Consider the following 55,367-nt stretch of genomic DNA (forward strand, 5'->3'; position numbering starts at 1 on the left):
TGAAGCACGAAGGCAAAACGCGGATGCCAGCGCAAAGGCCAAAACACCGAACGGCGACGCATGAAGCACGAAGGCAAATCGCGGATGCCAGCGAAAGAACAAAAACCCAAACACCACCACAACCCGGAACACTCACTCACAGCGAAGCATCGACCCCGATCACCTCCACAGCCTTCCGCCGATAACCCCCCGTAGCAAGCAGCAGACTGCGCGAATACTCACTCTCAACCTGCTGCGCGCGAACGCGCTCGATATCGAGTTCCTCGACAATCTCGCCATTACGCATAATCGCGACACGCGAACACAAGAAACCGACCACGGCGAGATTGTGACTAACAAGAATCATCGTCAGATTACGCTCTTGATGCAGGCGCTTGAGCAGATTCAATATTTCAGCCTGCACGGAAACATCGAGCGCCGAGGTCGGCTCGTCGAGCAACAGCACACGCGGCTCCACGATCAATGCACGCGCAATCGCAACCCGTTGCCTTTGCCCACCCGACAACTGATGCGGATAGCGAAACCGAAACGACGCATTCAGCCCGACTTCGCGCAGCGCATTGACGATGCGTTCTTCATGCCGATCGATTCCATTGATGCGCAACGGCTCGCGCAATGTCTGATCGACGGTGAAGCGCGGATGCAGCGAGCCATATGGGTCCTGAAACACCATTTGCACATCGCGCTTTTGCGCCGCTTGCTCGTGCTGCGCGATGCGCATCGTGCCTAGCGCAATTGGCGTAAGCCCACTCAACGCTCGCAAGATCGTCGATTTGCCGGAACCCGACTCGCCGACAAGGCCGAACACTTCGCCCTGCGCGACATGAAAGCTCACATTGCGCACCGCGTCGACGGCGCCTGCGGCCGTCTTGAAGCGCACGGTCACTGCATCGACCTCGATCATGCGGATGCTCCTTGCACATCGTTGAGCCATGCGGGATCGCGCGAGAGAACGGGCAACTCGGCAGGCGGATTGGCAAGCGGCGGATTCGCCGCCAACAAGCCGCGCGTATACGGATGCTGTGCATGAACAAGATCGCGCGCCGCGCAGGTTTCGACGACGCGCCCCGCATACATCACCACGACGCGGTCGCAGAACGACATCACGAGCGGCAGATCGTGGCTGATGAAGATGAGGCCAGTATCATGTTTCGCGATCATCTCGTCGAGCACGGCGAGTACCTGCATCGATACCAGCACGTCGAGCGCGCTGGTCGGTTCGTCGGCGATCAACAGGCGTGGCCCCGTCGATACCATCATCGCGATCATCACGCGCTGCCCCATGCCACCCGAGAGCTCATGTGGATACGAATCCACCACGCGCTCCGGGTTGCGGATATGCACGGCCTCGAGCGCGGCAATGATCTTCTCGCGCATCGCCCGCCGTCCAAGCTTCGGCTCGTGCAGCGCGAACGCTTCGCGCATCTGCTGCGCGACGGTCATCACCGGGTTCAGCGAGTATTTCGGGTCTTGCAGGATCATGCCCATCTGCTGGCCGCACAACTTCCGGCGCTTGTCAGCGCGCATATCGAGCAGATCGTTTCCGTCGAAGCGCATCGTCTTCGCCGTGCAATGCGCAGCGGGCGGCAACAATCCCAGCAGCGCGCGACCCGTCAATGACTTGCCCGATCCCGACTCGCCGACAATGCCAAGCCGCTCGCCCTTGTTCAGCGTCAGCGATAGACCACGCACCGCTTCGTTCATCGTGCCGTCGTGCGTGCGGAACGCGATGCGCAGATCGTCGATTTCGCACAATGCGGGTGTCGTGTCGTGTGTGCTCATGTCAGTCTCCATGACGCGGATCGAAGACATCGCGCAATCCGTCGCCGAGCAGATTGAACGCGAGGCTCACGAGCAGAATCGCGAAGCCCGGAAGGGTGGCGACCCACCACGAATCGAGCAGTACGTTGCGGCCCGATGCGACCATGAAGCCCCATTCGGGACTCGGCGGCTGTGCGCCGAGTCCGAGAAAGCCGAGTCCTGCGACGGTCAGAATGATGCCCGCCATATCGAGCGTCGCGCGCACGATCACTGACGACGAACAAAGTGGCACGATATAGCGCAGCAGAATGCGCAGGTTAGACGCGCCTTGCAGCCGCGCAACGTGAATGAAGTCGGTCTGCACGAGCCGCAAGGTTTCGGCGCGCGCGAGCCGCGCGTACGCGGGCCATGCGGTAATCGAAATGGCGATCACGGCATTGAACACACCCGGCCCCAAGGCAGCCGCGAACGCGAGCGCAAGCACGATCTTCGGGAACGCGAGCGCGATGTCGGTCACGCGCATCAGCACGTTGTCGACCCAGCCGCCGAAGAAGCCCGCCGTCGTCCCAATCAGGAGACCGATGGGCACGACGACCACCACGACGAGTATCGCGATAGAGAGCGTGAGCCGCGACCCGTAAATGATGCGCGAGAGAATATCGCGGCCGAGCTGATCGGTGCCGAGCCAGTGAGACGCTGAGCCGGGCGGCAACAGCCGGTCGGACAGCACCTGTATCAATGGATCGTGCGGCGCGATCCACGGCCCGATGATCGCGACGATCACGAGCAGCACGAGGATCGAGAAGCCGAACACCGACAACGGATTGCCCCTGAAGCGCCGCCAGCGCCGGTATGCGAGACCGAGCGCGGCTTGCCGGCGCGATGCGGGCGTGTCCGTCAGCAGCCATTCCTTCCAGGTCGGACGGGGCGCGTTCATCGGCCAGTCCGATGGTGAACGGTCAACAGGAGGTCGCACGTCGAAAGTCTCCGTTGCATCAGCGGGCGCGCGGATCGAACACGCGATAGAGCGCGTCGGTCAGCAGATTCAACGCGATGAAGGTAATGCCGATCACGAGCGTGCTGCCAAGCACGGCATTCATGTCGGCGTTGAGCAAGGCGCCCGTCAGATATGAGCCAATACCCGGCCACGCAAAGACGATCTCCGTCAACACCGAGCCTTCGAGCAGAAAGCTGTACGAGAGCGCGATCACCGTGAGCAGCGGCACCGCGATATTGCCGAACGCATGCACCCAGATCACGCGCCGCTCGGACAGACCTTTGGCGCGTGCCGTGGTGATGTACTCCTGATTCAACTGGTCGAGCATGAACGAGCGCGTCATCCGGCTCAGATACGCGACCGAGTAGTAGCCAAGTATCGCGGCAGGCAAGGCGATATGCGACAGCGCATTGAAGAACACATCCCATTCGCCCGCGATCAGTGAGTCGATCAGCAGGCTGCCCGTGCGCGTATCCACCATGCCGTCGAACACTGGGTCGAGCCTGCCCGGTCCAGACACCCAATGCAGCTTCGCATAGAACAGCAACAGTCCCATCAGGCCGAGCCAGAACACCGGCACCGAACTGCCGATCAAGCCTATGAAACGCGCCACGTGGTCGATCCAGCGGTTGTGCCGGACGGCCGCAATCACTCCGAGTGGCACGCCGACCAGCACGCCGATGATCGTCGACAGTGTCGCGAGTTCGAGTGTCGCGGGGAACACGCGCTTGATGTCGTCGATCACCGGGTTGGCCGTCAACAGCGATACGCCGAGATCGCCGTGCAGCACCGCGCTCACATAGATGAAGAACTGCTCGGCCAGCGGCTTGTCGAGACCGAGCTGGATGCGCGCGGCCGCGTAGGCACTCGCCGACGCGCGGTCGCCAAGTATCGCGAGCACGGGGTCGATCGGCACCTTGCGGCCGATCACGAAGGTCACGGCCAGTAGGCCCGTGAACGTGATGGCGAGCGTGAGCACCCAGCGCAGCACGCGCAACGTCCAGCGCAAGCCCGCGCTGCGCGCGGACGCAGCGCGGATCTGGTCGATGGGAGTGAGCGGTGTCGACATATCTGCCGCGTGCCTATTGCTTCTTCACGTGCAGATACGACACGAGATCGTTGATCGGGCCGACTTCGAGGCCCGTCACGCCCGGACGCATCGCCACTTGCGACACCTGCTGGAACATGATGACGAACGGCGACTTCGCGAGCATTTCCTTCTGCATCGTTTGATAGAGCTGCGCGCGTTTGGCCGTCGACGATTCGGCGAGTGCCGCGTTGGTCTCTTTTGTCAGATCGGGAATGTCCCACGAATTACGCCACGCAAGCATCTTGTACGAAGACTTGTCGGAGTTGTCGGGATTCCACGCATAGCCCTGCGCATTGCTGTGCGGGTCGATGTAGTCCGCCGACCATTCGCCGATATAAATATCGTGCTGGCGCGCGCGGTACTTTGCGAGCGTCTGCTTGTTGTCGCCCGGAATGATCTCGACCTTGATGCCGCCTTGCGCGAGATTGGCCTGCACGGCCTGCGCGATTTCGTTGTACGGATACGCGCTGCGCACGTCCATCGTCACGTTAAAGCCATTCGGCAAACCCGCTTTCGCAAGCAGCGCCTTCGCTTTGGCCACATCCTGATGATACGGATTGCTGTTCAGCGCACCGAGAAAGCCTTCCGGCAGGAACGTTTGATGAACCTTGAAAGTGTTCTTCGTCACGTTCTTCTGGATGCCGTCGTAATCGATCAGCCATTTCATGGCTTCCTGCACTTCGGGCTTCGCGAGATTCGGGTTCTTCACATTGAGGCCGAGATAGAGCAGCGTGGCCTGCGGCACCGACGTCACGGTCACCTTGTTGCCCTTGGTGAGCGTGGCGAGATCGTCGGGGCTGAGATTGCGCGCGACGTCCGCGTCGCCGTTTTCGAGCAGCAGGCGCTGGCTCGATGCCTCCGGCACGTGACGCATCACGATGCGTTTCATTGCCAGCGGCATACGGTAGCCGTCGTACTTCTGCAGGATGATGCTGTCGTTTGCCGTCCATTTGACGAGCTTGTACGCGCCGGAGCCTGCCTCGTTCGTGCGCAGCCATTCGTTGCCGAAATCATTGCCCTTCTGGTGCGACAGCAGCAGCTTCTTGTCGAGCACGGATGCAGGCCACGCGCCCAGCACGTTGAGCACGAACGTGGGCGCGTATTTCTGGTCGGTCATGATGCTGACGGTCGAGTCGTCGACCTTCTTGACGTTTTGCAGCGCGTTGTCCTTCGTCAGGCCAATGCCTTGCAGCACGGCGGCCGCGCCCTTGTCGAGCAGCACGCAGCGCTGGATCGACCATGCGACGTCGTCGGCCGTGAGCGGGTTGCCCGAATGGAACTTGAGATCCGGCCGAATCTTGAACGTGAACGTCAAGCCGTCCGGGCTGACCGACCACGACTGCGCGACGTCGCCGTTGAATTTCGACGGGTCTTTCAGATCAACGCGCACGAGGCGGTCGTACGTGTTCGCGACATATTCCTCGGGCACCAGCTCATACACTTCGCCCGGATCGAGCGTCGAGAATTCGTCGAGCGTGGTGGCGATCACCAGCATGTCTTTCGGCGTGGCCGCCAATGCGGTGCTTGTTGTCGTCATCGTAAGCGTCAGTGCCGAAACGACGGCCACTGCCGCTAGCGCATTGCGCAGAACCAGATTCATACTCGCTCCGTATCGAGAGGGAACATGCGTGGGAAGGCTGCAAAAAGAACGTGGATTACATCAGCTTCAACGGACCGCTTTCGCTGTTGTCGATGATGGGCAGCGCGCGCGAGCCGGGTATTTCGTAATGCCACCACTCGCTGGCAATATGCGTGAAGCCGGCCGCGTGCATGATGCCGAGCAGCAGCAAGCGGTTGCGCTGCACATGCTGCGGCAGCCCTTTGTGAAAATGCTCGGACTCCTTGACCATCGCGTCGAAGCCCGTGCCCATGTCGAGCGCTTCGCCGTGGCTGTCGATCAAGGTCAGATCGAGCGCCGTGCCGCGGCTATGATTCGAGCCGCGTCCGAGTTCCGCGATATAAGTCGGATCGGGCAAGAAGTCCCACAGAACCTGTTGCGCCTGCGGCGGACGGTACGCATCGAAAATGCGCAGCTTCATGCCGATGCTGGCCGCGAGCTCAACCGCCTTGCGCAATCTCGCTTCGGCGGGCGCGAGCAACAGGCAGTGCGCTTCCTTGTAAATCGGCTTGCCGGTGAAGTTGTTGGCGGTCGCATAGGCGAGGTCGAGTTCGACGCCATGCGTTTCGGGAGTGACATGTATGAGTTGTGGGGTATCGGTCATGGGAATCAGAGGTCGAATTGATCGAGTTCGCGCTGCAACTCGCGGTTGCGCGCAACACGTTGGTCGATAGCCGGACCCAATCGTTCAACGATCGACGTCAATAGCAGATTGAACAGGCACGTAAGCGGCGCAAGCGAATCCCAGAACTGGCCAACGTCCGTCTTCACCTGAATCAGGTCGCTGGGAAACTCGCGTGCCCACGGGCAATAGAGATCGGTGACGAGTGCAAACGGCAATTCGCGCCGCGTCGCCGCTTCGCAATAGCGCCGCGCGATGCGCGAATAGGCGCGCGTGTCGGTGACGATCAGATATGGCGACGCGAACTCCGAATTGAGCGAGTCGACGTACGAGCCGGACATGCCGTCCGAATAGAACACGCGCGGGCGCAGGTACTCCAGGTAGCTGTAGAACGCGTTGGAAATGCCGCGCGTGGATTGGATGCCGAGGATGAAGACAGCATCCGCTTCGGCAATGCGCTGCGCGATGCGCGCGAACGTCTCGCCCTGCGCCAGTTGATACACGTAGCGAATAGCATCGACTTCGAGATCGAGAGAGCGCGCGGTGGTGGCATCGCCCGCGTCGCCCGTATCGATGCCGTCCGCGCCGCTGTCGTTGCTGTCGTCGCGTTCGCTGCGGTAAGCGTCGAGCCGGTCGGTGATGAACCACGGGCGCGATTGCGCGCCGCGCAACTCGCGCTTCAGGTCGTCGAGATTGCGATAGCCGACGCTGCGCAGAAAGCGCCCCACCGATATCCCGCTCGTGCCCGTCTGATGCGCGATCTGGTCCGCCGTTTCCAGGCCGAGGCGTTCCAGATTCGCCAGCATGTAGCTGGCGATGCGCTTGGCCGTGGGCGTCAGCGTCGCGAAGCTTGCTTCGACTGTGTGGGCGAATGCGGTGGACATCGAGTGTCGTTCGGCGTGTTCTTCGTTAGTTATCTGTCATAGTCCGGCAATCTGGTACGTATATGACAGGGACAATAAAGCGAGCGCTAACTTAAAATTTTTATCGGATCTCGCAAACTCATAGCACTTTGACCAGACGTGCATTGAACGTCATTCATCCGTCATCCGCTTCCGGCAGCGCATCTTGCATGCGCTGCATGCCTTGCAATTCAAGGCTCGCCCCTTCTCTGCTCGCTTGTTCGAATGGCGCTAAGATCGCTCCCGCAGCAACCGGTCCGCGCGTGGTGAACACTGCGCGGACTGACATGACGACGGCATGACCGTCCCCGATTTCGCCTCCAGAGACAGCGGTTGCCGATCTGCCATGGCGACCGCAGTCGCTGGAAATCCCACAGTACGATCCGGTGGCGTGTCCCCGGAGCTTCCTATAAGTGTTGGAGGGCTAGACGTGAACAAGCTGACGACTGCTTTTGGCGCACCCGTTGTAGACAATCAGAACACCCAGACGGCGGGCCCGCGCGGCCCAGCATTGCTGCAGGACGTGTGGTTCCTCGAGAAGCTCGCGCACTTCGACCGCGAGGTGATTCCCGAGCGCCGCATGCATGCGAAAGGCTCGGGCGCATTCGGCACGTTCACCGTCACGCATGACATTTCGAAGTACACGCGCGCCAAGATCTTTTCGCAGATCGGCAAGAAGACGGAGCTGTTCGCGCGCTTCTCGACGGTAGCGGGCGAGCGCGGCGCAGCCGATGCCGAGCGCGATATCCGCGGCTTCGCCGTGAAGTTCTATACGGACGAAGGAAACTGGGACCTCGTCGGCAACAACACGCCCGTGTTCTTCCTGCGCGACCCGCTGAAATTTCCGGATCTGAACCACGCGATCAAACGCGACCCGCGCTCGGGCCTGCGCAGCGCCGAAAGCAACTGGGACTTCTGGACGCAACTGCCCGAAGCGCTGCATCAGATCACGATCGTGATGAGCGATCGCGGCATTCCGAAGTCGTTCCGTCATATGCACGGGTTCGGCAGCCATACGTTCAGCTTCATCAACGCCGACAAGGAACGCTTCTGGGTGAAGTTCCATCTGCACACGCAGCAGGGCATCCAGAACCTGTCGGATGCCGAAGCCACGGCGCTCGTCGGCGCGGACCGCGAGAGCTCGCATCGCGACCTGTACGAATCGATCGAAGCCAACGAATTCCCGAAGTGGACGATGTTCGTCCAGGTCATGCCGGAAGCGGATGCATCGAAGACCTCGTACAACCCGTTCGATCTGACCAAGATCTGGCCGAAGAAGGATTACCCGCTGATCGAAGTCGGCGTGATGGAACTGAACCGCAACGCGGACAACCACTTCGCCGACGTCGAGCAGTCTGCGTTCAATCCCGCCAACGTGGTGCCGGGCATCAGTTTCTCGCCGGACAAGATGCTGCAAGGCCGTCTGTTCTCGTACGGCGACGCGCAACGCTATCGCCTGGGCGTGAATCACAGCCTGATTCCCGTGAATGCGCCGCGGTGCCCGGTGCATAGCTATCACCGCGACGGCTCGATGCGCGTCGACGGCAACATGGGCGGCGCGACGCCATATAACCCGAACACGCGCGGCGAATGGCTCGATCAGCCGGACTTCAGCGAGCCGCCGCTGTCGATCGAAGGGGCCGCCGACCACTGGAACCACCGCACCGACGACGACTACTTCTCGCAGCCGGGCAATCTGTTCCGCCTGATGTCGCCGGAGCAGCAGCAGGCGTTGTTCGACAACACGGCGCGCGCGTTGGCGGGCGTGTCGGAGCCGATCCGGAAGCTGCACGTCGAGCATTGCACGAAGGCCGATCCCGCCTATGGACAAGGCGTGGCGGCTGCGCTTGAATCGGCGGGCAAGGCGCTGTGAGATGCGCATTGCATAGCATCTGACGGCTGTTGCCGCTCGCGCTGAGACTGCCCCGAAGGTCGAACGGCCTTCGGGGTTTTTATTTCGACTGCGCGAGAGAATCTGACGGGGACGCTTCCTGTAAGGCAGATTTCCATTCGATCGCGCACTGGTCCACGAACCACGCAATGCGCGACTGACAGAACTCGAGATAGGTCCGCACGATCGCGGAAGGATGCCGATGCGACGGATACAGCAGATTGACCTGCTGATCCGGCAACGGATACGAGGGCAGCAGCGGGACGAGCCGTCCTTGCCGGATCGGTTCGGCGGCGAGAAAGGGCGGAATCTCGGTGACGAACTCGCCGTTCAGCGCGCGATAACGAAGCTGCGCGTAGTCGTTGGTGGTCAGCACGATGTGCGGTTCGACCGTCGTCTTGCCGATCTGCCATGTGCTGCTGTCATTGGGCGCGCGGTTCCAGAGCGCGCAGGGCAGACGGGTGAGCGCGGACGGTTCGTGCGGCATGCCGAAACGCTCGATCAGTTGCGGACTCGCAACCAGCACGTGACGATACGACAGCATGCGTCGCGCAACCATTGCTTCATGCGCAATTGCGCCGACGCGCAACGCCACGTCGATGCCTTCCTCGATCAGATCGACGCGCCGTTCGGTCGTGTACACATGCACGCGGATGTCAGGGTAGCGGCGCTGAAAGTCGTGCAGGAGATCCCACCAGATATCGAACGCGGGCGGTAGCGACAGGCGCAGCCGCCCTTTGAGCATGGCCTGATCGGAGACGACGGCTTCCTCGCCGTCTTTCAGGATCTCGACGCCGAGACTTGCGTGCTGGTAGAGCCGCGCGCCGGCATCGGTGAGACGGGTGCCGCGCGCCGAACGCTCCAGCAGTTGCACGTTCAGTTCTTTTTCCAGCGCGCGAATGCGCCGGCTGATGGTGGCGAGCGGCACGTCCATCCGGCTGGCCGCGTTCATGAGACTGCCAGTCTGGACGACGCTGACAAAGATGCGGACGTCATTGAGATCCACCGCGTTTTACCCGGAAGAGACGATGTGATCGCGATCTTAGTGCATAGGCTTCGTGCTGGGGAAGAGGCGGCGCCCGCCAGGTGTTCAGCTTTTCAGTTCAGCGAAGCGACGAAAATCCGCGCGACCTCTTCCAGGCCACGGCGGTCTTCGTCGTCGAAGCGCGCCAGCACGGGGCTGTCGATATCGAGCACGCCGACCAGTTCGCCGTTCGCCTTTTGCAGCGGAATCACGATCTCCGAGCGCGACGCCGAATCGCACGCGATATGCCCCGGAAACGCATCGACATCCGGCACGACCTGCGTCTCACGCGTTTCGGCTGCGCGGCCGCATACGCCACGGCCCATGGGAATACGCACGCAGGCGGGTTTGCCCTGAAACGGACCGACGACCAGTTCGCCTTCGATCGCGAAATAGAAACCGGCCCAGTTCAGTTCCGGCAGGGTGTTGAAGAGCAGTGCCGACAGATTGGCGGCATTGGCGATCTGATTTGCCTCGCCTTCGAGCAGCGAGCGCGCCTGCGACGCCAGTTCCTGATAGAACTCGGCCTTGGGCAGCGCGGTATTGATGGTGGCTTCGAACATCGGATGCACTCGTGTTGGCTTCAGGAAGCCATGATTTTCGCATCAAAGCGCGAAACGCGACGGCGGGCTGCTTTTATGCATGCGCTTTCATCGATCGCGGTCAGAATACAGTGGCCGGATCACCGAAAGTCGTAGCAGTCGTATTGGCAACATGAGCGGCCCCGCGTGGGCCAAAAGGACCGCTGATGCGTACACCGTCGTTCAACTTCATGCCCGCGATGGGGTCGTGACACTTTCCCGCTGATAGTCAGACGCCGATGAACTGAGCGAATTCGTCCAGCGGCGTGCGCTGCGAGCGCCACTGGTTGATCGCGGCATCCGTATCTTCGTAGCCGATCGCCATGCCGCTGAACAGCATGCGGTCGGCGGGCAAGTCGAGAAACGCGCCGATCGTCTGCGGGTACTGCGCCCAGCATTCCTGCGGGCAGCTATGCAGCCCTTCTTCGCGCAACAGCAGCATGACCGTTTGCATGAACATGCCGAGATCGGCCCATTGCGGTGGGCCCATGCGCCGGTCGACGGTGCAAAAGAGCGCGAGCGGCGCATCGAAGAACGTGAAGTTGCGCGCGAACTGCGCGAGGCGGGCGGGCCGGTTTTCACGCGCCACGCCGATGCTGCGGTAAAGGTCTTCGCCTACCTGAAAGCGCCGCTCGCGATACGGCGAGTGAAGGCCAGGCGGATAAACGTCGTACTCCATCTCTTCGCCGCCCGGCGCATCCGCGACGCGTTCGCGCATGATGTGCTTGAGGCGCGCGAGCGCGTCGCCGCCTACCACGTGGATATGCCAGGGCTGCAGATTGCCGCCCGACGGCGAGCGCGCGGCGGTGGCGAGCACACGGCGGATTGCGTCGGGTGGAACGGGCGTCGAAAGAAACTGGCGGACGGATTTGCGGCTGGTGACGGCTTCGCTGACGTTCACGCGGTGCTCCTCGAAGGCATTGCGTTGTGCTCGTGCGGGGTGTCGCAGATCGACACAGGCCGATGATACAGGCGGCGGCCATGTGGCCACGTGCCTGTCGAGCTAAAGCTTCTGTAAGACTTTGCCGTTAATGCGGGCGAATCAGAACGACCACATAAAACGGGGAGCCGCATTTGAACACGATGAAGCTGGCCACATCTTTCGCGGCGGTTGCCGCATTCGCGACGTTAGCCGGTTGCGTCACCAGCGAGCAGCAGATCTCCGCGGCGCCCGCGCGGCCGAGGCCGCAGCCCGCTGTCGTTGCCGTGCAGGCACCGCCGCCACCGCCGCCTGCTGTTGTGGTGCGCGCGCCTGCGCAGCCTGTTTATGTGTCTGCGCCGAGCGATGTCTATATTGCGGGCGTTATCGATCGCGACGTGGTGTTCGTCGGTGGCAGCACGTATTTGTGGGTGGTCGGCCCGGATGGCAAGCGTCATCGGCATTTCTATGCGCGTGGCGACCGCCGCGCCGAAGTGTTCCGCCGACGCGAGCATTTGCGCGTTGAGATGGCGCATCGTGGTGGGCGTCCGCCCGTGCATGCGGCGTTGCCGCCGCGTCGGGACGAGCATCGTGCGCATTCGCATGGCGAGCGTTCCGCGTATGTGCGTGATCCGCATCGGTCGGATCGTCATGATGGTGCGCCTGTGAGGCACGCGGAGCATCGTCCGCAGGCGGGGTCGGCACGGGTGGCCGGGCAGAGTGGGCATGACGTGGGCCCGCGCGATCACAAACGTCCGCCGCATGTCGATGAGGCGCAGCAGCCGTTGCATCGGCAGGGGCATGCAGGCTGAGCGCCTGGCGCGGCTGGTTTGGTTTTTTAGGGTTCGCGCTGGCATCCGCGTCACGGCGTTTGATGTTTTGGCCTCTGCGCTGGCATCCGCGTTTTGTTAGCTTGCTTCAAGCGTCGCCCCTGTGCGGGGCGGCACCTACTTTTCTTTGCCGCCGCAAAGAAAAGTAGGCAAAAGAAAGCGGCTAACACCGCCAACATTTCTTCCTGCCTGAGGGCCCCCGAAGGTTCTTACGCTTGACACGGCAACCACGTGACTCATGCTTGTTGCCAACGCTTCGAATGAGCGCCTCACCCGCTTCTGGCACCCACGTTGCCGCTCGCCGTGCCAGATATTCCACGGCCGCCCAGGTGGCAAACTGTGTGTAGGCCGTAACACCTCAGCCGCCTCACTTCGGACCGATAGCGCACGTGTCCCACCATGTAAGAGTAAGAGCGCTAACGTGTACGTCGCGACAACCTACACACAGTTTGCCACCTGGGCGGCAGATACCATTCGCTGCCGCTTGCCCTTGTTCGGGTGTTTGAAGTGGGTGAGGCATTCATTCAAAGCGTTGGCAACGAGCACCAGCCTGGGCACTACCGTGTGAAGCGTGGGGACGTTGGGGGCCCGTGGATAAGAACAAGGGCTGGCGGTGTTAGCCGCTTTCTTTTGCCTACTTTTCTTTGCGGCGGCAAAGAAAAGTAGGTGCCGCCCCGCACAGGGGCGACGCGTGAAGCAAGCTAACAAAACGCGGATGCCAGCGCAGAGGCAAAACACCGTGACGCGGATGCCAGCGCAAAGGCCAAAACATCAAACACCGTGACGCGGATGCCACCGCAAACCCGAACCGCCCACATAAACACAAACCACAACCCCCATTTAGAACCTTTCACAACATCGTGCTCGCAGTGCCCGCGGCGCTGAAGTCATTTCCCCGATCCATACGCACGCACAAAAAACGCAATCGTAATGCCAGCCGTAACGAGCAATGTGCCATAACGTATAACTGGCGCGGACGCGCGGCGGCCGACCAACGCGCCTCCATACCCCCCGATCAACGCCCCGATCAGCATAACGATCGTCTCCGGCCAATGCACCGCCCGCGCGACGATAAAAGTAACGACGGCCATCGTATTGGCCGCACTCACCAGCAGCGTGCGCGGCGCGTTGAGCAACTTCAACTCGCGACTATCGAGCAGTCCCCACACGGCCATCATCATGATTCCGACGGCGCCGCCGAAATAACCGCCATACACACCCAGCGCGAACTGCACCACGAGCACGGCCGCTCGCCCGATGTGCCAGCGCGCGCGCATCCATTCGCCGAAGCGCCGGCCAAACGCAAGCGCGACGGTCGCGACGAGCAACAACCAAGGCACGACGATATCGAAGGTCTTCGACGGCGTGAGCAGCAACATCAACGCGCCGCAGATCCCGCCGATGAGCGTCGTGATCAGCAGCGCCCGCAACGACACGGCGCCGATCGGCCCGAGCCCGTCGCGATACGCCCACGCGCTCGCGAGCCCGCCGGGATACAGCGCGACCGTGCTCGATGCGTTCGCCTGAACCGAAGGCACGCCGGCCGCGATCAGCGCCGGCAGCGTGACGAAAGAGCCGCCGCCCGCCAGCGCATTCATGCCGCCCGCGACCAGCCCGGCGCCCGCTACGAGGAATAGATTGTTCATCCGACGGATCATAGCGGCGCGCGCTTCGCGGATACAATCGGGATTCTCCGATGCCAGAGTTCGCCTTAGACGAAGATGACGACCACGTCGCGTTTCGACCTCACCGACCTGCGGCTATTCCTGATGGTCGTCGAGCATGGCAGCCTCACGCGCGGCGCTCAGGCGATGCACCTCGCACTCGCTTCCGCGAGCGAGCGCATCTCCGGCATGGAATCCGCGCTGGGCGCGCCGCTGCTCGAACGCACGCGGCGCGGCGTGCGCGCGACGCCCGCCGGCGAGGCGCTCGTGCGTCACGCGCGGCTGATCGTCGGGCAGATCGAGCAGATGCGCGGCGAACTGCGCAACTACGCAAAGGGCCTCAAGGGCCGCGTGCATCTGATGTCGAACACGGCAGCGCTCGCGTCGTTCCTGCCCGAGCAGCTTTGCTGCTTCCTCACCGCACACCCCGATCTATCCGTCGATATCGACGAGCGTCCGAGCGCGGACATCGTGCGGGCCGTCGCTGAAGGGCGGGCGGATCTCGGCATCGTCGCGGATAGCGCCGATCTTGCTGCGCTGCAGACGCATGTGATTGCCGACGATCAACTGGTGGTGGCCGTGAGCCGCACGCATCGCGTGGCGAACGACGAACGGGTTGCGTTTGCCGATATCGTCGATGAGGCGTTCGTGGGTTTGTCCGATGCGGCGCTGGAGCGTCATCTGGCGGATCACGCGTCGCGGCTCGGACGACAGATCCAGTCCCGCGTGCGCTTGCGCAACGTCGCCGATCTGGGTCGGCTGATCACGGCGGGCGTGGGCATCGCGATTTTGCCTGCGGCCTGCACGCAGTCGCTGGGCGATGCGGATATCGTCGTGTTGCCGTTGTCGGAGGCGTGGACGACGCGGCGTCTGCATCTGTGCGCGCGGGATTTTTCCGCGCTCACGCCGCACGCGCATGCGCTCGCGCAGCAGTTGATGACGCTCGGGGGGTGAGGTCAGGGAAGCGTGTCCGCGGATACCTTCACGACCGGCTGCGCGTTGCTGCCCAACACCGCACTAAACCGCCGCATATGCAGCGCCACCCGGCGCGCATACCCTTTCCCGCCGCCGCTATAGCGCCACAGCGCGGCATCGATATCGCCGCCGGCAGCATCGAGATAACCGCGCAGAATCGACGAGCCGATGCGCACGTTGATGGCGGGATCATCGAGTTCCTTCACGTTGGAGAACGCGCGCGGATGCGCGGCGGGCAACACCTGCATCAACCCGCGCGCACCGAGCGTGCTCACGGCGCGCGGATCGAAGCCCGATTCGACGGCCATCACCGACAGCAGCAGCACGGGCGACATCGAATAGCGGTTGGCTTCAGTAAGTACGGCTTGTGCGATCGTCAGCGCATCGGCGGCTGAGACGCGGAATTGCGCGCGCAAGGTCGCGACGATGTCGGCGGGAGAGGGAAGAACGGGCGTGTCGGCGGCCTGAGGTGCGAGAGGCGCTGGCGTTGCTTGAGATACCTGAGGCGCGGTTTCCGCTTGCGCATGGCCGAACGGCAGCGCGGCGCATAACGCGAGGCTCGCCGCCATCAATGCGAGCCTGATAAGCGTGTACCTCCACCGTCCTTTGGCTAGATTGTGTTGTTCCTGCATATCGTCTGGTACGAGCCCGGATGCAAGCACTCTACGGACATCGCCGTCGAGATTTTCAAAAGAAACGCACGGTGCGCGTAAAGACCGCGTAAAGACAGCGCCGTCGCGCAGACTCCGCTATAGCTGCGATTCGATCGGCAAAATGCTCAGAAACCAGATACCCGCCTTGCGCATCGCCGATACGTCCGGCTCGCTATCGAGTACCTTGACGGTGCCGTCGGGCGCCGTGTCGATCCAGACGATACTGCTCGTGCCGTTCGCATTCGCGCGCAATTCGAGCCGCCATGCGATGCGATCGAGGTTCGGCTCGAGCGTATCGACAACCTGCGCGGCGGCTGGCGCGCTCTCGCAATACACGCCGATCTCCGTGTTGAGTTCGACCGAACGCGGATCGAGATTCATCGAGCCGATAAAGATGCTGTTGCGGTCGAACACATAAGTCTTCGCATGCAGCGATGCCTTCGACGAGCCGAACAGATGCTTCTTGTCTTCCGTCTTGTCCGCCGCTTTGTCCCCCGTCTTGTCTTCCGCGACGGGCTTCAGTTCGTAGAGATGCACGCCTGCTTCGAGCAGCGCCTTGCGGTAGCGCTGATAGCCGGCATGAACGGCGGCGACGTCGGTGGCGGCAAGCGAGTTGGTGAGCACGGTGACGCGCACCTGCTTTTGCGTGAGTCCCGAGAGCCACGCGACGCCTTCTTTTCCGGGCACGAAATACGGCGAGACGACGAGCATCTGCTGCGTCGGCTGCAATTCGAGTGCCTTGAACTGCGTCATCAGTTGGCCTTGCGAGTCGCCCGGCGCGCGCGTGATTTTCGCGGGATCGTCGTAGAGCAAAGTGGCTTTGCCCCATGAAAACACGGCATCCTGCGAATGGATGACCTGCGTGAGCCGTGCGCGCGCGTTCACGACGTACGGGTTGTTTTCCTCAGAGGCCAAGTACGCGTCGAGCTGTTTGCGTACGTCGGCGAGCGCCGCAGGGTCCGCCTTGCGGCCCATCAGCCCGTCGATCGGATACGCGGCCTCGGAGTTCCAGAAAAGATCGAATGCCGACGACACCTCGTGTACGACAGGCCCATGCACGAGCACGTCGAGATCGCCGAACGCGACGTCGGTCGAAGCGCCGAAGTATTCGTCGCCGATATTGCGCCCGCCGAGTATCGCGCCCTGGTTGTCCGCGATCATCGACTTGTTGTGCATGCGCCGGTTCACGCGAAAGAACTCGGCGGCCATGCCGAGCTTCTTGAAGCTGCGGTTGGCGACGGGGTTAAAGAGGCGAATCTGCACGTTCGGATGCGAGTCGAGCGCGAGCAGCAGATTGTCGTCGGCATTGGTGCCGAGATCGTCGAGCAGAATCCGCACGCGCACGCCGCGATCAGCCGCGCGCATCACGGCAGACGCCAGTCCGCGGCCCGTCAGATCGTCGTGCCAGATGTAGTACTGCAAGTCGAGGGTGCGGTCTGCCGCTTCCGCGAGCACTAGGCGCGCGACGAGCGCATCGACGGCGTCGGGCAGCAGGTGAAACGCGGTTTCGTCGGGATGCCGTTGTTCCTGCGGCGTGAACGCGATGGCGAGCCGCGTGTTCTGCGTGTCGGTGACGGCGTGCGTCTGGATGCGGTCTGCCTGCGGCGGCAGACTCGCGCACGAAGTCAGCAGGGCGACGGTGAAAGCCGCGAGAAGACTTCGTAGTGTGATCATGGGCGCGCTCCGCAACGGCGATGCGCGTCAGATTAACGGGACGGAACGCCCGTTACAAGCGCAGTCGCGCAGGAGTCACGCGTTGTGGCGCGAGTCCATCATGAGTGATAGTACCCGCGCTTCAGTGCTGGCATGGCCAGCAGCGTCGTGAGGATGTCGACGACCATCAGCGGATCGATGGGCTTCGCGCATACGCCGTCGAAGCCGCCCGCGCGCAACTCGGCGTAGTTGTCGCCGGTTTCGTAGGCGGTGTAGGCGAGCAGCGGCACGCAAGCCATTCCCGGCGACTCGCGCAGCGTACGCGCCACCGCAAGCCCCGACACGCCCGGCATCGCGACGTCGAGCACGACGCTGTCGGGGTGCCACTCGTTGGCGATCTTCAACGCGTCGCAGCCGTTGTACGCGACGCGTGTATCGAAGCCGCTGTTGGCGAGAAACGCAGCGAGTGCGTCGGCCGAGTCGATGTAGTCGTCGACGACGAGCACGCGCGGCGGCATCGAATGCGCGGTAAAGCGTGCCGCCGTCCAGACGCGACTTCGGGTTGATGTGAAGGTTCTGTCTTGCATGTTGTGCCCCCTGTTCGTCTGACGCTGTTATCGGATGTCCTGTCATTGAAGAAGGCAGCAACGGGCATTCCACGCCGGCAAGGTATCCCGTTTGCATTGCCCGCGACGGTTGCAACGGCTGAAATGATGGCCGCTAGCGTGCAATGCAACGAAAAAGGAAAACCGAGCACGCGATTTGCCATGCTACGATTGATTCATCCGCCGGGAGAAACCCAAGCCCGGATTGCATCGCACTTTCTTCGCTACAGGAGGTTTGCCATGCATTTCGACTACAAGGGATTTCACATCGATTGCCGGGCCAGGCACGACGAAGACGGCCACTATGTCGCCCAAGCCAAGCTCACTCGCGGGGCGACGGCGAATACGCCCGCCGAAGTGCATCAATCGGGCGACATCGATTCGTTCGTCGACGAATCCGACGCCATGATTTGCGCACGTACGTGGGCGATCGAATGGATCGACGAAAACTGGGATTGATCCTTCCCTTTCACCAAAGCCTGTACGGCATACGTTTTGCCGCCTCAGCCGGTGGCGCATCGGCGCTGCCCGCTTCTCCATCATTTTTCGCGCATTGACTACGTTGGTCGGGAAATCCTGCCGATTGTCACCCGACGACGAGCGAATACCTCCGTGAAAACCCGAAAATGTTAAATGTCGGGACGGTGGAAGCCGATATCCAGTAAGTCGAAGCGAATCCGCGCGCAGAACCCGTAGGCAGCGCGGACGCTGCACGAACAACGCCTGAAACCTGAGAGCAGGCGTTTTTTCGCACAAAAAAGATTCATCGCGAAAGCAGATTTTCTTGGTAAAACCCGGGGGCCAGTAGTGAAAAAGAACTTGACCATCAAGACGAGGCTGTTCGTCGGTTTCCTGTCGATGGCGGCCATAGCAGTCGTTATTTCCGTTGTTTCGCTGTTCAGTCTTGCCAGCACGACGCAAGCGTTCGGCCACTATGTGCATGGCATCAACGCGCGCGCGCAGGTGGCGGCCGAGCTGCGCGCGGCCGTCGATCGGCGAGCGATCGCTGCACGCAACCTGGTGCTCGTGACGACCCAGGCGGATCTCGACCTCGAGACGGCTGCCGTAAAACGCGCGCATGAGGATGTCGGCATCAAGCTCAAGCAGCTCAACGACATGATCAACAGCGCGAGCGACACGAGCGACACCGCTCGTTCGCTGGTCGGCGAGATGAATCGCGTCGAAGGGCTCTATGGGCCCGTTGCGCTGAACATCGTGGGCCTCGCGCTCAACAACCATCACGACGAAGCGATCAAGGAAATGGACGATCATTGCCGTCCATTGCTGGCAGCGCTCGTCAAGGCAACCGACGACTACGCGAGCTACACGAAGACTCGCCAGGGCGAGATCGTGCAGAACTTCGAGGAGCGCTATGCGATGCTGCGCAACGCCATTCTCGGCGTGAGCGCGCTGGCAATCCTCGCATCGCTTGTGCTGGCCGTGCGCATGGTGCGTTCGATCACGCAACCGATCACCCGCGCCGTCGAAGTGGCGCGCACAGTGGCGACGGGCGACCTGACCAGCCATATCGTCGTCGATCGCGATGACGAAGCAGGCGAACTGCTGAAGGCGCTGCGCGACATGAACGACCGGCTCACCGAAACGGTCGGCCGCGTGCGATCGAGCAGCGCGAACGTCTCCACGGCGACGAATGAAATCGCCACGGGCAACAGCGACCTGAGCCGCCGCACGGAAGCGCAGGCTGCATCGTTGCAGGAAACGGCGGCGAGCATGGAGCAGTTGACCTCGACCGTGAAGCAGAACGCCGATAGCGCGCAGCATGCGAAGTCGCTGGCATCGAATGCGTCGGAGATTTCCCAGCGCGGCAGCCACACCGTCGAACGCGTAGTGACGACGATGGATGCGATCAGTTCCAGCTCAAGCAAGATCGCCGAGATCACCGGGATCATTGAAGGCATTTCGTTCCAGACGAACATTCTCGCGCTGAACGCCGCAGTCGAGGCGGCGCGCGCAGGCGAGGAAGGCCGCGGCTTCGCGGTGGTCGCGGGCGAAGTGCGCAGTCTCGCGCAGCGCTCGGCGCAAGCGGCGAAGGAGATCAAGGAACTGATTGCGCGCTCGGTGCAAGAGATCCAGAGCGGCGCTTCGCTCGCCGATGACGCGGGCCGTACGATGGCCGATGTGAACCAGGCCGTCGCGCGCGTTTCCGAAATCATCGAGGAAATCGCGGCGGCTTCGGTAGAGCAGGGGCGCGGCATCGAACAGATCAACCAGGCGATCTCGCAGATGGACACGGTGACGCAGCAGAACGCGGCGCTGGTCGAGCAGGCTTCGGCTGCCTCGCAATCGCTGCGTCATCAGGGCCGCGAATTGGACGATACCGTTTCTTCGTTCAAGCTCGCTGCGGCCTGAATGTGGCTTGAGCGCGACCTTTGCGCGACGTTGCAAGCGGCGTGATTCATTCACGCCGCGTTGCATATTCGCACACGTATCGCATCGCTAAACGACGAATGATTTTCCGGCTATATCTTTGTGCCCGCGCGACAACCGGTAAATCATTAAGTCATATATGCACCTCACTTTCCATTCGAGAAGAAAACGAAATGCCCGACGTATCTGCATTGCAAACAGGTTGCAGTGCGGTATAAACCTACTATGATAAGAACAACGCGCGGGTCTCGATCCAGGTGCTCGTGAATGCCTTGTATTGCGGCGTTTCAAGCGGCTTTGCGTTGCTAAGGCCTGCGTGTCAAAGGCGGTTGGGCCGCGTCATGTGCGCGGCTTATCGGCGAATCAAGCGGCAATATCCTGGCGTAGACATTGCGCGATGAAAATCGCGTTGTCATATTTTGCGTCGAGAAAACATGCGCGGCCGTTTGATGCACTCAATTCAATCGCGCTTAACAGATGTGTACGGATGCACCGCTTTGCAGTGCAATCCGATTGCACGCGGAACCTGAGAGAGCAAACGCCGCAGTGGCGTGGTCGAGCCATGGCGTTTAAGCGGAGAGGGCACGATGAACGCGGCATTGACCATTGAATCGTTCTGGAAAGCATTTTGCGCGCGTCAGATTTCGCGTGGCGTGTCGCAGGCGCAGCTTCGCGAGTCGGAGACGGCGTTCTATTCGGGCGCGGTGACCATGTACGACATCATGATGACCGTCACCGATCCCAATCTCGATCCCATGGAAGCACACTCGATACTCGCCGCGCTTTACGACGAGCGGGAAGACTTCCTGCGCATTCACGATATGGCGGCCATCGACCGCTAGCCGTCAAGCATGCTGCGCGGCATCGCGCCGCGCAATGATGGATAGAACTATTGCGCCGTTTGCTGGCGCTGGTACTCGTTCTTTTTCATCTGCAAGTACTCTTGCCGGTCGAGTTCGTGTAACTGACGCGAATATTGCTCGGTCGCATCGAACCATGTGGCGAAACGCTGATCGACGCGCTTGTCGGCGGGAAGCGCAAGCGAAGCAAGGTACGCGTCGATGGCGAGGTAATAGCGCATCGTGTTGCGTTCCACCAGCCCGCGCACACCGCCTACATAGTCGCCCGATGCTTTGGTGAATCCCACTTTCGCACTGCCTATCGTCGCAAGATACGTTTTCATCGCAATGCGGCCTGCCGTGCCGAATCCATATGAATACGTGAGATGCAGGAACGTGTGTCCTTTGCCGATATCGACGGCTTCGAGCACGATGCGATAGTCCTTTGTGCTGAGCGGTCCCGTCGCCGCGCTCAGGTCGACCTGGAAATAATCCGGGCTCGTCGCCACCGACCGGTAATTGAATTGCACGCGGTATGTGTCGCCGAGTTCCTGCTCTGTCTTCTTGCCCACGTTCATGTTGATGGTCGCGCCGTTGCCGCCGACGGAAGCACGGCAGTACTTCGTATTCAGATGCAGGATCAGTACTTCGCACCAGTTCGCGGGGCCTTGCTGCGGGTCGTTGAACGCGCGGTTGACAGTGGCGAACGGATAATCGACGACGGCATAGATGTCGCCCTTCAACGTGTTCGACGTCTCTTCCGAATCCAGGTGGATCGGCCGGTTGAACACGTTCGACTTGAGTTGCGGCGCGAGCGCGTCGTATTTGTCCTTGAGGGCCGGCGCGTTGTCGTCGGCCCAGCTGAGCGCGCCGAGCGTGAGGCTCATTAGCGCGAACACAACCAGTACGAATCGTTTTGTTATCCGCATGATCCCGTGAGTGCTCATGGCACGCGCTCCCGCTGACGGCGCTGTTATTGGGCAAACGTCGCACGAATATAGCAGAGACAGTACACCACGCCGATCAGCCGATGAGCCGTTCGAGCATAAACGTGATTTGAACCAGCATTCACGGTAGCAACGCGCGTTCCTAGAATGACTTCCATGCGCTGACCCAGTCGCGCAACGCAACGATCTCATCAACATATGGAGAACATCATGGAACGTCTGAATCGCCAACCCGTCAGCGAAGCCACCGGCCAGGCAGCGGAACTCTTTACAGGCATCAAGCGCGCGGTCGGCATGGTGCCGAACGCTTATGCGGCCATCGGCTCGAACAGTCCGGCTGCGCTGCAGATCGTACTCGCAACGGGCGATGCGCTCGGCAAGGGCGCGCTGTCGCGCAAGGAAGTCGAAGCGATCAAGCTCGCGATCAGCGGCGTCGCTGAGTGTGACTACTGTCTTGCTGCTCACTCGCTGGCAGCGAAGAAAGTGGGCATCGCGGCTGACGACCTTGTCGCATTGCGTGAAGGGCGCGATTCGGCCGACGCGCATCTGAATGCCATCGCCACGTTCGCGCGGACCGTGTTTGCGTCGCGCGGCACGGTGCCTGCGGCAGTCGTCGATGCCGTGAAGGCGGCGGGTTACAGCGACCAGCAGATTACGGAGACGCTGCTCGCGATCGCCGACATCACGTTCACCAACCTGTTCAACCGGGTCAACGACACGGTCGTCGATTTCCCGAAGATCTGAACGGGCAGCACGTGAGCCGCATCGAATCGCGGCTTTTTCCCGCGGCGGGCCCTGGCCCGTCGCGGGCGTAGCCGCTCCAGGTGCATAGCGGCTGGAACCGCGCAATGGCGTAACGCGCGCGTATTTGTAGCAAGTTGATTCAGGTCTCCTGCCGCGAACGGGCGATCCGCTAGAATGAGGCTCGCCATTCACACCAAGGAGATACGCGTGAAATCAGTTGTTGCCCTGCTCGCTGCGGCCGCGCTCGCATCGGTGTCGTTCACCGCAAACGCTGCATCGACGGAGAAACTGCCCTCCGGCGTCGTCGTCGAACACCTGACGCAGGGAAGCGGCCCGCAACCCACGGCGGCCGACGTCGTGCGCGTCAACTACCGCGGCACGCTCGCGAACGGCACCGAGTTCGACAACTCGGCCAAGCACGGCGGCCCCGCGGAGTTTCCGCTCGGCCGTGTGATTCCCTGCTGGACGCAAGGCGTCGCGACGATGAAAGTGGGCGAGAAAGCCAAGCTGACCTGCCCGGCTGCGACCGCGTATGGTTCGCGCGGCGTCGGCGTGATCCCGCCGAACAGCGATCTGACGTTCGAAGTCGAACTGCTCGCGATCGTCAAGTAACGCTTCAAAAATGCCGGTCTTTCAGACCGCGTAACCCCACGGGCAACCCGGCTTCTGAACGGCCGGGTTGCCCCGCCCAGCGCGCCTCACCCGGCGCCCGTCATGCTCGCCGAACCCGACAATTGGGATCGGGCACCTGATTATCGTTAACGCTGGCTGGCTGAACGCAAATTGGCGTGATACCTAAACGGTCTTGCGGCGAATCGGTTGGACGATTGGGATTCTGTCACCAATATGAAAAACTGTGCGCTCAGAATCCCGCAAAAAATAAAATCTGCATGACGGGGTGTAGGGTGACCAGAAAACAAAGAGTGCTGTTCCTTTGCAGGGACAACGCGGCGCTTAGCATTTTGGCGGAAGCCTTGCTACGCGAGCTGGACGGATTGCATTTCGACGCATTTAGCGCAGGTCTCGAGCCCGCCGACAAGGTTCACGCGGCGGCCATGGGAGAGCTGCGTCATGGTTTTTCCAGTCTGGAACTGCTGAATCCGAAAAGCTGGCTGGAATTCACGAGCGAATGGGCGCCGCAGATGGATTTCGTGGTGACGTTGTGCGACGAGTCGGCACGCGTCGACATGCGCGCGTTTCATGGCGAGCCCACGCTTCGTCACTGGACGCTCACGCCGTCCGCGTATGCCGCTGCGGGTGCGGTCGAAAACGCGTTCTGGCAGATATTGAAACGCGTCGAAGACTTCATCACGGCCGAGCGCCGCCCGTGGCCGTCGCTGAAGCTGCCCGCCGTGGCGAGCTGCACGTCGGACGCCTGCGATCTGCTGCTCAGCGGTCAGTGATTTGCCAATGAGCGGCAACGCCCGCGCGGCATCGTGCGCCGCAACGGACGTGACGTGCAGAATGCAGGAACCTGAATTGCTTACTCGATCATTACAGACACACCGGGTCAGCAACCCATTCAGGGAGCACCATGAACGACGACACACGGACCGCGCTGCCGCACGATGGCAACGCGCAAGCCCATTTCTCACACTACGCCGCGCCGCTGATCGACAATGCGCTCGCTTGCGCAGCCGCATTGCACGCGGATCCCGACGCTGAAGTCCTGCACAAGCTACGCGTCTCGCTGCGGCGCCTGCGCACGTTGCTGTGGGCGTATCGGCCGCTGCTGAACGAACAGTTCGACAACCAGCAGCGCGCGCTTTTCAAGTTCTACGCGAGCGCCGCCGGCAAGACGCGCGACTGGGACATCCTGATCGCGTTGCTCGATGAAACGAAAGACGCGGAGGAGCAACCGCGCGACGCGATGCACGCCGCCCGCTCCAAGTCGCTCGATTCGAGCCGCGAGACCCTCGAACAGGGCGACGTGAAAGGCGCGTTGCGTGACACGCTGAAGGGAGCGAACCGCGAACTGAACACCGCGCACGAACGCACGCCGCTGCCGAAGTTCGCGCGCAAGCGTCTCGGGGCGGCGCAAAAGTCGATGGCGAAGCGCATGAAGCGCGCCGCGCGAGCCAAGCGCTCGGACTATGCGTCGTATCACGAGGTCCGCAAGGCGGGCAAGAAACTGCGCTACCTGACCGAGTTCTTCGAGCCGATGCTGGCCAAAAAGCAGCTGAAGGCCATCAAGCCGCTGAAGAAATTACAGAAGCGCTTCGGCGCGTTGAACGATGTCGTCGCGAGCGAGCAGTTGCTGCGCGACAACCAGACGCTGTTCGCCGACGAAGCGGCGGCCGGGCACGCACTCGATGCGCTCGCGAAAGAACGCAAGCGCCGCATGCGTGCCGCCGCGAAGCTGTTGTGACGCGAATGGAGTGCGGATGGGTTGCTACGGCTTCGTCACCGCCGTGATGCGGTCCGCGAGCGCAACGTCTCACGCACGCGCTTCGCCGCGAAGAGCGGCACATAGTCGAGAATGCGCGCGTCGCGTTGATACGCTTGCACGGCATCGGTGTACATCTGCGATACGACTTCTTCCGGGCTGTCGGTGGATTCTGCGATTTCATGCACGATCTTCTGCGAATCTTCCGTCTTCATGCAAGGCTCCTTGGCGTCAGTCGGTGATCACTCGGTAGTCGGAACCCTGAATTGAAGGACATGCGATGCGTGCATGCCAATAGAACTTCGCAATCGGTGGACCCGCGCGGCGGGCGCAGCGGGGTCACGCGCGAGGAAAGTCTGTTTGATCAGACAGATAGCGCGCGCGCCCCGGACTTTTCCACAGGTCTTTCAACAGAAATTGTGGATAACTTGGGCGCAAGTCGGCCTCAACCGACGCACGGCTATTGAAGCCACTTGCGTACGTCTTTCTCCCAGTCGGGGTCGCCGCAGCCTTTCGGATTTTCCGGGCCGAGCACGGTGATATAGCCTTTGCTCTTCATGCACGACTCGTAGGCGCGCACCTTCGTACACTGCCCCGGCCCTGCGTTGCGCGAGACCGTCTTGCACTGCGCGATGGTGTGGTCCATCGGGCCGAAGTCCATGTCGTTTGCGTTGTTGGTCATCGGCGCGTCCGCGCCTGACAGCGAGAACTCGACGGGGCCGGTGTGAGTGCAGGCTGCGGTCAGCATCGCGAGCGAGGCCGCCGCGACAAGAACAGGCGCGCGCAAAATCATGATTCACTTCCTTGTTGGTGTTGTGCGTTGAAATGTCATTCGCCGATCAGATGCAGCACGATATCGCGCTCCTGCGGCCGCGCGCGATGCTCGAACAGATAAATGCCTTGCCACGTGCCGAGTGTCATGCGTCCATGTTCGACGGGTATCGACAACTGCACTTGCGTCAGCGCGGTGCGCAGATGCGCGGGCATGTCGTCGGGGCCTTCCGTGTCGTGCTCATAGCGCTTGGGATCTTCGGGCGCGAGCATCGCGAAGTGTCGTTCGAGATCGCGTTGCACCGAAGGGTCCGCGTTCTCCTGGATCAATAGCGAGGCCGACGTGTGCCGGCAGAACACGGTCAGGACACCCGTCTCGATCGACGCGTCGCGTACGAACGCGGCGACCTCCGTGGTGAAATCGAACAGTCCGCGAGCGCGCGCCCGCACGTTCAGATGGCGAATGGCCTGGCGCATGAATCGTTCTCCGTGGTGCGATATGAAATGACGGTTGCTGCAGAGTTTACCGCGAGCCGCGCTGCCGATCCCTTAATGCAAAAGCGGCTATGCTGATGCTTCAGCGTCATCGCAAACACGAGAAAGGAAGGTCGCTATCATGGAACGCAACGAATTCATCGATGCATTGAAGCGCGAAGGCTACGCGGAAATCGCGAGCGTCACGCGCGACGCGAACGGCACGGTGGACGATCATGTCCACTCGTTTGAAGCCAAGGCATTGATCCTGCACGGCGAACTGATGATACGCATCGGCGCCGCGCAACAGATCTACAGAACGGGCGATGTATTCCATCTGCAAGCCAATGTAAACCATTCGGAACGTTACGGGCCCGAAGGTGTTCAGTATCTGGTCGGCCGTAAATAAGCGCGGCGACATCAGCTCGGTGAAATTGGTCAGACCGCCTGCAGGTTTCGCGTCGAGCGGCTACCATTTTTTCGAAGCATCGACGCGATGTGTGCGCGTCGATGCCTGATCGCTCATTTCCATCATCGAGGAGGTTTTGAATGCCCACGTCCACGACGCCCGTCTGGTTCATTACTGGCTGTTCAACCGGCTTCGGCAAGGAACTGGTCCGCGCGGTGCTCGAACGGGGCTGGCGCTGCGTGGCGACGGCGCGTAACGTCGCGTCGCTCGCCGATCTGGCCGAGCCCGGCAGCGACGCCGATGCGCGTCTCGCCCGCGTGAAGCTCGACGTGACGGATGCCGCGCAGATCGCCGCTGCCGTCGAGACCGCGCAACAGCGCTTCGGCGCGATCGACGTACTGGTGAACAACGCAGGCTACGGCTATCAGTCGTCGGTCGAAGAGGGCGACGAAGCGGAGATACGCGCGCAGTTCGACGCGAACGTCTTCGGTCTGTTCGCGATGACACGCGCGGTGCTGCCGGGCATGCGCGAGCGGCGCAAGGGGCACGTGCTGAACATCACGTCGGTGGCGGGCATCGCGGGCTTTCCCGGCTCGGGCTATTACGCGGCGAGCAAGCATGCCGTCGAAGGCTGGTCCGATTCGCTCGCGACGGAAGCCGGGCCGCTCGGCATCCGCGTGACCTGCGTCGAGCCGGGCCCATTTCGCACCGACTGGGCAGGCCGCTCGCTCAGGCAGACGCCCAACCGTATCGCCGATTATGCGGACACGGCGGGCAAGCGCATGCAGGCGACGGCGCAAAACAGCGGCCATCAGGCCGGCGATCCGGCGCGCGCCGCACAGGCGATGATCCGCATCACCGAGACGGACCAACCGCCGCGTCATCTGGTGCTTGGCGCGTTCGGCGTCGACGCGGTATCGAAGCGCCTGCATTCGGCACTCGCCGATATCGAAGCGTGGCGCGACACGAGTGTCGGCGCGGACTTTCCGGACAGCGGGAAGTAAGCTTCAGGCAGGCCGCGAAGCGTCCGGATAGTATTGCGGCGCTTCGCGGCGGTCGAACATCCCATAGTCGCGCACCACGCGCACGCTGCGCAGCCGTGCGCCATCGGGCAATGCGAGCGCGTTTGCAAAGGCCTCGGCGGCGCGCGCGTCGCGCCATGCAGTGAGCAGAATGACGTCGCCCGGCGTCAGCACGGCGTCGAACACATCCCACGAAACGAGACCTGTCGCGTCTTCGCGCAGGCCCAGCTTCCCCGCGACTTCGCGCGCGCCCGCGTGTTTCACCCAGTCAGGATCGCGCCGCGCGTCGATCAGCACGATCGTGGTCGCGTCGCCCGTCTCCGTTTCGTCGAGTCGTTGCTCGTGCAACGTGAGGCCAGCGGGCAGACGCGTGTCGCGCGTCAGCTGTCCCACGCGCAGCCGATAGTCGCTGAACGTCTGCGTGCGGCCTTTTTCCTGAACGCCATGATGCGTCGCCTGCGTGCGCCACCGCACCAGCGCCTTTTCGTCGCGCCAGCCGGACAGCGACAGCAGCACGCCGTCGCGCGTGAGACTCCCGTAACGGACGTTGTCGACGAACCCGTCGATCTGCTCCAGTTCCGGCTTCAGCATCTTCGCGTAGCCGAGATACGCGTCCCAACGATCGGCGCGCGGTTGCACTTCGAACAGCACTGAAAACATCGTGTTCTCCACTTATGCGAAGGCGATTCAAACCGCCGCGATGCAATCGATTTCAATGTCGAAGCGCCCCGGCCAAGCAGGCACGCAGACAAAGATACGAGCAGGCGGATCGTTCGGAAAATAGCGGGCGTAAATCGCGTTGACGGCCGCAAACTGCTCGACCGACGTGCAATAGACGTTGCACTTGAGCACATTCTCAAGCGACGAACCCGCCGTCTCGACGCACAGCTTCAGTTGTTCGAGCACGAGCTCGGTTTGCCGTTCGAGCGGCACTTCTGCGACTTCGCCCGTCTCGGGATCGAACGGCGGCAGGCCCGACACATAGACCGTGTCGCCGTGCCGCGTGACGACGGAAGTCGGCGCCTTCCAGCGTTCGAGCCAGCTCGACAGCGGTTCGACCCGAATGATCTCGCGTTTCATGACTGCACTCCGTTTGCATGATCTGGCTGCCATCGTAGCGCCGGACCGCGCGCCGACGTTTCAGGCTGACACGAAATGACGGGTGCGAATGCGCAAATGCGCGCCTCATTTTCCTCTCATTCTTCGAGCTTACGATTCACACATCGAAAGAACCTGCAGCGCCCCGAACGACACGGCGCGCTGCTCATAGAGGGGAACATCATGAACAGGTCATTCGTTACAGCATGTGCATCCGCGCTCGTCGTCTCGCTCGCATTGAGCGGCTGCGCAACCTTCGACGGCTCCGCCAACGTCTACAGCGCGTCGCAGGCGCAGCGTGAGGAAACGGTCCGCTTCGGCACCATCGAAAGCGTGCGCCCCGTCACCATCGACACGAGCAACGGCCAGCCCGGCTTTCTCGGCGCCCTCGGCGGCGGCGCGATTGGTGGCATCGCCGGCAGCGCGATCGGCGGCGGACGCGGCTCGATCCTGACGGGCATCATCGGCGGTATTGCGGGCGCGGTGGCGGGCAACGAGGTGCAGAACCACTTCGAGAAGAAGCAAGGCGTCGAAATCACCGTGCGGCTCGACGACGGCTCGCTGCGCGCCATCACGCAAAGCACCGACGGCCCGATGTTCTACGCGGGTGAACGCGTGCGGTTGCTGTCGGAAGGCGGCGTGACGCGCGTGACGCTGTAAGCGCGGCAACGGAAGCGTAAAGGAAGAAGGAGACCATCATGTTCATGCGCGACGACGTGATCTACGAGTTTCATCACATCGGCATTCCAACCAGAGAAGTGCGCGAAGGCGAACGCTACAGCCCGCAGTACCGGATGTACACGAGCGACAGCGATTGCAAGCTCGCGCATATCCAGTACCACCGCTTCGAAGCCGATAGCCCGCTGCACGAACTGATGCGCCGCATGCCGCATCTGGCGTTCAAGGTCGACGATCTCGATAGGGCGATCGACGGGAAAGAGGTCGTGCTCGGTCCGTATGAACCGATCGACGGGTTTCGCGTGGCCGCGATCATCGACGGCGGCATGCCCGTCGAGCTGATCCAGACCCTCCTCGACGACGAGGATATCTGGAGCCGCACGGTGACGGGCCGGCACGCGCGGCTTTATGCGGCGCAATACGAAGGGGCCTGATTGCGGCGTGGTTCAGGCAGCCCGTTGCAGCCAGGCGCGCCAGCCGCCGAATTGCGTGATATCGACGGCGCCTTCGAGGCCGTATGCCTCGCAGACGAAGCCGGTTTCCCAGCGCCCGTCCGCGAGCTCGACCTTGCCGAGCGCGAGCGGCGCCGGTATGCCCGCGAGAAACGAGCCGGCTTCGGCGCTCGGTAACTCCCAGACTTCGACTTCGATGGCCGCGCCGTTTGCGGTATCGCGCATCATGCCGGGCCGTTGTGTCGCGCTGCCGCCCGCGAGCGCATATAGCCGGTAGTGCGGCGCGCTAGCGGTCTTCTCGACAAGCCGCGCGCCGCGTGCGGTCAACTGCCCGTTCAGCGCCAGCCCTTGCAGATGCGCGCCGCACACGACGAGCTTCATCCTGTCGTCGCGCGCCGCGCGCGTGGGCGTGTCCGCGCTCTGCTGCGCGCCGCCGATCAGCGGCACATCCAGCTTGCGATGCAGCGCATCGGCGACGCTCAGCAAATATTGATCGGTGAACGCGCGGCCGAACAGCGTCACGCCCCACGGCAGCCCATTGCGCATGAAACCCGCGGGCGTCGCGATGGCGGCGTAATCGAGCAGGTTCATGAAGTTCGTGTAGTACCCGAGCAGCGAGTTCGGGCCGATCGGATCGCGCTCCAGTTCATCGAGCGTGACCGCGCGCGGAATGGACGGCGTCAGCACGCAATCGAGTTCCGCGAGCACGGCATCGCAACGCTGCTTGAGCGCCTGGAGCCGGTACTGCGCACGAAATGCATCGACGGCGGTCGTGCCCGGCGCCTTGGCGAGCACGTCGCGAATCACGGGCAGCACGGCTTCGGGTTGCGATTCCATCAGCGCGCCTGCCACGCTATAGCGCTCGGCGACCCACGGTCCTTCATAGAGCAGACGCGCCGCTTCGACGAAGGGCGCGAAGTCGATCTCGACGGCCTCGCCGCCGATCGCTTCGAGCGCCGCGCGCGCCTGCGCGAACAGCGCGGGGCTTTCTTCGCAGCCGGCAAATTCGAGCTGACGCGGCACGCCGAAGCGAAAGCGCGCAACGGCGCCGAACGCCGCTGCGTCGTTCCATTGCGGATTCGCGCGGCTATAGGCGTCGGCGGGATCGTGGCGGGCGGTGAGCGCGAGCAGTTCGCTCGCCTCGCTGGCCGTAGCAGTGAAATACGTCACGCAGTCGAGCGTGCGGCAGGCGGGCACGACGCCCGCCGTCGACAGCAAGCCCTTCGTCCCTTTCGTGCCGACGAGGTTGTTCAGCGCGGCGGGCACGCGTCCCGAGCCGGCCGTATCGGTGCCGAGCGCGAAGCTCGTGACGCCGAGCGCCACCGCCAGCGACGACCCCGCGCTCGATCCGCCCGAAGGATACGCGGCATGCACGCTGTTGCGGCACTTGCCGTACGGCGAGCGCGTGCCGTTGAGGCCCGTCGCGAACTGGTCGAGATTCGTCTTGCCGATCGGCACCGCGCCGAGTGCGATCAGTTGCGCGGCGAGCGTCGCCGACGCTTGCGGCGTATATGCGAAAGCGGGGCACGCGGCCGTGGTAGGAATGCCGGCGAGATCGATGTTGTCCTTCAATGCGAACGGCACGCCGTAAAGCGGCAGCGAATCGACATCATGGCCGTCGAGTGCCGCGAGAAAAGGCTCGATTTCAGCGTCGGACAGCAGATGAATGAACAGGTGATAGTCCGGGTTCAGCGCGGCGGCGCGCTCGCGCAATGCGCCAATCAGCGCGCGCGGCGTGACGCGGCCTTCGCGATACGCGGCGCGCACAGCGGGAAGACGCAGATCGAATGAATCCATGTCCGAGGGTTCCTTAATGCGTTGAAATGAAGTGTCAAATGAGGTGTCAAATGAGGTGTCTCATGCGTGCTGTTCGATCACGACGACGCGCTGCCCCGCGCGAACGGGCGAACCCGGCGCGACGTGAATCTCGCCGACTGTGCCCGCGCAAGGCGCGATAACGGATATCTCCATCTTCATCGATTCGATCACGAGCAGCACGTCGCCCGCTTCGACGGTCGCGCCGGGCTCGACGCGCACTTGCCACAGGTTGCCGGCAATTTCGCTATCGACGGCGATCTGGCCGTCGGTGAGCGGCGCGGTTTCCGTGTCGGCGGTGACGGGCGGCTCCAGCGTGTCTTCGTTGCTGCCCGCTTCGTGCCAACGCTGCCGCTCGGCCTGAAACGCGGCTTGCTGACGCGTGCGGAATTGCGCGATGTCATCCGCCTCGCGTTCGAGAAACGCCTGATAGTCGGCCAGCGACAACTCGGTCTCTTCGATCTTCAGCGGATAACGGCCGAGCGGAAACGCTTCGCGGATACGCAGCAGTTCGTCGGCGGAGACTTCGTAGAAGCGGATCTGATCGAAGAAGCGCAACAGGTACGGACGTCCCGCGAAATCCGCGACTTCGCGATAGCGGTTCCACATCTGCAGCGTGCGCCCGACGAACTGATAGCCGCCCGGGCCTTCCATGCCGTACACGCACAGATACGCGCCGCCGATGCCGACCGAGTTCTCAGCCGTCCATGTACGCGCCGGGTTGTACTTCGTCGTCACCAGCCGGTGACGCGGATCGAGCGGCGTGGCGACGGGCGCGCCGAGATAGACATCGCCGAGACCCATCACCAGATAGCTCGCGTCGAACACGATGCGCTTCACGGCATCGATCGAATCGAGATCGTTGATGCGACGGATGAACTCCAGATTGCTCGGGCACCAGGGCGCGTCTTTGCGCACGGTGGTCATGTACTTGTCGATGGCAAGCTGACACGCGGGGTCGTCCCACGACAGTGGCAGATGCACGACACGCGACGGCGCCCGCAGATCCTTTTGCAGCAGCACGCGTTGCCATGTCGCGGCGACGTGTTCGAGCAGCGTCGCGAGCGGCAATTGCTCCGGCTGATAGTGGACCTGCAGCGAACGGATGCCGGGCGTCAGATCGATCACGCCGGGCAACTGCAACGCTTCGAGCGATTGCATCAGCGCATGGCCGCGAAAGCGCAGCACGAGGTCGAGTTCGGACGGGCCGATTTCGAGCAGCAGGTGCGTGTCGCCGGACAGTCGCGCGACGAGCCGGTCATCGCCTTCGCCAACGTTCAGCACGATCGGTGATTGCAAGTCCGCGCGTTCTTCTTCGGTATGCAGTGACGTGGCTTGTACCGTGAGCGTTTCCGCTTCCGCGAGACGCGCGCGCGCCGCTTCACGCGCTGTGCCGATATCGACGGGTACGAAGCGCACCTTGTCACCGGCCTTCAACTGCCCGATCTGCCACAGGTCTGCTTCGATCACTGTGACGGGACACACGAAGCCGCCGAGGCTCGGACCGTCCGGCCCGAGGATGACGGGCATATCGCCTGTGAAATCGACTGCGCCGACGGCATACGGATTGTCGTGAATGTTCGACGGATGCAGTCCCGCTTCGCCGCCATCCGCGCGCGTCCATTCGGGCTTCGGACCGATCAGCCGCACACCCGTGCGGCTCGAATTGAAATGGATCTCCCAGTCGGTGTCGAGAAATTGCTCGATATAACGCGCGCTGAAGTATTCGGGCGCGCCGTGCGGACCATAGATCACGCGCAGCACGCGCACATCGTCGAGGCGATGCGCGAGCGCGGCGGGCATTAAAGCGCCCACATCGCGATCGGAGAGCGGATGAAGATGCAGTACGTCGCCCGCGCGCAGCGCGCGTCCGCCGTGGCCGCCGAACTGCCCGAGCGTGAACGTGCTGCAGCTGCCCAGATATTGCGCGACGTCCAGCCCACCGCGGACGCACAGATAAGCGCGCGCGCCAGCGCCGCGAATCGTGCCGAGCGCGAGCGTCGAACCGGCTGCGACGAAGAACGTCGTGTTCATCGGTTGCGGAATCTCGTCGAGCATCACGGGCAGCGTCGCGCCCGTCACCGTGACGACGGCGTCGGTGTTGAAGCGCAGCGTGGGCCCGCTCATCGTGATTTCGAGCGCGGCTGCCTGCGCGTCGTTGCCGAGCAGACGGTTGCCGAGACGCAACGCGCGATCGTCCATCGGTCCCGAGGGCGGCACGCCCACGGCCCAGTAGCCTGGACGGCCCGGATAGTCTTGCACAGTCGTCTGTGTGCCGCCGCCGAGCACTTCGAATGTCGATGCGCGATAACGCAAACCTTCGAGGCAACGCGTCCACGGATGGCCGCTCGCGAACGGCGTGTCGGCAAGAATCTGCCGCAGATAATCGCGGTTCGTTTCGACGCCATAGATGCGCGACGCTTCGAGCGCGGCGTCTAACGCGTGGCGTGCCTCGTCGCGAGTCGGTTGCCATGCGATCAGCTTCGCGAGCATCGGATCGAACCACGGCGGCACCTCACAACCGGCTTCGATCCACGTGTCGATGCGCAGCGCGCGGCCATCGGCATGCGGAAACGACACATCGGTCAGCAGCCCCGGGCAGGGCTTGAAATCGCGGCCCGGATCTTCCGCATAGAGACGCGCCTGGATCGCGTGGCCTTGCGGCTTCAGATCGCGCGACAGCACATCGAGCGGCGCGAGGGTGCCCGCTGCCAGTTCGATCATCCAGCGCACGAGGTCCACGCCCCACACCTGTTCGGTCACGCCATGCTCGACCTGCAACCGCGTGTTCACTTCGAGAAAGTAGAAGCGTGCGGCATCGCTGTCGTAGACGAATTCGACGGTGCCCGCCGAGCGATACGACACCGCTTGCGCAAGCCGGATCGCCGCGTCGCATAGCGCGGCTTCGACGCCGTCGGGCAGATTCGGCGCAGGCGTTTCTTCGAGCACCTTCTGGTTGCGCCGCTGCACGGAACAGTCGCGCACGCCGAGCGCAATGGCAGCGCCCTTGCCGTCGCCGAACACCTGTACTTCGAGATGCCGCGCTTTCTCGATGTACTTTTCGAGGAACACGCCGGCATCGCTGAAATTGTTCTGCCCGAGGCGTTTCACGTTGTCGAACTGCGACGCCAGTTCATCCGCCGAGCGGCACACGCGCATGCCGATGCCGCCGCCGCCCGCCGTGCTTTTCAGCATCACCGGATAGCCGATGCGTTGCGCTGCTTCGAGCGCAGCATCAAGGCCGTCGAGCAGACCCGTGCCTTCGAGCATCGGCACGCCCTGTTCAGCGGCGATCGCGCGGGCCGTGTGCTTGAGGCCGAACTCGCGCAATTGCGCGGGTGTCGGCCCGATGAACGCGATGCCTGCGGCTTCGCACGCTTCGGCAAAGGCCGCGTTTTCGGACAGAAAGCCGTAGCCCGGATGAATCGCCTGCGCGCCTTGCGCACGCGCGATCTCCAGAATCTTCGCGATGTCGAGATAGGTGACGCTCGCCGCGCCGTCGCCGAGACTGCATGTCGTATCGGCGAGGCTGACGTGGCGGCTCGCGCGGTCCGCTTCGCTATAGACCGCGATGCCTTCGACGTTCAGTTCGCGCAGCGTGCGCAGAATGCGGCAGGCAATCGCGCCGCGATTCGCAATGAGGACTTTATCGAACATGAGTGGATGTTCAATGCGTGGGCGGGTCGTCCCGCCACGTGGGCATGCATGCCGAGGTCGTCCACGGCAGGTCGCTTCGTTTCAGGTTTTAAAAGCGGGCTCAGTGCTTCATGTATTTCGTAGATTCGTCGATGCGCATCAATCGCTCCGCGCGCACTTTCATCACCGTGTAGAGCCAGAGACGCAGCGTGCTCAGTTCCATATCGTCAGCTCCGCGGGAGTGGGGTTGTATGCGTTGCACGGATTGTTCAGTTGCGGGCAGTTCGAGATCAGCACGATCACGTCCATTTCCGCGCGCACTTCGACGTATTTGCCGGGCGCGGAAATGCCGTCCTCGAATGTGAGGCCGCCCTCGGATGTGACGGGCACGTTCATGAAGAAATTGATGTTGGCGGCGATGTCGGTTTTCGACAGACGGCGGTCATGCGCGCACGCGCGCAGGTAGTTATCGCGGCAGCTGTGCATGTAGCGCTTTTCGAGCGCATAGCGCACCGTGTTGCTCTCCTGCGCGCACGCGCCGCCGAGCGTGTCGTGACGTCCGCAGGTATCGGCGACGATGGTCAGCATGGGGTTGCCGAGGTTCGAATAGAGCACGGTGCCCGTTGTCAGGTAGAGGCTCTGCTGGCGGCGCAGCGTGCGTTGCGCGTCGTAGCGTTCGCGCGGATCGGCAAGGCTGTAGAACAGCGTGTCGATCGCCTGATTGCCTTCTACGTCGCGAATGCGGAGCGTCTGGCCCGCTTTCAGTTCCTTGAGCCACGGCTCGCCCGCGGGCAAGGTTTCGCGAAAGATCGCGTCGGCAGGGTCGAGCGTGCTGGTCGTGAGGATGGATGTCGTCATGGCGCGCGTTCCGCTCAGAGAAAGAATCGTTCGGTGTTGATGAAGCCGCGCGCGTTTTCATCGCATGACGTGCGGCAGATTTCGGCGACCTGGCTGTCGGCGGCGCGCAGTGTGAGCTTCACGGGCTTCGGCGCGTATTCCGGGTTCGGATCGAGCGGATGCTGGATCGCGGTCAGCACGACGAGCGTGTTCATCGGCGCATACAGCTCGATGTAGTCGCCCGTTTTCGAGTTGCCTTCGACGAAGCTGAGCGCGCCCGCATCCGTTACATCGACGCGGCTGAAGAGATTGAGCGTCATCAGCAGATCGGAAACGCCGAGTCCCCATTTGCCTAGTTCGACGAGCAGGTTGTCGGTGCCATTGCGATAGAACGCGTTGCGCAATTCCTGATAGCGGCCTTGCCCGTACTTCTCGAACACTTCGGCTGCATTCGACACACCCGCGAGACTGTCGTGCCATCCGCACGTATCCGCGACGATCGCGGCGAGCACGCGGCCCATGTCGGAATAGAGGCAATGGCCTTTGGTCAGCTTGGCCGTGTGCTGGCACTTGAGCGTATCGGGCAGATTCAGGCGTTCGCTTTTTTCGGCGGCGTTGAAGAGCAGCATCGCGACGTTCGCGCCGCCGCGCGGATCGGTGATACGCAGCAACTGCCCGCGTTTGACGATCAGCGATGCATGTCCGCCGCCGGGCACGGTTTCTTCGAGCAATGTTTCGTTCATGTGTTTTGTCCTTTCGATCATGCGGGTACGGCGAGCAGCGGCGGAATCGTCATCGCCGCATGCGCTTCGCGCACACCGTTGCGTTCGAGGGGAATGTCGTAGGTGATGCGCGCGCCGTACGCCTGCGGCGCTTGCGGGTCGACGCGCACCTTGTCGAACACGAGCACGCGGCTGCCAAGCGTGAAGCCTTCTTTCAGGTCGTGCGTGACCATGAAGACCGTCAGCTTCGCTTCGCGCCACAGCCCGGTCAGCAGTTCGTGCATGTCGCGGCGGATGCCCGGGTCGAGCGCGCCGAACGGTTCGTCGAGCAGCAGCACGCGCGGCTTCATCACCAGCGCCTGCGCCAGTGCGAGACGTTGCTGCATGCCGCCCGACAGTTGATGCGGATACTTGTCGAGCGAATCGGCGAGGCCGACGCGCGTGAGCATCGCGACGGCTTCATCGCGTGCGAGGCGGCGGCGCGCGCCGAACAGACGGCCTGTGAGCGGCGCATGCGGCAGTTCGAGGCCGAGCATCACGTTGCGCAGCACGGTGAGATGCGGAAACACCGAATAGCGCTGGAACACCACGCCGCGATGCGGGTCCGGCTCTGGCGGCAACGGTTCGCCGTCGAGCAGGATTGCGCCGCGCGTCGGGCGCTCCTGGCCAAGCAGCAGGCGCAGGAACGTCGACTTGCCGCAGCCCGACGCGCCGACCATCGAGCAGAACTCGCCTTCCGCGATGCGCAGATTGAGCCGCTCCAGCACGACCTGATCGCCATACTGTTTCCACAGGTTGCGAATCTCGATCATGCGCGGCCTCCGTTGTACCAGGGGAACGCCCATTGCGTGAGACGGCGCAGCGCTGCGTCGATCAGCCACGCGAGCAGCGTGATCCACGCGACGTACGGCAGGATCACATCCATCGCGAGATAGCGGCGCACCAGAAAGATGCGATAGCCGAGCCCGTCCGTCGAGGCGATGGCTTCCGCCGCGATCAAGAACAGCCACGCCGATGTCAGCGCAAGACGCAGCGCGATCAACAGACGCGGCAGCAGTTGCGGCACGATCACGCGCAGAATCAGCGTCCAGCTCGATGCGCCGAGCGTTTGCGCCTTGATCCACAGTTCCTCGGGGATTTCGCGGGTGCGCTGTTGCAGATCGCGGATCATCATCGGCGTGATGCCGATCACGATCAGCACGACTTTCGACAGCTCATCGAGACCGAACACGATGAAGAGAATCGGCAGCACCGCAAGCGGCGGGATCATCGATATCACCGTGATGAACGGCGACAGCGTTGTGCCCGCGAGCGGAATGCTGCCCGTCACGATGCCGAACACCAGCGCAATCGCCGCGCTCGCGACCAGCCCGATGCCGAGCCGCCTCATGCTCGACACCGTGTCATCCCACATCATGTATTCGCCCGTGCGCTTGTCTTCGGAGAACGCGTACTCGTGCAGCGCGTCCTTCATCTGCGTGGCGGACGGCAACAGCTTGTCGTCGGGGTTGGCTTGCAACCGCAGCGACGAGCCGGTGAAGTAAACCGCGATCAGCACGATGAAGGGCAGCAGCAACAGCATGAGACTGCCGGTGCGGCCAGGATGTCGGTTGATGAGCCGCATGGGCCTCTCCTGCTCAGATTGAAGCCGCGCTCACAGCTTGCCTTGCGCGGCGAGGCGCACGTACGTCGGATCGAAACGCAGCTTCAGGTTGCTCTTGCTTCCGACCACCACGTTGTTGTCGAACGCCATGCCCACTGCGCCCGCGTTCGGCGCGCCCTTGCCGAGCAAACCGTGATCGAACGAGAACTGCGCGACGCGCGTCATGATCTTCGGCATGTTCGGGCTGGTGGCGAAATCGAGTGCCTGTTGCGGCGTGTAGAAGAGTGCCGTGGTGGAGAGTTGCGCCTTGTAGCCGGCGAGGTCGGTGCCCGATGCCTTGGCCATCGACGTGAGCGCGGCCTCCGTGTCAGGCGACGTGCCGTGCATCGTCTGCATGATTTCGAACCATGCGCCCGTCAGCGCCTTGCCGAGCGCCGGGTTGTCATGCAGCGTCTTCGTGTTGACGACCATCATGTCCATGATCTCGCCGGGAATGCGGCTCGAATCGAACACTTCTGTGACGTTCGGCTTCGCCTTCAGATCGGCGAGCATCGGGTTCCACGTGACGGCGTTGTGTACGGTGGGCGTCGCGAACGCGCCGGAGATATCGGCGTCGGACGTGTTGACGGTCTTGATGTCGCGCTCGCTCATGCCTGCCGATTCGAGTGCGCGCGCAAGCAGATAGTGCGAGACGGAGAGTTCGACGAGATTGACGGGCTGACCCTTGAGGTCGGCGACTTTCTTGCCCGCGCCCTTGATGAGCACGCCGTCGTTGCCGTTCGAGTAATCGCTGACGATCAAGGCCGTGCTGTCCACGCCGCCCGTTGCGGGGATGGTGAGCGCGTCCATGTTAGTCATCGCGCAGCCGTCGAACTTGCCGGCCGTGTACTGGTTGATCGATTCGATGTAGTCGTTCAACTGCACGACATCGACGTTGATGCCGTACTTCTTCGCCCATTTGGACATGATGCCTTGCGTCTTCGCATAGCCCCACGGCATCCAGCCGGCATAGATGGTCCAGCAGACCTTGAAGTCCTTACGGGCTTGAGCGAATGAAGGCGTGGAAAAACACAGGGAGAGAGCGACGGCAGCGGCGAAAAATCGGAGCTTGCGCATGAGGTTGACCTCGCAGGGACGGTTATCGACGGCAGGAGCGGCGCGACGCATCGCGTTCTCTCCCGGGCTTTTATCCCGCCGTGTAACCTCATCGAGGTCGACAACTCTCGGACCAGCGTCGCACACCGGATGCTTGTGTTTGCATCGATGCGGACCGGAACCCTAGTCGTCCATTTGCCAGATTGTGACTGCTAAACCGGATGCTGCACCGGCTCCTGTACGTTACTAAGCGATAAGCATGCCATTGCCGTCTTTACCTGAGTCCGGCGGATTTCGTGTGCGGTTCATGCACAAGGTTGAAGCGTGATCGCAATCTGCGCGCGCGTGTTCGCACCAGTCGGGTGCTTCACATAAACGTCATTTGCCCAGTCGTTCCGCCAGCGCATAGCGGCGCATGCAGCGCTCCATGCTGTCGAGAAACGCGTGATCCGCCGCATTCATCTTGCGCTCGCGGTGCCACAGCAGATGCATGTCGACATCGACCAGTCCTTCTTCGGGCGGTAGGCGCCACAGGCGCTGCTGCGCGATGTCGTCACGCACGATGTGCTCGGGCAGGCAGCCGATGCCGAAGCCCGCGAAGATCAGCCGCCGCACTTCGTCGAGACTCGGCGACGACGCGACGATGCGCCCTGTAAAACCCTTCTGGTCGCGAAACACGGTGAGCGGCGAAAGGCTGTCGCCGATCTGGTCGCTCGTGAACGACACGAAGTTTTCGGCGAGCAGGTCTTCCATCGTCAGTGGCGACTTGCCGTACAGCCGGTGATGACGCCCGCAAAAAATCGCATAGCGTTGGCGCAGGAAGCAGCGCATCTCCAGTTTGTCGTGCGGTGAGCGGCACAGGCCGAGACCTGCAGTCGCCGTTTTCTGCAGCAGCGACGAGATGATGTCGGACGAGCGCATCACCTCGATCTGCAAGTCGATGCGCGGATACGCGCTATGAAAGTCCGCGAGAAACTCGTCGTACACGGGCGACTCGATGCGGCTGATGGTCAGCAGGCGAATCGAGCCGCTGATGTCTTCGGTCCGGTCGTCGATCTCGGTTTCGAGCCGCGAGATATTGCCGTAGATATCGCTGGCAATGCGATAGACCTCTTCGCCCGCCTGGGTCGGCGCGAAGTACGGGCCGCGGCGGTCGATCAGCTTGCGCTCCAGCGTTTCCTCAAGCCGTCGCAGCGCCTGGCTCACGGCCGGTTGCGTGACGTGCAGGCGCGCGGCGGCGCGGCTCAGGCTGCGCTCCTGCATGATCACGAGGTAGGTGCGCAGCAGATTCCAGTCGAGCCGGTCGTTCAGAAAGCGGGCGATGTCGGTGCGCATCGAAGGAAACTATAAGTTGAATTTATGCGGCGAATAATAACTCGAAATTTGACTAATGTTTTCTGGCCGCCGATAAATGACACATGCGCGTCCGCTCTGAGAAGCGAGCGGCACATCGATTCCAACACCGCGCGCAATGCCACGGGTTTAACCCACGTCAGACGTGCATCAGGAGCCAGCATGACCCAAACCATCAGTACCGCCCGTCAGCCGGGACGTGCCGCAACGGCCGCGTTCATCGGCACGATGATCGAGTGGTACGACTTCTATATCTACGCGACGGCCGCCGCGCTCGTATTCGGCGAGCTGTACTTTCCGTCGAATGACCGATTCGTCAGCACGATGGCGTCGTTCGCGACCTTCGCCGTGGGCTTTTTCGCGCGGCCTTTGGGTGGCATCGTGTTCGGCCATCTCGGCGACCGCATCGGCCGCAAGAAAGCGCTGATGACGACGCTGATGATGATGGGCGTCGCGACCGTGTGCGTCGGCCTGCTGCCCGACTATTCGAAGGTCGGCATGCTCGCGCCTGTGTTGCTGGTGCTGCTGCGCGTGGTGCAGGGCGTGGCCGTCGGCGGCGAGTGGGGCGGCGCGGTGCTGATGGCGGGCGAACACGCGCCGCAAGGGCGCCGCACGTTCTTCGCGTCGTTCGCGCAGCTTGGCAGTCCGGCGGGGCTGATCCTGTCGCTGATCGCGTTTCGCGCGGTGACGTCGATGGATAAAGCGGACTTCATGTCGTGGGGCTGGCGTCTGCCGTTTCTCGCGAGTTCCGTGCTGCTGATCGTCGGCATCGTGATTCGTCTCGGCGTGAACGAATCGCCGGAATTCCAGCGCGTGAAGGAATCGAACCGCACGGCGAAGCTGCCTATCGCCGAAGTGTTCAGCTCGGCGTGGGGGCTCGTGCTGCTGTGCATCGGCGCGAACACGATCGGCATTGCGGGCGTGTACTTCACCAACACCTTCATGATCGCGTACACGACGCAATATGTCGGCGTGACGCGCTCGCTGATTCTCGATTGCCTGTTTGCGGTGGCGATCATCCAGTTCGTGTCGCAGCCGCTCGCCGCGTGGACGGCCGAACGCATCGGCGGCGCGCGCTTCCTGAAGATCGCCGCCTTGCTCGCGATGATCTCGCCGTATCCGATGTTCATGCTCGTGCAAAGCGGCTCGGCTGTGCCGATGGTGATCGGCATCGCGATTGCCGTGGTCTGCATGGCGAGCTTCTACTCGGTGATCGCGGGCTTCGTCAGCGGCATATTCCCGACGCGTGTGCGCTACTCGGGCATCTCGCTCGCGTATCAGGTGTGCGGCGCGGTGGCGGGCGGTCTCACTCCGCTCGTCGGCACGTGGCTCGCGCATCGCTATACGGGCCAATGGTGGCCGCTCGCCGTGTTCTATACGTGCCTCGCAGGCATCTCGCTGGTGTGCATCGTCGCGCTCGACGCACGGCGCGCGTCCCACGCGGAACAGGCTGAAGCCGTCGGCGCGCATTGAACCGAACTCACGTTGAACGACCCGGAAGACTCATGAAAGACCTGTTGCAAATCGATGGCACGCGCCTTTGGCAAAGCCTGATGGACATGGCGCAAATCGGCGCGACACCGAAGGGCGGCGTGCGGCGTCTCGCGCTCACCGATGAAGACGTACGTGGCCGCGATCTGTTCGCCACATGGTGCCGCGACGCGGGCATGACGGTGAGCGTCGACGAAATCGGCAATCTGTTTGCGCGGCGCGAAGGCGTGCTGAAGGATGCGGCGCCCGTGCTGATTGGCAGCCATCTCGACACGCAGCCCGAAGGCGGGCGCTTCGACGGCGTCTATGGCGTGCTCGCCGCGCTTGAACTAGTGCGCGCGCTGAACGACGCGAACATCGCGACGGAGAAGCCGATCGAAATCGTTTCGTGGACCAACGAGGAGGGCGCGCGCTTCACGCCTGCGATGCTCGGCTCGGCGGTATTCACGGGCATCACGTCGATCGATGAAGCGCTTGCGAAGAAAGACGCGGACGGCATCACGCTGGCGGATGCGTTGACGCAAAGTGGCTATCGTGGCGCGCGCGCCGTCAACGGGCAGGCCGTCGATGCGTATTTCGAAGCGCACATCGAACAGGGCCCCGTGCTCGAAGCGAACGGAACGACGATTGGCGTGGTGACGGGCGGCCAGGCGATCCGCTGGCTCGACGTGACGGTGACGGGCATGGCCGCGCACGCGGGCACGACGCCGATGCCGTATCGCAAGGACGCCTACTTTGCGAGCGCGCAGATGGCGGCGGAACTGGAACGTATCGTCGAAGGCTACGCGCCGCGTGGACTCGTGACGATCGGACAAGTTGGCATCAGGAACGCATCGCGCAACACGATTGCGGGCGAAGTGTCGTTCACCGTCGATCTGCGTCATCCCGAAGACAGCGAAGTCGATGCGATGGAACGCGATCTGCGCGTCGCATTCGAGCGCGTCGCGCAGGCGCGCGGCGTGCAGCTTTGCGTCGACACATATTGGCGCAGCCCCGCGACGCCGTTCGATACCGCATGCGTTGATCTGGTGGCGCAAGCGGTTGAAGCGCTCGGCTATTCGAACGAGCGCATCGTCAGCGGCGCGGGTCACGATGCGATTCATCTCGCGCGCTATTGCCCGACGGCGATGGTGTTCATTCCGTGCGTCGATGGCCTGTCGCACAACGAAGCGGAAGACGCGCTGCCCGACGACGTCACGCGCGGCGCGAACGTGCTGCTCAATGCAGTGCTCGCGCGTGCGGGCGTGACGGCCACCGCGGATGCGTAACAAGAAAGGACCAGCAATGAAAACGTTTTTCCACCCCGAACAACTGCTGCATCATCCGCGCTCGTATCTGTCGCGTGGACAGATGCGCGAGCCGCAGGAAGTGCCCGAGCGCGCTGCGCGGCTCGTCGCTGCTGCGAAATCGCTGGACTTCGATGTCGTCGAACCGGCCGATCACGGTACGGCCGCGATCGCCGCCGTACACGACATGAACTATCTGCGCTTTCTCGAAGAGGCGCATCGCGACTGGAAGAAGATGCCCGACGATTGGGGCGACGAAGTGATGTCGAACATCTACGTGCGCGATCCGAACCCGTTGCGCGGCGTGCTCGCTAAGGCGGCGCGTTATCTCGCGGACGGCAGTTGCCCTGTCGGCGCGAATACATGGCGTGCGGCGTACTGGTCGGCGCAAAGTGCGTTGGCGGCGGCGTCGGCCGTCAACGAGGGCGCGCGCGAGACGTACGCGCTGTGCCGGCCACCGGGCCATCACGCGCGCGCCGATGCGGCGGGCGGCTTCTGCTATCTGAACAACGCCGCGATTGCGGCGCAGTCGTTGCGCAGCCGCTTCAAACGCGTCGCGATTCTCGACACCGACATGCATCACGGCCAGGGCGTGCAGGAGATTTTCTACGGACGCGACGACGTGCTGTACATCTCCATTCACGGCGATCCGACCAACTTCTATCCCGTGGTTGCGGGTTATGAGGAAGAGCGCGGCGCGGGTTCGGGCGACGGCTTCAACGTCAATCTGCCGATGCCGCACGGCTCATCTGAAGCGGTGTTCTTCGACAAGCTCGACGACGCGCTGCGTGTGTTGAAGCGTTTCGAACCGGATGCGCTGGTGCTTGCACTGGGCTTCGATATTTACAAGGACGATCCGCAATCGCAGGTGGCTGTGACGACGGAAGGTTTCGGGCGGCTCGGCGAAGCGATTGGCTCGCTGAAGTTGCCTTCCGTGATCGTGCAGGAAGGCGGCTATCATCTGGAGAGCCTCGAAGCGAATGCGCGTGCGTTCTTCGGCGGCTTCATGGAGAAGCGCGGCGGGTAAGCGCGGATTTCAAGCTCGATGTAGAAACGGCCTCGCAGTAATGCGAGGCCGTTTTTCATTGCTTCAACGCAAATACGCCAACGCAAATGAAAACGGGCGTCCAATGGACGCCCGTCGAATGCTTGCAGTCGAAGCCGTTTAGCCCGGCATGCGGGGTGAAGCAGCCGGCGCACGGTTGTTCGAAGCGACGCCCGTGTCCGAAGGCAACGCGGAGCCTTGTGCTTGCGCAACGAGGTTTTCCGTTGCCGGACCGATCGCGTCGGTGAACGTCTTCGGACGCACGCCGATCGCGAGCACCAGCACGGCCATCGCGCCGAGCAGCACGAACTCGCGGCGGCCCAGATCGCGCAGGCTCGACACGCGCGTGTTCTTGACCGCGCCGAACATCACGCGCTTGTACATCCACAGCGTGTAGGCGGCGCTCAGGATCAGCGTCAGCGCAGCCGTCGCGCCAACCCAGAAGTTGAAGCGGATCGCGCCCATCAGCACCAGAAACTCGCCGACGAAACCCGACGTGCCCGGCAGGCCGACGTTCGCCATCGAGAACAGCATCGCGAACGTCGCGAGCTTCGGCATCGAGTTGGCGACACCGCCGTAGGCGTCGATCGAGCCGTTCTTCGTGCGGTCGAACAGCATGCCCGTACACAGCAGCATGGCGCCCGACACGATGCCGTACGACAGCATCTGCACGACGGCGCCTTCCGTGCCCATGCGGTCGAACGTGAACAGGCCGAGCGTGACGAGGCCCATGTGCGCGACAGCGGAGTAGGCGAGCAGCTTGCGCATGTCGGTCTGCGCGAGCGCGAGCAGGCTGCCGTAGATCACCGCGACGAGCGACAGCGCGATCATCGCCGGTGCGAAGAAGTGGCAGGCATCCGGCACGATGGGCAGCGCGAAGCGCAGCAGGCCGTAGCCGCCCATCTTCAGCATGCCGAGCAGCACGGCGGCGCCCGTCGGACCGTCCGAGTGGACGTCGGGCAGCCAGGTGTGGACGGGCCACATCGGCACCTTCACCGAGAACGCCGCGATGAAGCCGATGAACACCATGATCTGCGGCATGAAGTCGAGCTTCAGCGTACGCCACGTGGCGATGTCGAACGTGTGCGAGTGCGCCCAGAGGTAGATCAGCGCGGCCAGCATCGCCAGCGAGCCGACCAGCGAAAAGAAGAAGAAGCGCACGGCCGCGTAGACGCGGCGCTTTTCGCCCCACGTGCCGATCAGCAGATACAGCGGAATCAGCGACGCTTCGAAGAACACGAAGAACAGCATGCCGTCGAGCGACGTGAACACGCCTTGCATGCAGCCCGACAGCAGCAGGAACGCGCCGTAGTACTGCGCGACGCGCGTGGTGATCGATTCCCACGACGCGATCACGATGATCAGCGTCGTCACGGCCGTCAGCACGGTGAACCACAGCGAAATGCCGTCGACACCGAGGTGATACGAGATGCCGAACTCGGGCAGCCACGCGTACTGCTGCTCGAACTGCATCGTCGACAGCGACGAATCGAAGCCCGCTACCAGCGGAATGACGGGGAGGATGCTGACGGCTGCGCCGATCAGCGCAAGCCAGCGCGTGCGGCTCTGCGCGCTGTCAGAGCCGCCTAGCAGGACGACGATACCGGCGACGATGGGGACCCAGATCAGGAGGTCGAGGACTGATGGGAGGTGCATTTGCTCTTTGATGAAACGCCTGAACGCGAATAGCAGGCCCTCGCCCTTGGGGCGAAGGATCAAAAAACCTTACATGGACATTTCGACGGACGGCCCCGAGGGGCGCGGGACGATGCGCGGCTTGCGCACGCGTGTAACCAAAACGCATGACGGTCAGGGTTAACGAGGATAACTCAAAATAATAATGTTGCGCTGCCACAAGTGCGTTTTTTATTTATTGCGAAAGTCGGCATTGACATTGCTGGGTGGTCCTGCGCAGGCAAAGTGCGCTGCACAAGAAAGCGGCACTGGAAGCGCTTCCACACGATTGGGCGCAACGGCGGCTTACAGGGGTTGCCCTAGATTTAAGCGTCCGTTGTTCGCTGTACGCTTAAGTCGCGAGGAGACGAACCCATGAGAAAAGTTTTCCACATCGCCGTTATCGCCGTCTTGGCTTACCTGGTTGCCGATCGGGCGCTGCTGCATGCGCAGGCGCGGGAGGCCAGTACGTTCGCTTGCGCGCAAGGTGCCGAACAGGTAAAGCTGGATGCGCTGGGCAGAGGGTTTGGCGACGCCGCCGCGAGCAGTCAGGGCGATGCGTTCAGGTCGGGATGTCTGGTGACGGGCCGTGGCCGTCCTATGGAGATGCTGGCGCGCAACTGACCAACAGTTGATACGCTGATGAGGCGCAGATGAAGCAGGGCAGGGAAGCCGCGCCGGCCGCACGATACGTCGTGTGCAACCGGCGCGAGGATGCGCGCTTAACGCAAGGTTAGCGCGACATCATGTTCATGCTGACGTTATGCATGACCCACAGCGTACCGCCGATCACGATAACAGCCGTCAGCACCGTGAACGCGAACGCGGTCACGTTCCAGCGCTGACCCGACGACGTGTTCATGTGCAGGAAGTACACCAGGTGAACGATGATCTGCACGAGGCCGAGACCGGCAATCGCGTAGAGCGCCTGCGTGCCCGTTGCCCAGCCCGCCAGCACCACGCCGAATGCGGCTGCCGTCAGGATGACGGACAGCACGAACCCGATCATGTAGCTGCCAAAACTGCCGTGACTTTCGTCACCGTGCGCCGAATGTGATGAGTGAGAATGGCTGCTCATTTAGATCACGCTCGCAAGATAGACAAACGAAAAAACACCGATCCACACGATGTCCAAGAAGTGCCAGAAGAGGCTCAGGCACGTCAGACGGCGCAGTTCGCGCTCGCCCAGAGCGGGCGCGCGCACGACCTGAATCATCATCACCAGCATCCACACCAGACCCGACGTGACGTGCAGGCCGTGCGTGCCGACCAGCGTGAAGAACGCCGACAGGAACGCGCTGCGGTCAGGACCCGCGCCGTCCGCGATCATGTGCGAGAACTCGCGGATTTCCAGCGCGACGAACGACGCGCCCAGCACGAACGTCACAGCCAGCCAGAACAACGTGGTGCTCTTGTTGTTCTTGTGCGCGCCGAGCATCGCGAAACCGTACGTGATACTCGAGAACAGCAGGATCGCCGTTTCGATCGCCACGCCCTGGATCTCGAACAGATCCTTGCCGCTCGGACCGCCGGCGAACTGATGGCTCATCACTGCAAACGTCGCGAACAGCGCCGCGAACAGAATGCAGTCGGTCATCAGATACAGCCAGAAGCCGAACACCGAATTGGACGGAGCGTGTTCCGCGTCGTGATGATGCGGGTCCGCAACAATAGCTTTTTGTAGCATCAGGCAATCTCCTCAGCTTCGGGCAGTTGCTTGGCGATCGCCGCGCCCGAACCAGCGCCGTTACGTTCTTCCATCAGTCGAACGGTTTCGGCCGGGATGTAGTAGTCGGTGTCGTTATCGAAGCTGCGTGCGATCCACGTACCGATCGCGCCGATAAAGGCCGCGATAGCCAGCCACCAGATGTGCCACGTCAACGCGAAGCCCAGCGCAAGGCTGAACACGCCGATGAAGAAACCAGCGCTCGTGTTCGACGGCATGTGAATGTCGCGGTACACCGGCTTCTCGACATTGCCGCGTTGCTTCATGTCGTGGAATGCGTCCAGCTCATGCACGACAGGCACCGTTGCGAAGTTGTAGATCTGCGGCGGCGAGGTCGTCGCCCATTCGAGCGTACGGCCATTCCACGGATCGCCCGTGAGGTCGCGGTTTTCCGGCTTGTTGCGATCGCGGATCGACACGACGATTTGCAGCAGCTGGCAGCCGATACCGATTGCGACGAGCACTGCGCCCAGTTCAGCAACCAGCAGCCACGGATGCCATGCCGGGTTGTCGTAGTGGTTCAGACGGCGCGTCATGCCCATGAAGCCGAGCACGTACAGCGGCGTGAACGCAACCCAGAAGCCGATCTGCCAGAACCAGAACGCAGCCTTGCCGAGCTTCTCGTTCAGCTTGAAGCCGAACGCCTTCGGGAACCAGAAGTTCATGCCAGCGAGGTAGCCGAACAGCACGCCGCCGATGATCACGTTGTGGAAGTGAGCAATCAGGAACAGCGAGTTGTGCAGCACGAAGTCCGCGCCGGGAATCGCCATCATCACGCCCGTCATACCGCCGATCGTGAACGTGACCATGAAGCCGAGCGTCCACAGCACAGGCGTCGTGAACTCGATGCGGCCCTTGTACATCGTGAACAGCCAGTTGAACACCTTCACGCCCGTCGGGACCGCGATGATCATCGTCGCAATGCCGAAGAACGCGTTGACGTCGGCGCCCGAACCCATCGTGAAGAAGTGGTGCAGCCACACGAGGAACGACAGCACCATGATCGCGCAGGTTGCGTAGACCATCGTCTTGTAGCCGAACAGCGGCTTGCGCGCGAACGTTGAGATCACTTCCGAGAAGATACCGAACGCAGGCAGGATCAGGATGTAGACCTCAGGGTGGCCCCATGCCCAGATCAGGTTCAGGTACAGCATGGCGTTGCCGCCGGCATCGTTCGTGAAGAAGTGCATGCCGAGGTAACGGTCGAGACCAAGCAGCGCGAGCGTGACGGTCAGGATCGGGAATGCCGCCATGATCAGCACGTTCGTGCACAGGGCAGTCCACGTGAACACGGGCATCTTCATCAGCGTCATGCCAGGCGCGCGCATCTTGATGATCGTGACGAAGAAGTTCACGCCCGTCAGCAAGGTGCCGATACCCGAGAGCTGTAGCGACCACAGGTAGTAGTCGACCCCGACACCGGGGCTGAACTGCAGCTCCGACAGCGGCGGATACGCGAGCCAGCCCGTTTGCGCGAATTCGCCGACCAGCAGCGAGATGTTGATCAGGATCGCGCTGATCGCCGTCATCCAGAACGACAGCGAGTTCAGGAACGGGAACGCGACGTCGCGTGCGCCGATCTGCAGCGGCACGATCAGGTTCATCAGGCCGACCATGAAGGCCATTGCCATGAAGAAGATCATGATGACGCCGTGCGCCGTGAAGACCTGATCGTAGTGGTGCGGCGGCAGATAGCCGGGCGAGTGGTACGCGAGCGCGAGCTGCGTACGCATCATGATCGCGTCGGCAAAGCCGCGCAGCAGCATGATCATGGCCACGACGATGTACATCACGCCGAGCTTCTTGTGGTCGACGGAGGTGAGCCATTCCGTCCACAGGTAACGCCACTTGCCGAAGTACGTGATTGCGCCGAGCACAGCCAGCGCGCCGAAAATCATCCCGATACCGGCGACGACGATGATCGGCTCGTGATACGGAATGTCTTCCAGGGTTAATTTACCGAACATGCTTACCCCTTGGTCCCGTTAGGTGCACAGTTCACGTCCTTCATGTTGTCGATGACGTGACCGTTGTTGTAGCGGGCAACAATGTTGTTGAAGAGCTTGGGATCGACCGACGAGAAGTACGACACAGACGCCTTCTCTTCCGGCTTCGCCACTGCGTAGTAGCGGTCCATCGAGAGGTGATCCGTCGATGCGCGTGCTTTCGCGACCCATGCGTCGAAGTCTTGTTGCGACTCAGCGAGCGTGCGGAACTTCATGTCCGAGAAGCCCTTGCCGCTGAAGTTGGCGGAAGTGCCGGCGTAATCGCCCGGTTCATCAGCCAGCAGATGCAGACGCGTCTGCATGCCTGCCATCGCGTAGATCTGGCCGCCCAGTTGCGGGATGAAGAACGAGTTCATCACCGTGTCCGACGTGATGCGGAAATTCACCGGGGTGCCCACGGGAATCGCCAGCTGGTTCACGGAAGCGATGCCGAGATCCGGATAGATGAACAGCCACTTCCAGTCGAGCGCGACGACTTCGACGTTGATCGGCTTCACGTTCGATTCGAGCGGCTTGTACGGGTCGAGCTCATGCGTGCTCTTCCACGTCAGGACGGCGAGGAACAGAATGATCAGTGCGGGGATCGTCCAGACGGCGACTTCGATTGCCGTCGAATGCGACCAGTTCGGACGGTATTCGGCGGACTTGTTCGATGCGCGATAGCGCCATGCGAACAGCAGCGTCAGGAAGATGACAGGAACCACGACGATCAGCATCGCCCACGTCGAGGTCGCGATCAGCGACTTCTCGGCGGCACCGATGGGACCTTTCGGCGCGAGCAGATCAAGGTTGTTGCACCCCGAAAGCAGGAGGGCTGGGGCAATTGAGACGAGACCGGCTAGCCGGCCCGCGATTTTTTTCGTCATCGCGGCCCTCTACAAAAACAAACGAACGAACGCATGCATTTCCTTGCTCCTTTTATAAGCGCTCGCATAATACGAAAGACACGTGTTGCAGTACAGCACTTTGATGCGAACGAACTATTGCGCGATCAGAGGTGAGACATAGTGTCGCAATGCCGCATCGGAGACCCTTTTACGGTGTGCTGACGGCAGGAAGGACTGGTTTGAAAGGTTTTCGTAGGGAGATGATGGGCATGCCGGATGCATTTGCTGCGGCACGCAACAGAACTGCGGAGGACGGGATGGACGATAAATTCGACCTTCGACGCTTCGTCGATGCTCAGGCACCTATTTACGGGCAGGCGCTAGCGGAATTGCGCAACGGGCGCAAGCAAAGCCACTGGATGTGGTACGTCTTTCCCCAGTTTCAGGGCCTCGGAACGAGTCAAATGGCCCAAAAATTTGCCATTAACTCATTACCCGAAGCTGTCGCGTATTTGCAACATCCGGTGCTCGGTCCCCGTTTAAAGGAAGTGACGCGTGCTGTCAACGAAGTCGAGGGCCGCTCGATCGAGACCATCTTCGGCTACCCGGATTACCTGAAGTTCCACTCGTCGATGACGCTGTTTTCAAAAGCCGCGCCCGACGAGCCGGTGTTCACCGATGCGCTTGGCAGATACTTCGGCGGCAAGCCGGACGAGCGGACCCTGGAACTCCTCTGAGCGCCGCACGCAAAGCGCGCCGAAGCGCCCAAATACGCGCGCTGCGCGCGCTCCACAAGCCCCGATAAGCGATTCTTAAGGATCGCGCGGCCAGAATGGCCCGTTGCGAAGCCCGACAGAGGCTTCGCGTTACCGGACGGGGCTTCCACATGATTGCGATCTACGCTGCGCTAAAAGCGGCCGGCCTGCGCCCGACGACGAGCCGGGCGTCCGTGCTGAGGCTTTTTCACGAGCTCCCACACGAGCACTTCACTGCCGATCAGGTGTACCGCAAGCTGTCGCGCGAGCCGGAGCCTTGCAGCCTGGCGAGCGTCTACCGCGCGCTCTCGCAGCTGCATGAGGCGGACCTCATTTCGAGCGCGACATTGGGCGATGCGCGCATCATCTACGAACTCAATCGCGGCCAGCGCCACTATCACCTCGTCTGCAACCGCTGCGGCCGCATTCAGGACGCGTACGATCCAGGCCTCGAACAGCAGCAGGAAAAGATCGCCGCCGATCAGCACTTTCACTACGTGACGTCGAGCCTGGTGATCTTCGGCCGATGCGAAGCCTGCGAGGGCCTGCCCGCGATACCCAGGCGCCTCGGCGCGAGCGGATGAGCGATTTCCGGGTGAAGAAGCGCTTAAGGGCGCGCTAAGCTACGGGTTCGGAGAATGGAGGCTATCGACGGAGAGAGTGCGCGATGCGTTTGCTGCTGGTAGAAGATGACGAAATGATTGGCGAGCCCGTCGTGGATACGATGCGCGGCGCGGGCTATGCCATCGATTGGGCGCATGACGGGCGCGAAGCCGAGCTGTCGCTGGCCCACGATGTCTACGATCTGGTGCTGCTCGATCTCGGCCTGCCGAAGGCAGATGGCATCGACGTGCTCAACCGCTACCGGCGCAGCGGCGGCAGCGCGCCCGTGATGATTCTCACCGCGCGCGACGCTGTCGAGAACCGCATTGCGGGGCTCGACGCTGGCGCCGACGACTACCTCGTCAAGCCCTTCGATCTCGATGAACTCGCGGCGCGCGTGCGCGCGTTGCTGCGCCGGCGCACGGGGCATGCCCATCCCGAGTACGCGTACGGCGATCTCACCTTGAACCCCGCCGCACACGAAGCGACGCTGAAGGGCGAATTGCTGTCGCTCGTGCCGCGCGAATTCAGCCTGCTGCAGGCGCTGATCGAAGAGCCGACGCGCGTCTTCACGCGCTCCGAACTCGAAGACAAGCTGTATGGCTGGGGCGAGGAAGTGGGCAGCAACACGATCGAAGTGCATGTGCATAGCTTGCGGCGCAAGATCGGCGCCGACCAGATCGTGACGGTGCGGGGCGTCGGTTATCGGCTCAAGCGCGCCGTATGACGTCGATCCGGCGCTGGTTGCTCGGCTGGCTGATCGCCGGCCTCGCGCTCGCTGCGTTGGTCGCGGCGTACGGCATCTTCTACACGGCGCGGCTCGAAGCGACCGAACTGTTCGACTACGAATTGCGCACGGTGGCGCTCTCCGTGCCGGCGACGATAGGCAGCAGCAACGCGCTCGCGCAGCGCACGCCGGATTTCGCGGGCCTCGCCGACGATCGCCTGTTCATCGAAGTGTGGGACGACGCGGGCCAGAGCGTGTACAAGTCGCTCGAAGGCCTCGACGTGCCGCGTTATCCGCCGGGCCTGCGCACCATCGAGCGCGACGAGTATCACTGGCGGGTCTTCGGCGTGCAGGAAGGCGACCGTTTCGTTCAGGTCGCACAACCCGTGTCTGTGCGCGAAGATCTCGCGCGGCATCTCGCATTGCGCACGCTGTGGCCGCTCGCGTTGTTTCTTCCCGTCATCGTGTTGATCGTGCTGTTCGTGGTCGGCCGGGGTCTTGCGCCGATCGGGAGCATCTCGCGCGCGCTCGCAACCCGTTCGTTCGATTCGCTCGAACCGTTGCGACTGGACGGACGCATGCCCGTCGAACTGAAGCCGCTCGTCGATGCGCTCAACGATCTGCTGCATCGCCTGAACGTCGCCTCGCAATCGCAACGCACCTTTGTCGGCGATGCCGCGCACGAACTGCGCTCGCCGCTGGCCGCATTGAAGCTGCAATTGCAGGCAGCGGAGCGCGACGGCTCACTGGTCGGCAGCAAACAGACCTTCGAGCGCATCGAAGGGCGCCTGAACCGGCTGATCCATCTCGTCCATCAACTGCTGACGATGGCGCGTGAAGACGCGCAGCGCAGCGCGCATTTCGAGCCAGTGAGCCTGCGCCGGCTATGCGAGCGCGCCGTAGGCGACTTTTCGATGCTCGCCGAGGAGAGGCAGATCGACCTCGGCCTGGAGTTCAATCCCTCCCGCGATTCCGACGATGCCTACAAGGTCAGCGCCGAGCCAGCCGGTATCGAGGTGCTGCTCAACAATCTGATCGACAACGCAATCCGCTATACGCCGTGCGGCGGAAAGGTGGATGTGATCCTGAAGCGCAGCGGCGACGGCATCGGCCTATGCGTGTCGGACAGCGGGCCAGGCATTCCGGACGCGGAGCGCGAACGCGTGTTTGACCGCTTCTATCGCAGCGCGGGCAACAAGGAACATGGCAGCGGGCTGGGCCTCGCGATTGCGCTGAAAATCGCGCAACGGCATCAGGCGACGCTCAGCGTCGACAACAACGAAAACGGCGCGGGACTGCGCGTGACGCTGTCGGGACTGCGGGCGCAATAGCGGCTGAATAGCAGCCGAATAGCAGCCGGGTTGGCGCGCGCACTCAACGAAACGTCAGCACGAAGCGCGTGCTGCGCGCGTCGCTTTCCGCATGAACGGTGCCGCCGTGCAGATCCATGATAGTGCGCACGATCGCGAGGCCCAGCCCCGTCGATCCCGGCGACCCTTGCGGCGAACCGGAAGAAGGCAACGAACTGCGCGACGGATCGACGCGATAGAAGCGGTCGAAAATCCGTTCGAGATGTTCGTGCGCAATCGGCTCGCCTTCGTTCGACACCGTGACGCGCACGTCGCCATCGATCTCATGCGCGTCGAGCACGATCTCCTTGTCGCGAGGCGTATAGCGCAGCGCGTTCGCGAGCAGGTTGCCGATGGCGCGGCGGAAGAGTTCGAGATCGGCGGTGAGCATCGCGGCACCTGTCACGCGAACGCGCACGCCGGCGTCTTCCGCGACCCCTTCGAAATACTCGCCGATGCGCGTCAATTCCTGCACGGCATCGAACACGCGCATGTGCTTGACGAACTGCGGATGCTCCGCGCGCGCGAGAAACAGCACGTTCTCGATCATGCGCGACAGACGCTCGCATTCTTCGAGGTTCGATGCGAGCAGCGCTTCGTACTCGTCGGCGGAGCGTGTGCGTGCGAGCGCCACTTCCGTCGCGCCGCGCATGTTGCTGAGCGGCGTACGCATGTCGTGCGCGAGATCGGCGGTGAAGCGCGACATCTGTTTGAAGCCGTGGTCCATGCGTTCGAGCATGGCGTTGAGCGTCGTCACCAGCGCTTCGAGTTCGCGCGGCACGCGTTTAACGGCAATGCGCGTATTCAGGCGGTTCACGGTGACT

General features: G+C 62.4%; 56 protein-coding genes and 1 riboswitch (1 of these 57 cut by a window edge). Of the genes, 22 read left to right on the forward strand and 34 right to left on the reverse strand.

Going from position 1 to position 55,367, the window contains the following annotated elements; genetic code table 11:
* Window positions 1-136 precede the first annotated feature (136 nt).
* The 7 genes from BLT65_RS16615 to sapR are packed head-to-tail and all read right to left on the reverse strand — an operon-like array spanning window position 137 to window position 6,972.
* The gene (locus BLT65_RS16615; protein ID WP_091779222.1) at window positions 137-904 is read right to left on the reverse strand and encodes an ABC transporter ATP-binding protein; all 768 of its coding nucleotides are present in this window, start codon (window positions 902-904) and stop codon (window positions 137-139) included.
* The gene (locus BLT65_RS16620) at window positions 901-1,782 is read right to left on the reverse strand and encodes an ABC transporter ATP-binding protein (protein ID WP_042316633.1); all 882 of its coding nucleotides are present in this window, start codon (window positions 1,780-1,782) and stop codon (window positions 901-903) included. The genes BLT65_RS16615 and BLT65_RS16620 overlap by 4 nt, the downstream gene beginning before the upstream one ends.
* A gap of 1 nt (window position 1,783) precedes the next feature.
* Window positions 1,784-2,698 carry a nickel transporter permease gene (gene nikC / locus BLT65_RS16625; protein WP_091779224.1) on the reverse strand — a complete coding sequence of 305 codons (915 nt, stop codon included), beginning with the start codon at window positions 2,696-2,698 and terminating at the stop codon, window positions 1,784-1,786.
* Window positions 2,699-2,756: 58 nt separating this feature from the next.
* Window positions 2,757-3,827: an ABC transporter permease gene (locus BLT65_RS16630; protein ID WP_042316627.1), complete on the reverse strand. Its 1,071-nt coding sequence runs from the start codon at window positions 3,825-3,827 to the stop codon at window positions 2,757-2,759.
* A 13-nt stretch (window positions 3,828-3,840) separates the two neighbouring features.
* Window positions 3,841-5,448, reverse strand: coding sequence for an ABC transporter substrate-binding protein (locus tag BLT65_RS16635; RefSeq protein ID WP_091779226.1), 1,608 nt, complete (start codon window positions 5,446-5,448; stop codon window positions 3,841-3,843).
* A 55-nt stretch (window positions 5,449-5,503) separates the two neighbouring features.
* Window positions 5,504-6,070, reverse strand: coding sequence for a D-alanyl-D-alanine dipeptidase (gene ddpX, locus BLT65_RS16640; protein WP_091779228.1), 567 nt, complete (start codon window positions 6,068-6,070; stop codon window positions 5,504-5,506).
* A gap of 5 nt (window positions 6,071-6,075) precedes the next feature.
* Window positions 6,076-6,972, reverse strand: coding sequence for a sap1 transcriptional regulator SapR (gene sapR, locus BLT65_RS16645; RefSeq protein ID WP_091779230.1), 897 nt, complete (start codon window positions 6,970-6,972; stop codon window positions 6,076-6,078).
* A gap of 448 nt (window positions 6,973-7,420) precedes the next feature.
* Between sapR and BLT65_RS16650 the strand changes: the two genes are divergently transcribed.
* Window positions 7,421-8,863, forward strand: coding sequence for a catalase (locus BLT65_RS16650; RefSeq protein WP_042316616.1), 1,443 nt, complete (start codon window positions 7,421-7,423; stop codon window positions 8,861-8,863).
* A 79-nt stretch (window positions 8,864-8,942) separates the two neighbouring features.
* On the opposite strand, the gene BLT65_RS16655 is transcribed toward BLT65_RS16650, so the two are convergent.
* The 3 genes from BLT65_RS16655 to BLT65_RS16665 all read right to left on the reverse strand — a co-directional run bounded on the left by BLT65_RS16655 (window position 8,943) and on the right by BLT65_RS16665 (window position 11,387).
* Window positions 8,943-9,887, reverse strand: a complete 945-nt coding sequence (locus BLT65_RS16655) for a LysR family transcriptional regulator (protein WP_091779232.1) — start codon at window positions 9,885-9,887, stop codon at window positions 8,943-8,945.
* A gap of 92 nt (window positions 9,888-9,979) precedes the next feature.
* Window positions 9,980-10,468, reverse strand: coding sequence for a GAF domain-containing protein (locus BLT65_RS16660; RefSeq protein WP_091779234.1), 489 nt, complete (start codon window positions 10,466-10,468; stop codon window positions 9,980-9,982).
* 247 nt (window positions 10,469-10,715) lie between these two features.
* Window positions 10,716-11,387, reverse strand: a complete 672-nt coding sequence (locus BLT65_RS16665; RefSeq protein WP_091779236.1) for a nitroreductase — start codon at window positions 11,385-11,387, stop codon at window positions 10,716-10,718.
* 182 nt (window positions 11,388-11,569) lie between these two features.
* Here BLT65_RS16665 and BLT65_RS16670 point away from each other — a divergent pair, with 182 nt between their 5' ends.
* Window positions 11,570-12,217: a hypothetical protein gene (locus BLT65_RS16670; RefSeq protein WP_229515333.1), complete on the forward strand. Its 648-nt coding sequence runs from the start codon at window positions 11,570-11,572 to the stop codon at window positions 12,215-12,217.
* Between the two features lie 905 nt (window positions 12,218-13,122).
* On the opposite strand, the gene BLT65_RS16675 is transcribed toward BLT65_RS16670, so the two are convergent.
* Window positions 13,123-13,881 carry a sulfite exporter TauE/SafE family protein gene (locus BLT65_RS16675; protein WP_091779425.1) on the reverse strand — a complete coding sequence of 253 codons (759 nt, stop codon included), beginning with the start codon at window positions 13,879-13,881 and terminating at the stop codon, window positions 13,123-13,125.
* A gap of 75 nt (window positions 13,882-13,956) precedes the next feature.
* Here BLT65_RS16675 and BLT65_RS16680 point away from each other — a divergent pair, with 75 nt between their 5' ends.
* Window positions 13,957-14,853, forward strand: coding sequence for a LysR family transcriptional regulator (locus tag BLT65_RS16680; RefSeq protein ID WP_091779240.1), 897 nt, complete (start codon window positions 13,957-13,959; stop codon window positions 14,851-14,853).
* Between the two features lie 2 nt (window positions 14,854-14,855).
* Here BLT65_RS16680 and BLT65_RS16685 read toward each other — a convergent pair whose 3' ends face one another.
* The 3 genes from BLT65_RS16685 to BLT65_RS16695 form a co-directional block, all read right to left on the reverse strand.
* A complete protein-coding gene (locus tag BLT65_RS16685) occupies window positions 14,856-15,443 on the reverse strand; it encodes a lytic transglycosylase domain-containing protein (RefSeq protein ID WP_091779242.1) in 588 nt (195 codons plus the stop codon).
* Between the two features lie 180 nt (window positions 15,444-15,623).
* Window positions 15,624-17,201 carry a phospholipase D family protein gene (locus BLT65_RS16690; RefSeq protein ID WP_091779244.1) on the reverse strand — a complete coding sequence of 526 codons (1,578 nt, stop codon included), beginning with the start codon at window positions 17,199-17,201 and terminating at the stop codon, window positions 15,624-15,626.
* 98 nt (window positions 17,202-17,299) lie between these two features.
* Window positions 17,300-17,767 (reverse strand): response regulator, encoded by a 468-nt coding sequence (locus tag BLT65_RS16695; protein WP_091779246.1) that lies wholly within the window; start codon window positions 17,765-17,767, stop codon window positions 17,300-17,302.
* A gap of 258 nt (window positions 17,768-18,025) precedes the next feature.
* Here BLT65_RS16695 and BLT65_RS16700 point away from each other — a divergent pair, with 258 nt between their 5' ends.
* The 3 genes from BLT65_RS16700 to BLT65_RS16710 all read left to right on the forward strand — a co-directional run bounded on the left by BLT65_RS16700 (window position 18,026) and on the right by BLT65_RS16710 (window position 21,015).
* Complete coding sequence (locus BLT65_RS16700) at window positions 18,026-18,244, forward strand: hypothetical protein (RefSeq protein WP_007586771.1); 219 nt, start codon at window positions 18,026-18,028, stop codon at window positions 18,242-18,244.
* 348 nt (window positions 18,245-18,592) lie between these two features.
* A complete protein-coding gene (locus tag BLT65_RS16705) occupies window positions 18,593-20,155 on the forward strand; it encodes a methyl-accepting chemotaxis protein (RefSeq protein WP_091779248.1) in 1,563 nt (520 codons plus the stop codon).
* Window positions 20,156-20,760: 605 nt separating this feature from the next.
* On the forward strand, window positions 20,761-21,015 hold the full coding sequence (locus BLT65_RS16710; RefSeq protein ID WP_042314979.1) for a hypothetical protein: 255 nt from the start codon (window positions 20,761-20,763) through the stop codon (window positions 21,013-21,015).
* A 47-nt stretch (window positions 21,016-21,062) separates the two neighbouring features.
* On the opposite strand, the gene BLT65_RS16715 is transcribed toward BLT65_RS16710, so the two are convergent.
* Window positions 21,063-21,941: a hypothetical protein gene (locus tag BLT65_RS16715; protein ID WP_425273134.1), complete on the reverse strand. Its 879-nt coding sequence runs from the start codon at window positions 21,939-21,941 to the stop codon at window positions 21,063-21,065.
* A gap of 228 nt (window positions 21,942-22,169) precedes the next feature.
* Between BLT65_RS16715 and BLT65_RS16720 the strand changes: the two genes are divergently transcribed.
* From BLT65_RS16720 to BLT65_RS16735, 4 genes are all read left to right on the forward strand, one after another.
* The gene (locus BLT65_RS16720) at window positions 22,170-22,703 is read left to right on the forward strand and encodes a carboxymuconolactone decarboxylase family protein (RefSeq protein ID WP_007745126.1); all 534 of its coding nucleotides are present in this window, start codon (window positions 22,170-22,172) and stop codon (window positions 22,701-22,703) included.
* Between the two features lie 207 nt (window positions 22,704-22,910).
* A complete protein-coding gene (locus tag BLT65_RS16725) occupies window positions 22,911-23,315 on the forward strand; it encodes an FKBP-type peptidyl-prolyl cis-trans isomerase (RefSeq protein ID WP_042314990.1) in 405 nt (134 codons plus the stop codon).
* Between the two features lie 278 nt (window positions 23,316-23,593).
* Window positions 23,594-24,106, forward strand: a complete 513-nt coding sequence (locus tag BLT65_RS16730; protein ID WP_042314975.1) for an arsenate-mycothiol transferase ArsC — start codon at window positions 23,594-23,596, stop codon at window positions 24,104-24,106.
* Window positions 24,107-24,237: 131 nt separating this feature from the next.
* Window positions 24,238-25,071: a CHAD domain-containing protein gene (locus tag BLT65_RS16735; protein ID WP_091779252.1), complete on the forward strand. Its 834-nt coding sequence runs from the start codon at window positions 24,238-24,240 to the stop codon at window positions 25,069-25,071.
* Window positions 25,072-25,106: 35 nt separating this feature from the next.
* Here BLT65_RS16735 and BLT65_RS16740 read toward each other — a convergent pair whose 3' ends face one another.
* The 3 genes from BLT65_RS16740 to BLT65_RS16750 form a co-directional block, all read right to left on the reverse strand.
* Window positions 25,107-25,304 carry a DUF3562 domain-containing protein gene (locus tag BLT65_RS16740; RefSeq protein ID WP_042314971.1) on the reverse strand — a complete coding sequence of 66 codons (198 nt, stop codon included), beginning with the start codon at window positions 25,302-25,304 and terminating at the stop codon, window positions 25,107-25,109.
* A gap of 245 nt (window positions 25,305-25,549) precedes the next feature.
* On the reverse strand, window positions 25,550-25,882 hold the full coding sequence (locus BLT65_RS16745; RefSeq protein ID WP_091779254.1) for a hypothetical protein: 333 nt from the start codon (window positions 25,880-25,882) through the stop codon (window positions 25,550-25,552).
* Window positions 25,883-25,917: 35 nt separating this feature from the next.
* Window positions 25,918-26,337, reverse strand: coding sequence for a secondary thiamine-phosphate synthase enzyme YjbQ (locus tag BLT65_RS16750; RefSeq protein WP_091779259.1), 420 nt, complete (start codon window positions 26,335-26,337; stop codon window positions 25,918-25,920).
* 139 nt (window positions 26,338-26,476) lie between these two features.
* On the opposite strand from BLT65_RS16750, the gene BLT65_RS16755 reads away from it, so the two are divergent.
* Together BLT65_RS16755 and BLT65_RS16760 are read left to right on the forward strand one after the other, a co-directional pair.
* On the forward strand, window positions 26,477-26,743 hold the full coding sequence (locus tag BLT65_RS16755; RefSeq protein WP_042314965.1) for a cupin domain-containing protein: 267 nt from the start codon (window positions 26,477-26,479) through the stop codon (window positions 26,741-26,743).
* A 140-nt stretch (window positions 26,744-26,883) separates the two neighbouring features.
* The gene (locus BLT65_RS16760) at window positions 26,884-27,747 is read left to right on the forward strand and encodes an oxidoreductase (RefSeq protein WP_091779261.1); all 864 of its coding nucleotides are present in this window, start codon (window positions 26,884-26,886) and stop codon (window positions 27,745-27,747) included.
* Between the two features lie 3 nt (window positions 27,748-27,750).
* Here the strand turns inward: BLT65_RS16760 and BLT65_RS16765 are convergent, their stop codons facing one another.
* Together BLT65_RS16765 and BLT65_RS16770 are read right to left on the reverse strand one after the other, a co-directional pair.
* Window positions 27,751-28,425, reverse strand: a complete 675-nt coding sequence (locus BLT65_RS16765) for an antibiotic biosynthesis monooxygenase family protein (RefSeq protein ID WP_091779263.1) — start codon at window positions 28,423-28,425, stop codon at window positions 27,751-27,753.
* Window positions 28,426-28,452: 27 nt separating this feature from the next.
* Window positions 28,453-28,845 (reverse strand): RidA family protein, encoded by a 393-nt coding sequence (locus BLT65_RS16770; protein WP_091779265.1) that lies wholly within the window; start codon window positions 28,843-28,845, stop codon window positions 28,453-28,455.
* A gap of 201 nt (window positions 28,846-29,046) precedes the next feature.
* Here BLT65_RS16770 and BLT65_RS16775 point away from each other — a divergent pair, with 201 nt between their 5' ends.
* Together BLT65_RS16775 and BLT65_RS16780 are read left to right on the forward strand one after the other, a co-directional pair.
* Window positions 29,047-29,523: an outer membrane lipoprotein gene (locus tag BLT65_RS16775; protein ID WP_035999886.1), complete on the forward strand. Its 477-nt coding sequence runs from the start codon at window positions 29,047-29,049 to the stop codon at window positions 29,521-29,523.
* Window positions 29,524-29,561: 38 nt separating this feature from the next.
* Window positions 29,562-29,975, forward strand: a complete 414-nt coding sequence (locus BLT65_RS16780; protein ID WP_091779266.1) for a VOC family protein — start codon at window positions 29,562-29,564, stop codon at window positions 29,973-29,975.
* A 12-nt stretch (window positions 29,976-29,987) separates the two neighbouring features.
* Here BLT65_RS16780 and atzF read toward each other — a convergent pair whose 3' ends face one another.
* From atzF to BLT65_RS16820, 8 genes are all read right to left on the reverse strand, one after another.
* A complete protein-coding gene (gene atzF / locus BLT65_RS16785; protein ID WP_091779268.1) occupies window positions 29,988-31,790 on the reverse strand; it encodes an allophanate hydrolase in 1,803 nt (600 codons plus the stop codon).
* Window positions 31,791-31,850: 60 nt separating this feature from the next.
* Window positions 31,851-35,465, reverse strand: a complete 3,615-nt coding sequence (uca, locus tag BLT65_RS16790; protein ID WP_091779270.1) for an urea carboxylase — start codon at window positions 35,463-35,465, stop codon at window positions 31,851-31,853.
* A 192-nt stretch (window positions 35,466-35,657) separates the two neighbouring features.
* Window positions 35,658-36,302, reverse strand: a complete 645-nt coding sequence (locus tag BLT65_RS16795; protein ID WP_091779272.1) for an urea amidolyase associated protein UAAP2 — start codon at window positions 36,300-36,302, stop codon at window positions 35,658-35,660.
* 14 nt (window positions 36,303-36,316) lie between these two features.
* Window positions 36,317-37,024 carry an urea amidolyase associated protein UAAP1 gene (locus BLT65_RS16800; protein ID WP_062917334.1) on the reverse strand — a complete coding sequence of 236 codons (708 nt, stop codon included), beginning with the start codon at window positions 37,022-37,024 and terminating at the stop codon, window positions 36,317-36,319.
* 17 nt (window positions 37,025-37,041) lie between these two features.
* Window positions 37,042-37,815, reverse strand: a complete 774-nt coding sequence (locus BLT65_RS16805; RefSeq protein ID WP_007586732.1) for an ABC transporter ATP-binding protein — start codon at window positions 37,813-37,815, stop codon at window positions 37,042-37,044.
* On the reverse strand, window positions 37,812-38,627 hold the full coding sequence (locus BLT65_RS16810) for an ABC transporter permease (protein ID WP_091779274.1): 816 nt from the start codon (window positions 38,625-38,627) through the stop codon (window positions 37,812-37,814). The genes BLT65_RS16805 and BLT65_RS16810 overlap by 4 nt, the downstream gene beginning before the upstream one ends.
* 30 nt (window positions 38,628-38,657) lie before the next feature.
* Window positions 38,658-39,722 carry a putative urea ABC transporter substrate-binding protein gene (locus BLT65_RS16815; RefSeq protein ID WP_042314957.1) on the reverse strand — a complete coding sequence of 355 codons (1,065 nt, stop codon included), beginning with the start codon at window positions 39,720-39,722 and terminating at the stop codon, window positions 38,658-38,660.
* 57 nt (window positions 39,723-39,779) lie between these two features.
* Window positions 39,780-39,899, reverse strand: a riboswitch (guanidine-I (ykkC/yxkD leader).
* A 180-nt stretch (window positions 39,900-40,079) separates the two neighbouring features.
* Complete coding sequence (locus BLT65_RS16820) at window positions 40,080-41,036, reverse strand: LysR family transcriptional regulator (protein ID WP_091779275.1); 957 nt, start codon at window positions 41,034-41,036, stop codon at window positions 40,080-40,082.
* 180 nt (window positions 41,037-41,216) lie between these two features.
* On the opposite strand from BLT65_RS16820, the gene BLT65_RS16825 reads away from it, so the two are divergent.
* From BLT65_RS16825 to BLT65_RS16835, 3 genes are read left to right on the forward strand one after another with little or no spacing between them, the layout of a single operon-like run.
* Complete coding sequence (locus tag BLT65_RS16825; protein WP_091779277.1) at window positions 41,217-42,527, forward strand: MFS transporter; 1,311 nt, start codon at window positions 41,217-41,219, stop codon at window positions 42,525-42,527.
* Between the two features lie 32 nt (window positions 42,528-42,559).
* A complete protein-coding gene (locus BLT65_RS16830; protein WP_091779279.1) occupies window positions 42,560-43,813 on the forward strand; it encodes a Zn-dependent hydrolase in 1,254 nt (417 codons plus the stop codon).
* Between the two features lie 16 nt (window positions 43,814-43,829).
* Window positions 43,830-44,858 carry a histone deacetylase family protein gene (locus BLT65_RS16835; RefSeq protein ID WP_091779281.1) on the forward strand — a complete coding sequence of 343 codons (1,029 nt, stop codon included), beginning with the start codon at window positions 43,830-43,832 and terminating at the stop codon, window positions 44,856-44,858.
* A 138-nt stretch (window positions 44,859-44,996) separates the two neighbouring features.
* On the opposite strand, the gene BLT65_RS16840 is transcribed toward BLT65_RS16835, so the two are convergent.
* The gene (locus BLT65_RS16840; protein WP_091779427.1) at window positions 44,997-46,532 is read right to left on the reverse strand and encodes a complex I subunit 4 family protein; all 1,536 of its coding nucleotides are present in this window, start codon (window positions 46,530-46,532) and stop codon (window positions 44,997-44,999) included.
* Between the two features lie 393 nt (window positions 46,533-46,925).
* On the opposite strand from BLT65_RS16840, the gene BLT65_RS16845 reads away from it, so the two are divergent.
* Window positions 46,926-47,174, forward strand: a complete 249-nt coding sequence (locus BLT65_RS16845; RefSeq protein WP_035999914.1) for a hypothetical protein — start codon at window positions 46,926-46,928, stop codon at window positions 47,172-47,174.
* A gap of 109 nt (window positions 47,175-47,283) precedes the next feature.
* Here BLT65_RS16845 and cyoD read toward each other — a convergent pair whose 3' ends face one another.
* Genes cyoD through cyoA form a run of 4 tightly spaced genes read right to left on the reverse strand, consistent with a single transcriptional unit; the run spans window position 47,284 to window position 51,148 of the window.
* Window positions 47,284-47,628, reverse strand: a complete 345-nt coding sequence (cyoD, locus tag BLT65_RS16850) for a cytochrome o ubiquinol oxidase subunit IV (RefSeq protein WP_035999922.1) — start codon at window positions 47,626-47,628, stop codon at window positions 47,284-47,286.
* Window positions 47,629-48,237: a cytochrome o ubiquinol oxidase subunit III gene (gene cyoC, locus BLT65_RS16855; RefSeq protein ID WP_007743998.1), complete on the reverse strand. Its 609-nt coding sequence runs from the start codon at window positions 48,235-48,237 to the stop codon at window positions 47,629-47,631.
* Window positions 48,237-50,243, reverse strand: a complete 2,007-nt coding sequence (gene cyoB / locus BLT65_RS16860; RefSeq protein ID WP_091779283.1) for a cytochrome o ubiquinol oxidase subunit I — start codon at window positions 50,241-50,243, stop codon at window positions 48,237-48,239. Before cyoB ends, cyoC begins: the two co-directional genes overlap by 1 nt.
* Window positions 50,244-50,245: 2 nt before the next feature.
* Window positions 50,246-51,148 carry a ubiquinol oxidase subunit II gene (cyoA, locus tag BLT65_RS16865; RefSeq protein WP_042314951.1) on the reverse strand — a complete coding sequence of 301 codons (903 nt, stop codon included), beginning with the start codon at window positions 51,146-51,148 and terminating at the stop codon, window positions 50,246-50,248.
* 278 nt (window positions 51,149-51,426) lie between these two features.
* Between cyoA and BLT65_RS16870 the strand changes: the two genes are divergently transcribed.
* The 4 genes from BLT65_RS16870 (at window position 51,427) to BLT65_RS16885 (ending at window position 54,525) form a co-directional block, all read left to right on the forward strand.
* Entirely contained in the window at window positions 51,427-51,846 is a 420-nt protein-coding gene (locus tag BLT65_RS16870; protein ID WP_091779429.1) for a DUF1810 domain-containing protein, read from the forward strand.
* 149 nt (window positions 51,847-51,995) lie between these two features.
* A complete protein-coding gene (locus BLT65_RS16875) occupies window positions 51,996-52,448 on the forward strand; it encodes a Fur family transcriptional regulator (RefSeq protein ID WP_042314950.1) in 453 nt (150 codons plus the stop codon).
* Between the two features lie 83 nt (window positions 52,449-52,531).
* The gene (locus BLT65_RS16880; protein ID WP_042314949.1) at window positions 52,532-53,194 is read left to right on the forward strand and encodes a response regulator; all 663 of its coding nucleotides are present in this window, start codon (window positions 52,532-52,534) and stop codon (window positions 53,192-53,194) included.
* On the forward strand, window positions 53,191-54,525 hold the full coding sequence (locus BLT65_RS16885; RefSeq protein WP_091779285.1) for a sensor histidine kinase: 1,335 nt from the start codon (window positions 53,191-53,193) through the stop codon (window positions 54,523-54,525). The genes BLT65_RS16880 and BLT65_RS16885 overlap by 4 nt, the downstream gene beginning before the upstream one ends.
* Before the next feature lie 43 nt (window positions 54,526-54,568).
* Here the strand turns inward: BLT65_RS16885 and BLT65_RS16890 are convergent, their stop codons facing one another.
* Window positions 54,569-55,367, reverse strand: partial view of a heavy metal sensor histidine kinase gene (locus tag BLT65_RS16890; protein ID WP_091779286.1) — the 3' portion only. 653 nt of this gene lie beyond the right edge of the window; the window shows 799 of its 1,452 coding nt (coding positions 654-1,452); its start codon lies beyond the right edge, outside the window — the gene reads right to left on this strand; it ends in the stop codon at window positions 54,569-54,571.

The sequence above is a fragment of the Paraburkholderia steynii genome (assembly GCF_900100565.1).
Classification (GTDB): Bacteria; Pseudomonadota; Gammaproteobacteria; order Burkholderiales; family Burkholderiaceae; genus Paraburkholderia; species Paraburkholderia terrae.

What these genes read in the sequence shown, in the direction of transcription:
- sapR (WP_091779230.1), bottom strand. Translation starts at nt 6,972, where the DNA reads ATGTCCACCGCATTCGCCCACACAGTCGAAGCAAGCTTCGCGACGCTG.
- cyoA (WP_042314951.1), bottom strand. Translation starts at nt 51,148, where the DNA reads ATGACGAAAAAAATCGCGGGCCGGCTAGCCGGTCTCGTCTCAATTGCC.
- atzF (WP_091779268.1), bottom strand. Translation starts at nt 31,790, where the DNA reads ATGGATTCATTCGATCTGCGTCTTCCCGCTGTGCGCGCCGCGTATCGC.
- BLT65_RS16730 (WP_042314975.1), top strand. Translation starts at nt 23,594, where the DNA reads ATGACGGGGTGTAGGGTGACCAGAAAACAAAGAGTGCTGTTCCTTTGC.
- BLT65_RS16820 (WP_091779275.1), bottom strand. Translation starts at nt 41,036, where the DNA reads ATGCGCACCGACATCGCCCGCTTTCTGAACGACCGGCTCGACTGGAAT.
- BLT65_RS16875 (WP_042314950.1), top strand. Translation starts at nt 51,996, where the DNA reads ATGATTGCGATCTACGCTGCGCTAAAAGCGGCCGGCCTGCGCCCGACG.
- BLT65_RS16825 (WP_091779277.1), top strand. Translation starts at nt 41,217, where the DNA reads ATGACCCAAACCATCAGTACCGCCCGTCAGCCGGGACGTGCCGCAACG.
- BLT65_RS16750 (WP_091779259.1), bottom strand. Translation starts at nt 26,337, where the DNA reads ATGCGCCAGGCCATTCGCCATCTGAACGTGCGGGCGCGCGCTCGCGGA.
- BLT65_RS16810 (WP_091779274.1), bottom strand. Translation starts at nt 38,627, where the DNA reads ATGCGGCTCATCAACCGACATCCTGGCCGCACCGGCAGTCTCATGCTG.
- BLT65_RS16760 (WP_091779261.1), top strand. Translation starts at nt 26,884, where the DNA reads ATGCCCACGTCCACGACGCCCGTCTGGTTCATTACTGGCTGTTCAACC.
- cyoD (WP_035999922.1), bottom strand. Translation starts at nt 47,628, where the DNA reads ATGAGCAGCCATTCTCACTCATCACATTCGGCGCACGGTGACGAAAGT.
- BLT65_RS16635 (WP_091779226.1), bottom strand. Translation starts at nt 5,448, where the DNA reads ATGAATCTGGTTCTGCGCAATGCGCTAGCGGCAGTGGCCGTCGTTTCG.
- BLT65_RS16685 (WP_091779242.1), bottom strand. Translation starts at nt 15,443, where the DNA reads ATGGCGGCGAGCCTCGCGTTATGCGCCGCGCTGCCGTTCGGCCATGCG.
- BLT65_RS16880 (WP_042314949.1), top strand. Translation starts at nt 52,532, where the DNA reads ATGCGTTTGCTGCTGGTAGAAGATGACGAAATGATTGGCGAGCCCGTC.
- ddpX (WP_091779228.1), bottom strand. Translation starts at nt 6,070, where the DNA reads ATGACCGATACCCCACAACTCATACATGTCACTCCCGAAACGCATGGC.
- BLT65_RS16735 (WP_091779252.1), top strand. Translation starts at nt 24,238, where the DNA reads ATGAACGACGACACACGGACCGCGCTGCCGCACGATGGCAACGCGCAA.
- BLT65_RS16715 (WP_425273134.1), bottom strand. Translation starts at nt 21,941, where the DNA reads ATGCGGATAACAAAACGATTCGTACTGGTTGTGTTCGCGCTAATGAGC.
- BLT65_RS16670 (WP_229515333.1), top strand. Translation starts at nt 11,570, where the DNA reads ATGAAGCTGGCCACATCTTTCGCGGCGGTTGCCGCATTCGCGACGTTA.
- cyoC (WP_007743998.1), bottom strand. Translation starts at nt 48,237, where the DNA reads ATGCTACAAAAAGCTATTGTTGCGGACCCGCATCATCACGACGCGGAA.
- BLT65_RS16770 (WP_091779265.1), bottom strand. Translation starts at nt 28,845, where the DNA reads ATGAAACGCGAGATCATTCGGGTCGAACCGCTGTCGAGCTGGCTCGAA.
- BLT65_RS16755 (WP_042314965.1), top strand. Translation starts at nt 26,477, where the DNA reads ATGGAACGCAACGAATTCATCGATGCATTGAAGCGCGAAGGCTACGCG.
- BLT65_RS16885 (WP_091779285.1), top strand. Translation starts at nt 53,191, where the DNA reads ATGACGTCGATCCGGCGCTGGTTGCTCGGCTGGCTGATCGCCGGCCTC.
- BLT65_RS16620 (WP_042316633.1), bottom strand. Translation starts at nt 1,782, where the DNA reads ATGAGCACACACGACACGACACCCGCATTGTGCGAAATCGACGATCTG.
- uca (WP_091779270.1), bottom strand. Translation starts at nt 35,465, where the DNA reads ATGTTCGATAAAGTCCTCATTGCGAATCGCGGCGCGATTGCCTGCCGC.
- BLT65_RS16780 (WP_091779266.1), top strand. Translation starts at nt 29,562, where the DNA reads ATGTTCATGCGCGACGACGTGATCTACGAGTTTCATCACATCGGCATT.
- BLT65_RS16630 (WP_042316627.1), bottom strand. Translation starts at nt 3,827, where the DNA reads ATGTCGACACCGCTCACTCCCATCGACCAGATCCGCGCTGCGTCCGCG.
- BLT65_RS16835 (WP_091779281.1), top strand. Translation starts at nt 43,830, where the DNA reads ATGAAAACGTTTTTCCACCCCGAACAACTGCTGCATCATCCGCGCTCG.
- BLT65_RS16765 (WP_091779263.1), bottom strand. Translation starts at nt 28,425, where the DNA reads ATGTTTTCAGTGCTGTTCGAAGTGCAACCGCGCGCCGATCGTTGGGAC.
- BLT65_RS16795 (WP_091779272.1), bottom strand. Translation starts at nt 36,302, where the DNA reads ATGACGACATCCATCCTCACGACCAGCACGCTCGACCCTGCCGACGCG.
- BLT65_RS16710 (WP_042314979.1), top strand. Translation starts at nt 20,761, where the DNA reads ATGAACGCGGCATTGACCATTGAATCGTTCTGGAAAGCATTTTGCGCG.
- BLT65_RS16660 (WP_091779234.1), bottom strand. Translation starts at nt 10,468, where the DNA reads ATGTTCGAAGCCACCATCAATACCGCGCTGCCCAAGGCCGAGTTCTAT.
- BLT65_RS16745 (WP_091779254.1), bottom strand. Translation starts at nt 25,882, where the DNA reads ATGATTTTGCGCGCGCCTGTTCTTGTCGCGGCGGCCTCGCTCGCGATG.
- BLT65_RS16690 (WP_091779244.1), bottom strand. Translation starts at nt 17,201, where the DNA reads ATGATCACACTACGAAGTCTTCTCGCGGCTTTCACCGTCGCCCTGCTG.
- BLT65_RS16830 (WP_091779279.1), top strand. Translation starts at nt 42,560, where the DNA reads ATGAAAGACCTGTTGCAAATCGATGGCACGCGCCTTTGGCAAAGCCTG.
- BLT65_RS16815 (WP_042314957.1), bottom strand. Translation starts at nt 39,722, where the DNA reads ATGCGCAAGCTCCGATTTTTCGCCGCTGCCGTCGCTCTCTCCCTGTGT.
- BLT65_RS16845 (WP_035999914.1), top strand. Translation starts at nt 46,926, where the DNA reads ATGAGAAAAGTTTTCCACATCGCCGTTATCGCCGTCTTGGCTTACCTG.
- BLT65_RS16615 (WP_091779222.1), bottom strand. Translation starts at nt 904, where the DNA reads ATGATCGAGGTCGATGCAGTGACCGTGCGCTTCAAGACGGCCGCAGGC.
- BLT65_RS16700 (WP_007586771.1), top strand. Translation starts at nt 18,026, where the DNA reads ATGCATTTCGACTACAAGGGATTTCACATCGATTGCCGGGCCAGGCAC.
- BLT65_RS16675 (WP_091779425.1), bottom strand. Translation starts at nt 13,881, where the DNA reads ATGAACAATCTATTCCTCGTAGCGGGCGCCGGGCTGGTCGCGGGCGGC.
- BLT65_RS16740 (WP_042314971.1), bottom strand. Translation starts at nt 25,304, where the DNA reads ATGAAGACGGAAGATTCGCAGAAGATCGTGCATGAAATCGCAGAATCC.
- BLT65_RS16840 (WP_091779427.1), bottom strand. Translation starts at nt 46,532, where the DNA reads ATGCACCTCCCATCAGTCCTCGACCTCCTGATCTGGGTCCCCATCGTC.
- BLT65_RS16775 (WP_035999886.1), top strand. Translation starts at nt 29,047, where the DNA reads ATGAACAGGTCATTCGTTACAGCATGTGCATCCGCGCTCGTCGTCTCG.
- cyoB (WP_091779283.1), bottom strand. Translation starts at nt 50,243, where the DNA reads ATGTTCGGTAAATTAACCCTGGAAGACATTCCGTATCACGAGCCGATC.
- BLT65_RS16800 (WP_062917334.1), bottom strand. Translation starts at nt 37,024, where the DNA reads ATGAACGAAACATTGCTCGAAGAAACCGTGCCCGGCGGCGGACATGCA.
- nikC (WP_091779224.1), bottom strand. Translation starts at nt 2,698, where the DNA reads ATGAACGCGCCCCGTCCGACCTGGAAGGAATGGCTGCTGACGGACACG.
- BLT65_RS16805 (WP_007586732.1), bottom strand. Translation starts at nt 37,815, where the DNA reads ATGATCGAGATTCGCAACCTGTGGAAACAGTATGGCGATCAGGTCGTG.
- BLT65_RS16695 (WP_091779246.1), bottom strand. Translation starts at nt 17,767, where the DNA reads ATGCAAGACAGAACCTTCACATCAACCCGAAGTCGCGTCTGGACGGCG.
- BLT65_RS16680 (WP_091779240.1), top strand. Translation starts at nt 13,957, where the DNA reads ATGACGACCACGTCGCGTTTCGACCTCACCGACCTGCGGCTATTCCTG.
- BLT65_RS16720 (WP_007745126.1), top strand. Translation starts at nt 22,170, where the DNA reads ATGGAACGTCTGAATCGCCAACCCGTCAGCGAAGCCACCGGCCAGGCA.
- BLT65_RS16870 (WP_091779429.1), top strand. Translation starts at nt 51,427, where the DNA reads ATGGACGATAAATTCGACCTTCGACGCTTCGTCGATGCTCAGGCACCT.